General features: G+C 29.9%; 53 protein-coding genes, 1 tRNA gene and 1 pseudogene (1 of these 55 running past the window's edge). 15 read left to right on the top strand and 40 right to left on the bottom strand.

The features are described from left to right. The 7 genes from CQA69_RS07100 to CQA69_RS07070 all read right to left on the bottom strand — a co-directional run. On the bottom strand, window positions 1-888 hold the 5' portion of the coding sequence (locus CQA69_RS07100; RefSeq protein WP_137621088.1) for a WD40 repeat domain-containing protein. It extends 33 nt beyond the left edge of the window; the window shows 888 of its 921 coding nt (coding positions 1-888); it begins with the start codon at window positions 886-888; its stop codon lies off the left edge, out of view. Window positions 889-894: 6 nt separating this feature from the next. After that, window positions 895-1,410 carry a nitrate reductase cytochrome c-type subunit gene (locus CQA69_RS07095; protein WP_137621087.1) on the bottom strand — a complete coding sequence of 172 codons (516 nt, stop codon included), beginning with the start codon at window positions 1,408-1,410 and terminating at the stop codon, window positions 895-897. Continuing rightward, complete coding sequence (gene napH / locus CQA69_RS07090; protein WP_137621086.1) at window positions 1,407-2,189, bottom strand: quinol dehydrogenase ferredoxin subunit NapH; 783 nt, start codon at window positions 2,187-2,189, stop codon at window positions 1,407-1,409. Before napH ends, CQA69_RS07095 begins: the two co-directional genes overlap by 4 nt. Further along, window positions 2,186-2,929 carry a ferredoxin-type protein NapG gene (gene napG, locus CQA69_RS07085; protein WP_137621085.1) on the bottom strand — a complete coding sequence of 248 codons (744 nt, stop codon included), beginning with the start codon at window positions 2,927-2,929 and terminating at the stop codon, window positions 2,186-2,188. The genes napH and napG overlap by 4 nt, the downstream gene beginning before the upstream one ends. An 18-nt stretch (window positions 2,930-2,947) precedes the next feature. Then, window positions 2,948-5,722, bottom strand: a complete 2,775-nt coding sequence (gene napA / locus CQA69_RS07080; RefSeq protein ID WP_137621084.1) for a periplasmic nitrate reductase subunit alpha — start codon at window positions 5,720-5,722, stop codon at window positions 2,948-2,950. A 216-nt stretch (window positions 5,723-5,938) separates the two neighbouring features. Beyond that, on the bottom strand, window positions 5,939-6,460 hold the full coding sequence (gene tpx / locus CQA69_RS07075) for a thiol peroxidase (RefSeq protein ID WP_137621083.1): 522 nt from the start codon (window positions 6,458-6,460) through the stop codon (window positions 5,939-5,941). Between the two features lie 85 nt (window positions 6,461-6,545). Then, entirely contained in the window at window positions 6,546-8,570 is a 2,025-nt protein-coding gene (locus tag CQA69_RS07070; RefSeq protein WP_137621082.1) for an ATP-dependent helicase, read from the bottom strand. Between the two features lie 137 nt (window positions 8,571-8,707). On the opposite strand from CQA69_RS07070, the gene CQA69_RS07065 reads away from it, so the two are divergent. From CQA69_RS07065 to CQA69_RS07010, 12 genes are all read left to right on the top strand, one after another. Further along, a complete protein-coding gene (locus tag CQA69_RS07065) occupies window positions 8,708-9,691 on the top strand; it encodes a hypothetical protein (RefSeq protein ID WP_137621081.1) in 984 nt (327 codons plus the stop codon). 27 nt (window positions 9,692-9,718) lie between these two features. Then, complete coding sequence (locus tag CQA69_RS07060; protein ID WP_137621080.1) at window positions 9,719-12,337, top strand: valine--tRNA ligase; 2,619 nt, start codon at window positions 9,719-9,721, stop codon at window positions 12,335-12,337. Between the two features lie 2 nt (window positions 12,338-12,339). Next, window positions 12,340-13,350, top strand: coding sequence for a methionine ABC transporter ATP-binding protein (locus CQA69_RS07055; RefSeq protein WP_137621079.1), 1,011 nt, complete (start codon window positions 12,340-12,342; stop codon window positions 13,348-13,350). Next, window positions 13,347-14,273 (top strand): methionine ABC transporter permease, encoded by a 927-nt coding sequence (locus CQA69_RS07050; protein ID WP_137621078.1) that lies wholly within the window; start codon window positions 13,347-13,349, stop codon window positions 14,271-14,273. The genes CQA69_RS07055 and CQA69_RS07050 overlap by 4 nt, the downstream gene beginning before the upstream one ends. Before the next feature lie 77 nt (window positions 14,274-14,350). Then, window positions 14,351-15,124 carry a MetQ/NlpA family ABC transporter substrate-binding protein gene (locus CQA69_RS07045; RefSeq protein WP_137621077.1) on the top strand — a complete coding sequence of 258 codons (774 nt, stop codon included), beginning with the start codon at window positions 14,351-14,353 and terminating at the stop codon, window positions 15,122-15,124. Between the two features lie 64 nt (window positions 15,125-15,188). Continuing rightward, complete coding sequence (gene flgA / locus CQA69_RS07040) at window positions 15,189-15,851, top strand: flagellar basal body P-ring formation chaperone FlgA (protein WP_137621076.1); 663 nt, start codon at window positions 15,189-15,191, stop codon at window positions 15,849-15,851. Beyond that, window positions 15,848-16,405 carry a UbiX family flavin prenyltransferase gene (locus CQA69_RS07035; RefSeq protein WP_137621075.1) on the top strand — a complete coding sequence of 186 codons (558 nt, stop codon included), beginning with the start codon at window positions 15,848-15,850 and terminating at the stop codon, window positions 16,403-16,405. Before flgA ends, CQA69_RS07035 begins: the two co-directional genes overlap by 4 nt. Before the next feature lie 75 nt (window positions 16,406-16,480). Next, window positions 16,481-16,957 (top strand): pantetheine-phosphate adenylyltransferase, encoded by a 477-nt coding sequence (gene coaD, locus CQA69_RS07030; RefSeq protein ID WP_137621074.1) that lies wholly within the window; start codon window positions 16,481-16,483, stop codon window positions 16,955-16,957. Next, a complete protein-coding gene (tmk, locus tag CQA69_RS07025) occupies window positions 16,948-17,526 on the top strand; it encodes a dTMP kinase (RefSeq protein ID WP_137621073.1) in 579 nt (192 codons plus the stop codon). The genes coaD and tmk overlap by 10 nt, the downstream gene beginning before the upstream one ends. Continuing rightward, complete coding sequence (gene hisS / locus CQA69_RS07020) at window positions 17,523-18,749, top strand: histidine--tRNA ligase (RefSeq protein WP_137621072.1); 1,227 nt, start codon at window positions 17,523-17,525, stop codon at window positions 18,747-18,749. The genes tmk and hisS overlap by 4 nt, the downstream gene beginning before the upstream one ends. Continuing rightward, complete coding sequence (speA, locus tag CQA69_RS07015; protein WP_137621071.1) at window positions 18,746-20,590, top strand: biosynthetic arginine decarboxylase; 1,845 nt, start codon at window positions 18,746-18,748, stop codon at window positions 20,588-20,590. The genes hisS and speA overlap by 4 nt, the downstream gene beginning before the upstream one ends. Window positions 20,591-20,713: 123 nt before the next feature. Next, window positions 20,714-21,883 (top strand): pyridoxal phosphate-dependent aminotransferase, encoded by a 1,170-nt coding sequence (locus CQA69_RS07010; protein WP_137621070.1) that lies wholly within the window; start codon window positions 20,714-20,716, stop codon window positions 21,881-21,883. A 43-nt stretch (window positions 21,884-21,926) separates the two neighbouring features. Here CQA69_RS07010 and CQA69_RS07005 read toward each other — a convergent pair whose 3' ends face one another. From CQA69_RS07005 to CQA69_RS06960, 10 genes and pseudogenes are all read right to left on the bottom strand, one after another. Then, window positions 21,927-22,280 carry a cupin domain-containing protein gene (locus CQA69_RS07005; protein ID WP_137621069.1) on the bottom strand — a complete coding sequence of 118 codons (354 nt, stop codon included), beginning with the start codon at window positions 22,278-22,280 and terminating at the stop codon, window positions 21,927-21,929. Window positions 22,281-22,290: 10 nt separating this feature from the next. Next, window positions 22,291-23,315, bottom strand: a pseudogene (locus tag CQA69_RS07000) (MBL fold metallo-hydrolase). A gap of 57 nt (window positions 23,316-23,372) precedes the next feature. After that, window positions 23,373-25,241 carry a molecular chaperone DnaK gene (gene dnaK / locus CQA69_RS06995; protein WP_137621068.1) on the bottom strand — a complete coding sequence of 623 codons (1,869 nt, stop codon included), beginning with the start codon at window positions 25,239-25,241 and terminating at the stop codon, window positions 23,373-23,375. 22 nt (window positions 25,242-25,263) lie between these two features. Then, entirely contained in the window at window positions 25,264-25,791 is a 528-nt protein-coding gene (gene grpE, locus CQA69_RS06990) for a nucleotide exchange factor GrpE (protein WP_137621067.1), read from the bottom strand. Beyond that, the gene (locus CQA69_RS06985) at window positions 25,788-26,582 is read right to left on the bottom strand and encodes an HrcA family transcriptional regulator (protein ID WP_137621066.1); all 795 of its coding nucleotides are present in this window, start codon (window positions 26,580-26,582) and stop codon (window positions 25,788-25,790) included. Before CQA69_RS06985 ends, grpE begins: the two co-directional genes overlap by 4 nt. Window positions 26,583-26,804: 222 nt before the next feature. Further along, window positions 26,805-28,409, bottom strand: a complete 1,605-nt coding sequence (locus CQA69_RS06980) for an AAA family ATPase (protein ID WP_137621065.1) — start codon at window positions 28,407-28,409, stop codon at window positions 26,805-26,807. A 2-nt stretch (window positions 28,410-28,411) separates the two neighbouring features. Then, window positions 28,412-29,665 (bottom strand): tRNA (N(6)-L-threonylcarbamoyladenosine(37)-C(2))-methylthiotransferase MtaB, encoded by a 1,254-nt coding sequence (mtaB, locus tag CQA69_RS06975; RefSeq protein WP_137621064.1) that lies wholly within the window; start codon window positions 29,663-29,665, stop codon window positions 28,412-28,414. 3 nt (window positions 29,666-29,668) lie between these two features. Next, window positions 29,669-31,219, bottom strand: a complete 1,551-nt coding sequence (locus CQA69_RS06970; RefSeq protein WP_137621063.1) for a mechanosensitive ion channel domain-containing protein — start codon at window positions 31,217-31,219, stop codon at window positions 29,669-29,671. Continuing rightward, window positions 31,216-32,271 carry a 3-dehydroquinate synthase gene (gene aroB / locus CQA69_RS06965; protein WP_137621062.1) on the bottom strand — a complete coding sequence of 352 codons (1,056 nt, stop codon included), beginning with the start codon at window positions 32,269-32,271 and terminating at the stop codon, window positions 31,216-31,218. The genes CQA69_RS06970 and aroB overlap by 4 nt, the downstream gene beginning before the upstream one ends. A 78-nt stretch (window positions 32,272-32,349) precedes the next feature. Continuing rightward, window positions 32,350-33,744 (bottom strand): COG3400 family protein, encoded by a 1,395-nt coding sequence (locus CQA69_RS06960; protein ID WP_137621061.1) that lies wholly within the window; start codon window positions 33,742-33,744, stop codon window positions 32,350-32,352. A 34-nt stretch (window positions 33,745-33,778) separates the two neighbouring features. Here CQA69_RS06960 and tgt point away from each other — a divergent pair, with 34 nt between their 5' ends. The 3 genes from tgt to CQA69_RS06945 all read left to right on the top strand — a co-directional run bounded on the left by tgt (window position 33,779) and on the right by CQA69_RS06945 (window position 35,795). Beyond that, entirely contained in the window at window positions 33,779-34,909 is a 1,131-nt protein-coding gene (gene tgt / locus CQA69_RS06955; protein ID WP_137621060.1) for a tRNA guanosine(34) transglycosylase Tgt, read from the top strand. After that, window positions 34,899-35,675, top strand: a complete 777-nt coding sequence (locus tag CQA69_RS06950) for a CorA family divalent cation transporter (RefSeq protein WP_137621059.1) — start codon at window positions 34,899-34,901, stop codon at window positions 35,673-35,675. Before tgt ends, CQA69_RS06950 begins: the two co-directional genes overlap by 11 nt. Before the next feature lie 43 nt (window positions 35,676-35,718). Continuing rightward, window positions 35,719-35,795: transfer RNA gene (locus CQA69_RS06945), tRNA-Arg, on the top strand. Window positions 35,796-35,797: 2 nt separating this feature from the next. On the opposite strand, the gene CQA69_RS06940 is transcribed toward CQA69_RS06945, so the two are convergent. The 23 genes from CQA69_RS06940 to CQA69_RS06830 all read right to left on the bottom strand — a co-directional run bounded on the left by CQA69_RS06940 (window position 35,798) and on the right by CQA69_RS06830 (window position 57,597). Continuing rightward, a complete protein-coding gene (locus CQA69_RS06940) occupies window positions 35,798-36,262 on the bottom strand; it encodes a hypothetical protein (protein ID WP_137621058.1) in 465 nt (154 codons plus the stop codon). Continuing rightward, window positions 36,262-39,507, bottom strand: coding sequence for a cytochrome c biogenesis protein (gene ccsA, locus CQA69_RS06935; RefSeq protein WP_137621057.1), 3,246 nt, complete (start codon window positions 39,505-39,507; stop codon window positions 36,262-36,264). The genes CQA69_RS06940 and ccsA overlap by 1 nt, the downstream gene beginning before the upstream one ends. Window positions 39,508-39,519: 12 nt before the next feature. Next, entirely contained in the window at window positions 39,520-40,215 is a 696-nt protein-coding gene (locus CQA69_RS06930; protein WP_137621056.1) for an ABC transporter ATP-binding protein, read from the bottom strand. Continuing rightward, window positions 40,202-40,972 carry an ABC transporter ATP-binding protein gene (locus CQA69_RS06925; protein ID WP_137621055.1) on the bottom strand — a complete coding sequence of 257 codons (771 nt, stop codon included), beginning with the start codon at window positions 40,970-40,972 and terminating at the stop codon, window positions 40,202-40,204. Before CQA69_RS06925 ends, CQA69_RS06930 begins: the two co-directional genes overlap by 14 nt. Continuing rightward, on the bottom strand, window positions 40,969-42,012 hold the full coding sequence (locus CQA69_RS06920) for a branched-chain amino acid ABC transporter permease (RefSeq protein WP_137621054.1): 1,044 nt from the start codon (window positions 42,010-42,012) through the stop codon (window positions 40,969-40,971). Before CQA69_RS06920 ends, CQA69_RS06925 begins: the two co-directional genes overlap by 4 nt. After that, complete coding sequence (locus CQA69_RS06915) at window positions 42,013-42,960, bottom strand: branched-chain amino acid ABC transporter permease (RefSeq protein WP_137621053.1); 948 nt, start codon at window positions 42,958-42,960, stop codon at window positions 42,013-42,015. Between the two features lie 7 nt (window positions 42,961-42,967). Next, window positions 42,968-44,077 (bottom strand): ABC transporter substrate-binding protein, encoded by a 1,110-nt coding sequence (locus tag CQA69_RS06910; RefSeq protein WP_137621052.1) that lies wholly within the window; start codon window positions 44,075-44,077, stop codon window positions 42,968-42,970. An 8-nt stretch (window positions 44,078-44,085) separates the two neighbouring features. Beyond that, window positions 44,086-45,204, bottom strand: coding sequence for an ABC transporter substrate-binding protein (locus CQA69_RS06905; RefSeq protein WP_137621051.1), 1,119 nt, complete (start codon window positions 45,202-45,204; stop codon window positions 44,086-44,088). Between the two features lie 24 nt (window positions 45,205-45,228). Continuing rightward, the gene (locus CQA69_RS06900) at window positions 45,229-45,657 is read right to left on the bottom strand and encodes a c-type cytochrome (RefSeq protein WP_137621050.1); all 429 of its coding nucleotides are present in this window, start codon (window positions 45,655-45,657) and stop codon (window positions 45,229-45,231) included. A 16-nt stretch (window positions 45,658-45,673) separates the two neighbouring features. After that, window positions 45,674-45,871 carry a major outer membrane protein gene (locus tag CQA69_RS06895; protein WP_137621049.1) on the bottom strand — a complete coding sequence of 66 codons (198 nt, stop codon included), beginning with the start codon at window positions 45,869-45,871 and terminating at the stop codon, window positions 45,674-45,676. Between the two features lie 57 nt (window positions 45,872-45,928). Continuing rightward, the gene (locus CQA69_RS06890; RefSeq protein WP_137621048.1) at window positions 45,929-46,435 is read right to left on the bottom strand and encodes a YqhA family protein; all 507 of its coding nucleotides are present in this window, start codon (window positions 46,433-46,435) and stop codon (window positions 45,929-45,931) included. Beyond that, complete coding sequence (locus CQA69_RS06885) at window positions 46,435-47,475, bottom strand: aspartate-semialdehyde dehydrogenase (protein WP_137621047.1); 1,041 nt, start codon at window positions 47,473-47,475, stop codon at window positions 46,435-46,437. Before CQA69_RS06885 ends, CQA69_RS06890 begins: the two co-directional genes overlap by 1 nt. Window position 47,476: 1 nt before the next feature. Beyond that, window positions 47,477-48,772: a sigma-54-dependent transcriptional regulator gene (locus CQA69_RS06880; protein WP_137621046.1), complete on the bottom strand. Its 1,296-nt coding sequence runs from the start codon at window positions 48,770-48,772 to the stop codon at window positions 47,477-47,479. A 47-nt stretch (window positions 48,773-48,819) separates the two neighbouring features. Continuing rightward, the gene (locus CQA69_RS06875) at window positions 48,820-49,269 is read right to left on the bottom strand and encodes a hypothetical protein (protein ID WP_137621045.1); all 450 of its coding nucleotides are present in this window, start codon (window positions 49,267-49,269) and stop codon (window positions 48,820-48,822) included. Beyond that, window positions 49,245-49,766, bottom strand: a complete 522-nt coding sequence (gene flgP / locus CQA69_RS06870) for a flagellar assembly lipoprotein FlgP (protein ID WP_137621044.1) — start codon at window positions 49,764-49,766, stop codon at window positions 49,245-49,247. Before flgP ends, CQA69_RS06875 begins: the two co-directional genes overlap by 25 nt. A gap of 68 nt (window positions 49,767-49,834) precedes the next feature. Further along, on the bottom strand, window positions 49,835-52,396 hold the full coding sequence (gene gyrA, locus CQA69_RS06865) for a DNA gyrase subunit A (protein ID WP_137621043.1): 2,562 nt from the start codon (window positions 52,394-52,396) through the stop codon (window positions 49,835-49,837). A 40-nt stretch (window positions 52,397-52,436) separates the two neighbouring features. After that, window positions 52,437-53,012: a ComF family protein gene (locus CQA69_RS06860; protein WP_137621042.1), complete on the bottom strand. Its 576-nt coding sequence runs from the start codon at window positions 53,010-53,012 to the stop codon at window positions 52,437-52,439. Further along, window positions 53,009-53,650 carry an outer membrane lipoprotein MapA gene (gene mapA, locus CQA69_RS06855; protein WP_137621041.1) on the bottom strand — a complete coding sequence of 214 codons (642 nt, stop codon included), beginning with the start codon at window positions 53,648-53,650 and terminating at the stop codon, window positions 53,009-53,011. Before mapA ends, CQA69_RS06860 begins: the two co-directional genes overlap by 4 nt. Window positions 53,651-53,760: 110 nt before the next feature. Then, window positions 53,761-55,551 carry a translation elongation factor 4 gene (lepA, locus tag CQA69_RS06850; RefSeq protein ID WP_137621040.1) on the bottom strand — a complete coding sequence of 597 codons (1,791 nt, stop codon included), beginning with the start codon at window positions 55,549-55,551 and terminating at the stop codon, window positions 53,761-53,763. A 64-nt stretch (window positions 55,552-55,615) separates the two neighbouring features. Further along, window positions 55,616-56,038: a hypothetical protein gene (locus CQA69_RS06845; protein WP_246023133.1), complete on the bottom strand. Its 423-nt coding sequence runs from the start codon at window positions 56,036-56,038 to the stop codon at window positions 55,616-55,618. Between the two features lie 77 nt (window positions 56,039-56,115). Continuing rightward, window positions 56,116-56,406, bottom strand: coding sequence for a hypothetical protein (locus tag CQA69_RS06840; RefSeq protein WP_137621039.1), 291 nt, complete (start codon window positions 56,404-56,406; stop codon window positions 56,116-56,118). Between the two features lie 97 nt (window positions 56,407-56,503). Beyond that, the gene (locus CQA69_RS06835) at window positions 56,504-57,373 is read right to left on the bottom strand and encodes a hypothetical protein (protein WP_137621038.1); all 870 of its coding nucleotides are present in this window, start codon (window positions 57,371-57,373) and stop codon (window positions 56,504-56,506) included. Continuing rightward, complete coding sequence (locus CQA69_RS06830; RefSeq protein WP_137621037.1) at window positions 57,370-57,597, bottom strand: phosphopantetheine-binding protein; 228 nt, start codon at window positions 57,595-57,597, stop codon at window positions 57,370-57,372. The genes CQA69_RS06835 and CQA69_RS06830 overlap by 4 nt, the downstream gene beginning before the upstream one ends. Between the last annotated feature and the right edge of the window lie 74 nt (window positions 57,598-57,671).

Here is a 57,671-nt window from a genome sequence, read left to right as displayed (position 1 = left end):
TTTATCACCAAAACCAGAAATTATAAATTCATTTTCATTAATAAAGATAATAAATTCGCTCATCATTCCTGCATTGTGAAATTTAGCTATAGAATTAAAATTATTTGTATTAAAAATTTCACTAATCTCAGCTTCGTTATCACTATAAATTGCAAATTTTCCGCTAGGACTTAAGGCGCAAGTATATATCAAAAAATCTTTTTGTAAAAAATACTGCTTATTGTTTTTAACTATACCTAAACGTCTATCTGTTCCACAACTTAATATAATATTTTTCTTAAAATCAACTTGATAAATATTATCCTTATGTATTTCATCGTAATTTTTCAATATCTTCCATTTTTTCAAATCAAAAAGTTTTACTTCTCCGCTTTCAAAACCCGCAACAAGTTGGGTTTTATCTTCATTTAAAACAGCATCGCTCAAGCTAGAGTGAGAAAATTGAAATTCTTTTATTTTTTTTAAATTATGATCTACTAAAATGATTTCAGAATCCAAAAGCACGAAAAGAAAAGTATTGTTGTCTATAAAAAAAACCTTTTTTACGCTTTGTTCTTGAAGTTTTTTGATTGTTAGTTTTTTATTGTAAAAGCTTAAATTTTTATTTCCAAAATCTCCTTCACTAAGGATTAAAAGCGTATTGTGATTTAAATCTATGTTATAGATTTTGGCAAAATTATCTCCGTAATAATCTTTGATTTTTGGTAAAGATAAAAGCTTTTTTAAGCTTTTATCTTGAATATTGTATTTTAATATTTCACCTTTTTCTGTACCTATATATAAATTTTGTTCGCCTAATTTTAGAGCAGTAATGTTAGAGTTTATCTTTAACTCATAGGCATAAGAAAAAAGGTAGAAAAAACTTAAAATACAAAATATTTTTTTCATTTATATTTATTTTACACCTTCATTAATTACATCAATAAGATTAGAATGATTTTTTAATTTATCATTTTTAAATTCAGGTTTAAAGCTATTACCTACTAAAGGTTTAGCATCGCTTTGTGGGACATGACATTGAGTACAGTTAAAACGCGTATCGCTGATAGCATTTCCTGTCTTTTTATTGCGTCTAAAATCATAATAATGACTTGCTGGAAGAGGAGTAGCCCCTACATCTTTAGCAATAGCTTTATCATGACAACTTAAACAAGTATTATTATCCTTTGTTATAGGAAGCATATCTTCAATAGCATGTGGAATAAGCGGAGGTGCGTTTTCATAAGATCGCTCAAAGCGATGTGATTCACCTGGTTGCAAATTTGTATAATTTGCCTCGATTAAAGAAACTTTATTTTCATTTTCTAAACCCGCTTTTCTAAGTCCAAATTGATTAGAATTTAAATCATTATTAACTCCACAAGCAGCCAAAAAAACTGAAACAGCTAAAACTATTTTCTTTTTCATTATTTTTTCCTTAAGTTAAAAATATTAAAATTTAAAGCATTGTCGTTACATACTTCTATACAACGCCCACATCTTATACATTCTCCAGAATTTACACTCGTGCTTTCTCTTCCTATCATCCAAAGAACTTGTTTTTCAGGACAAATCGAAACACAATGGTAACATTTAGTGCAATTTTTACTATCATGTTTGATTTTTAGCCAAGCAAAACGAGAAATTAAAGCGTAAAAAGCTCCTAAAGGACAAAGATGAGAACAAATCGCTCTAGGACTTAAAAATGCATCTATGCAAAAAATTACAAACGCTATAAAAATCCAAGAAGCGGTACCAAAAATAATCCCTCTGTGAATGATACCTATATAAGAAAAACTTTCAAATATAGGCAATGACAGCATAAAAGAAAGGATTAAAACCAAAAACAAAATGTAATAACGTAAATTTTTGTTTAAAATTAAAAATTTACTATTTTTAAAATTTGCTTTAGAACGCACAAAGGCGGCAAAGTCCGTAATCATATTTACAGGGCAAATCCACGCACAAAAAACTCTACCTAAAAATATTCCATAAAGCATTAAAACCAGCAAAGCACCCAAAAGTGCCATTAAGTCTATACTAAAACTTGCTAAAAAAATTTGCAATACCGCAAAAGGATCACTTAGGGGTATAAAATTAAAAAGTTTAGATGAACTTAAATTTCCTTTTAAAATAAAATCTGTAAATTTAAAGCTAAAAAGAGCTAAGATTCCGATTTGAACTACACGCCTAGCGATTAAATATCTCACAAATCATCTCCATTATTAAGATAATCTTGAGCTTTTTTAGTATTAAAATGTTTTGAAGTGTCAGCTTGCTCTATGCGTTTTTCATCATTTTTATCCCAACCTTTTACATAATGGGCACCCGCCTTGCCTAAAACATATTCTCGTGGTAAAACACGAATGGCTGGTTCTTCGGTAACACAAGCAAGCTCACAAAGCCCACATCCAACACATACTTCATTATCCACTACAGGAACTAAAAAAGCATGCTTTGCAGTTCTTTCATTTCTTTTATATTCTAGTTTTAAGGCTCTATCGATTAAAGGACAAGCTCTTTGACAAGCATCACACTGCAATCCCCAAAAAGAAATACAAGTTGAAGAATCCACTACTGCAATACCTATTTTTAAAGATTCTATACCCTGCTCTAAATGTTTTTTATCTAAAGCATCTGTTGGGCATTCCTTTATACAAGGAATATCTTTGCAAAGATAACAAGGAATTTCTCTAGCTTTAAAAAAAGGCGTACCTGTTTTTGGGCTATCTAATAAACTCGCAAGTTTTAAAGTATTCCAAGGACAAGCTTTAACACAAAGTCCACAGCGAATACATTTGCTTAAAAACCTTTTTTCATCTTCAGCCCCAGGAGGACGCAAAGCATAATTATCACTAGCTTTTAAAGCTAAATTTGCTAAAAAACCTCCTGCCGTACAAAGGCATAAGCTTTTAAAAATAGAGCTGAAAAATTCTCTTCTATCTTTCATTGATTATAAAATCCCAAATTAAACTTTATAAATTTTTACTGCACATTTTTTAAAATCAGTTTGCTTTGAAAGAGGACAAGTTGCATCTAAAGTAACTTTATTGATGTACACATTTTCATCAAACCAAGGAACATAAACAAGCCCTACAGGTGGTTTATTTCTTCCGCGCATATCAATTCTTGCTTTTACCTTGCCACGACGCGATTCTACCCAAACAACATCTCCTTGATTTAAGCCTAATTTTTCTCCATCTTTTTCACTCATATAGCAAAGCGCCTCAGGAACTGCACGATAAAGCTCAGGTACACGCATAGTCATTGTTCCACTATGCCAATGCTCTAAAACCCTACCTGTTGCCAACCAGAATGGATATTCTTTATCTGGTCTTTCTGGAGCTTTCATAAATGGTCTAAAGAAAATTTTTGCTTTGTTCTTAATGCTATGTGGTTTTTCATCAATCGGAGCTTTTAAATCACCATTTGCTAACATTTTATCAAATCCACCATAGAAAGCAAAATCAGAATTTGGAGAAGCTTTTTTAGCATAGTAATCAAATTTAGTATTAAATCTCCATTGGGTTTCTTTGCCATTAACAACTGGCCATCTTAGCCCCCTTACCTTATGATAGGTGTTAAAATCAGCCAAATCGTGTCCGTGTCCTAAGCCAAAGTTACGATATTCTTCCCAAAGATATTTTTGAACAAAAAAGCCATAACCTTTAAATTCTTGTCCATCACTACCTTCGATCTTTCTTTCATCCCCGTTAGCATCGGTATTATCAAAACCTTTAGCAATTGGATCATTTGCTTTAAAACTTTTTGCTTCTTTATTGGCAAATAATACATCAAATAAAGTATCATCTTCACTATACCCCATAGCTTTTGCTTCTTCTAGGACGCTTGGTAAAGTAAGTTTATCATCAACTTTTTGCTCTTTCCAAACTTCTTTAAGTTTAAATCTTTTTGCAAATTCTAAAATTTGCCAAGTATCACTCATAGCAGCACCTACTGGTAAAACTTGTTGTCTCCAATGTTGAGTTCTTCTTTCAGCATTTCCATAAGCACCCCATTTTTCATAAATCATAGCACTTGGTAAAATAAGATCGGCTACTTTTGCTGAAATTCCTGGATAACAATCACTCACAACGATGAAATTATCCATATCTCTAGCAGCTTTAATCCAGTGATTTGCATTAGCAGTATTTTGCCATGGATTATTCACTTGCACCCAAATAAATTTAATTTTGCCATCCTCTAAATCTCTCATAATTCCAAGATAAGGAGAACCTGGTTTAGGGTTAATTGTTTTAGCTGGAACTTTCCATATTTTTTCTGAAATTTCTCTATGCTTTGGATTTGCCACCACCATATCCGCAGGCAAGCGATGAGAAAAAGTTCCTACTTCTCTAGCTGTTCCGCAAGCACTTGGCTGTCCTGTTAAAGAAAAAGCTCCACTTCCTGGTTTAGCTTGTTTTCCAAGTAATAAATGCACCATATAAGCTTGTTCATTAACCCAAGAACCACGAGTGTGTTGGTTAAAGCCCATAGTCCAAAAACTTACTATCTTACGATTTTTTTCTATGTATAATTTTGCTAATTGCTCAAGCTTTTTCTTAAAATCTTCCAAAGATTCATTATCATCACCTTTAGCAACTTGTGCTGTATATTCAAGTGTGTATGGAGCTAAACCTTTTTTAAATTCTTCAAAGGTAATCTCCCAGTTTTTATCCGCTACACTTTGGTGTTTCATATGCAATTGATCACCTTTTTTCACTCCAAGATACGCTAAAGAAGTTGCCTCTTCATCGTCTAAAGTGATTACATTTTCTTTTTCAACTGTATCTTTTTCACTGGCTTTAAATTGAGAATGATTTGGATTATTTCTCATACCATAACCAATATCAGCATAACCTGTTGCAAAAACACAATGCTTGTTTATAAATTCTTTATCCATTGCTTCTGGATGGTTATAAACTATTTCTCTTGCGATATAATTCCATATTGCCAAATCTGTATTTGGTTTAAAAATAATTTCTATATCAGCAATATTTGAAGTTCTATTAGAATAAGTGCTTAGATTTATAACCTTAACTTTATCAAGATTGCTTAATTTTCTATCACTTACCCTAGACCACAAAATAGGATGCATTTCAGCCATATTAGCACCCCAAGTAATGATAGTATCTGTAAGTTCTATATCATCATAACAGCCTGATGGTTCATCGATACCAAAAGTTTGCATAAAGCCTACAACAGCTGAAGCCATACAATGTCTTGCATTTGGATCGATATTGTTAGTTCTAAAACCAGCTTTTGCAAGTTTTAAAGCCGCATAACCTTCCTGAATAGTATATTGCCCACTACCAAAAATACCTACACCACTTACACCTAATTCATTATAGGCTTTTTTAAATTGTTTTTCCATTTCATCAAAAGCTCTTTTCCAAGAAACTTGTTGAAATTTACCTTTTTTATCAAATTCACCTTTATCATTAACACGCATTAAAGGCATAACAAGGCGATCTTCTCCATACATAATCTTAGCATTAAAATATCCTTTAATACAGTTAAGACCACGATTAACTGGAGCTGCAGGATCGCCTTTTGTAGCTACGATTTTGCCATCTTTTCTGGCTATCATAATTCCACAACCTGTTCCGCAAAATCTACAAACAGCTTTATCCCATTTCCAATTCTCTTCTTGCTTAGCAAGCATAGAAGTTGGCACGCTCAATCCTGCTACACTAGCAGCACTTGCAATAGCGGTATTTTTAATAAAATCCCTTCTATTCATATACTATTCTCCTTTTTTGAAAAAATAAAAAGTCGTTTAATTATAGCTTAACTAAGTATAAATTACCCTTTATAAAAAATAATAATTTAATACCTATAATTTAATATTTTTGAAAATATTTTTAATAAAAAAATGTTCTAGCAATAAAAGCAAAAATTAATATTTCGAAAGATTTTTTATAATGGCCACAAAAGCTTGTGACCAAAATATTTTAGATTAATGACAACCACATCCACCACAGCCACAACTACTAAAAAAAGTATCAAGCTTTGAAATATCTGGCATTTCTGTGATTTCATTTACTAAATCTTTATACACCACCTTGCCATCTTTAATCACAAATACAGCACGAGCTAAAAGACCTTCTAATGCACTATCGCTAATTAAAACGCCGTATTTTTCTCCAAATTCTTTAGCGACAAAATCACTTGCCACAACTAAATTTTCAATACCTTCTGTACTACAAAATCTACCCATCGCAAAAGGCAAATCCATGCTTACAACGATAACCTCAGCCCCATTGTAACTCGCAACTTTTTTATTAAAATCTCTCGCTTCAGCAGCACACACTGGAGTATCAAGACTTGGAACACTTAAAACGATTTGGGTTTTGCCTGCTGCACCAATTTCAACCAAACTTAAATCTTTTGCTTTTAAATTTACTTTTGGCGCCTGATCTCCAACTTCTATATTTCCTTTAAGATTTACAGGACTTCCTTTAAAGTTTACTGAACTCATAATAATTTCCTTTAATATTGATAAAATTTTAAAACACTAAAATTATACCTTAAAAAGTTAATGTTTTTTTTAAGATTCAAGAGAACTATCTTAATTCTGCTTTGCAAAGTCCTGCTTCTATAAGAAAACATGAAGGATCAAAAGAAGTTTTTTTATTTTTATCATATTTTGCATAACTTAGATAAAGTATATTTTTAGCTCTAGTTACTGCTACATAAAAAAGCCTTCTTTCTTCTTCTAGACTTCCACCCATATTTATAAGTTTTTGATTTGGAAAACGCCCTTGTGCAAGATCTACGACAAAAACAAGATCGAATTCTAAACCCTTGCTTGCATGAACACTTAACAAATTAACGCCTTTTTCATTACCCATTTCACTAGCACCCAAGGTAAGAAAATTATAATACTTATAAATATCGCTATAATTTTTAGCAAGCTCCCTTAAAACATTAAGCTTATTTTCTATTTTTTCTAAATTTTCAGCTTTTCGCGTTAAATCAACCTGCCCTGATTTATTTGTAGCCCTTTTTATGGCAAGCTCTTCGCAAATTTCTCTATAAAAAGAATTTTGACAAATTAATTTTACCAATCCTAAAGAATGCTTAATTTTCACAGCTTCTTTTAAAAAAAAATATATTTTTTCTAGATTCCTTGCGCATAAATCATTTATTTTTGAGATTTTTAAAATAGGATGAGAATTAAATTCACTTTCTAAAGTAAAACGTTTTTCATCTAATAATTCTTCCAAGTCCCCAAAAAGACCAAGTTGATAATTTCTTTGTTGATGATTTTGCAAACTAACGCTTTTATCCGGATCTAAAAAACCTTTAATTAAACTACCATGACCTAATTTTAAAAGCGCATCAAAAATTTCTTTTGCCAATACTCCCCCAACTCCTTTAGTGTATTGGATTAGGTGGATAAAAGCCATAATATCTTTTGGATTAATAATTAAAGCTAACATTGCATTAAAAGCCTTAACCTCCAAACTTTCAAAAAAACTTCCACTGCCTTTTCTAGCGCTAGCAATCCCTTGCTCCCTTAATGCTACTTCGATCCCATCGGCACTTGAATTATTTCTAAAAATAACTGCTATTTCTTCTAAATTTACCCCACTAGTTAGTATCATTTTAGCTATATTTTGATATTGATCAAATAATTCTTCAAAAGTTAATAAAGCAGGAGCTTTAAATTCATCTTTTCTTGTAACTATTAGCTCTTTAGGATAAAGTCTTTCATTATTTAAAATCACCTTATTTGCTAAAGCTAAAATGCTTCTAGAAGAACGATAGTTTTTATTTAAAGAAAATATTTTTGCATCTTTAAAACGATCTTTAAAACTACCGATAATATTTATATCTGCTCCATTAAAAGCATAAATGCTCTGATCATAATCACCCACGCAAAATAAACTTTTACTTTTAAAAGATTCAATTAAAGAGCTTTGCAAAGTGTTTGTGTCTTGATATTCATCTACCAAAATTTCATCAAATTCGTATTTATTTTCTTTTAAGAGCTCTTTTAAATTTAAAAGCAAATCATTAAAATCAACATAGTTAAAACGCTTTTTTTCATTTTCATATTCTTTAAAAATATCTTCATAAATTTCAGCATATATGCTTTGTTCTTCATAGTTTTTACAAAACCAAGTGAAAAAATCTTGATTATGTGCCTTGTTTTGAAATAAAGAATATATATCATATAAATAGCTTGCTTGATAAGGTTTTATATCGCTTAAATGTCTAAAGGTTCTTTTTTCATATACACTTCTAAGTAAAGTTTTTAACTCACTAGCTTGTTTTAAAATAATATCTTTATTTGCATTCTTTAATAAAGTATAAGCCGTGCTATGAAAGGTTCCTGCAAGAATTTTATTTGTAATGCTTTTATCAAAAAACATATTCAAACGACTAATCATTTCTTTACTAGCTTTATTAGTAAAAGTTAAAAGCATTATTTTTTGCGGATTAATATCTTGGCTTAAAAGATAAGAGATCCTTGCAACTATAGTGGAAGTTTTTCCTGTACCTGCACTCGCAATAATTAAGTTATGTCCAAAATCAGCCGTAGCTGCTTTATATTGTTCTTCATTTAATCTAGAAAGTGGCATTATTTTCCTTAAAAAGTTAAAATTATAAAAAAAATTTACTTAAAAATATAAAATTTAAATATTCTTTATATTTGATTGTAGTAGAATAGAATCAAAATTTTTAAAATAAAATTTTATTAACATAAAGGAAATCAAAAATGAATTTTAAAGTTTTTTCTGTTATTGTCGGAATATTAATAGCTGTAATTTTAATACTTGGAGGAACGTATTATTATCTTTTTGAATACTCAAAACCAAATTATTCTTACACTCCAACAAATAATTACGAAACAAATACACAATCAAGCACATATGAACAAAATACATATTCCAATCAATCAAATAGTAACTATTCAAACAATTCTTACAATACCCCATCTTATCCAAACTATACAGACAATCAAAAACAAGAGGACAAAGTTGATAACAATACTACCTTAAACAATCAGCAAAAACAAAATACAAGCGCAACAAATAAAGTAGAATCAAACAAAAAAACAGAAAAAAAAGTTGAAAACAAAAAAGAAATCACAGAAGAAGAGAAAAAAGCAAAAATAGAAGCTTTAAACAAAGAAATAGAAAGACAAAGAAAACTTCTAGAGCAAGAAAAAGCTTTAAAAAATACAACAGGTAAAAATACTAAAAAACATAAGCCTAGCGTCGCTGAAGAATACCTAACCATCGGAAAAGATAGTCGCTTAGAACCTCAATTAAGCACTGAAGGTATGCAAGTATATATTTTAGATGGAAAATTTTTAAGTGATTATAGAATCAATTTATTAAAAGAGATATTAGCTCCTATACAAACAAATGCTAAAGATTATAACTTAGCTATCTTTGTAAAAATGCTTCCAAAAGGCGAAATGAAATTAACTGTTTATAATAAAGATATTATATTTTCAGATATGAGAAAAGCTTACAAATATATAAGCGTAGATAGAATCAAACCTTATATGGATAATCCACAAGAAATCGATAGTCACATAGCACGTGAGGAAAAAATCAAAAAAATTAGTATCCAAATCAAAAAAGAAGGTAAGGGGAGTGAATTTTCTAAGCATATCAAAAGTTTAAAAACGGGTACTAATTTCGCACAATACTTCTTCCCATTCTGCGAAATGGTAGAAATTTCATCTAAATAATTTTTATAAAATAAAGGTTATATTTATATGGTATATAATAAAGAAGTCGAAGAAAAATACTATAAAATTTGTGAAGAACGTGGATATTTTGAAATAGATGGAAATAAATCCATACAAGAAAAAAATAAAATTTTTTGCATCATGATGCCTCCTCCAAATGTCACTGGAGTGCTTCATATCGGACACGCTTTAACTTTCACTTTGCAAGATATAATGACTCGCTATAAAAGAATGGATGGTTATAAAGTTCTTTATCAACCAGGACTTGATCACGCAGGAATTGCAACTCAAAATGTAGTCGAAAAACAACTTCTTTCACAAGGACTTAAAAAAGAAGAATTAGGTAGAGAAAAATTTATAGAAAAAGTTTGGCAGTGGAAAGAACAAAGTGGCGGTAAAATTTTAGATCAAATGAGAACTCTAGGCATAACCCCTGCTTGGAGTCGCTTGCGCTTTACCATGGATGAAGGTTTAGTTAATGCTGTTAAAAAAGCTTTTGTTGAACTTTATAATAAAAAGCTTATTGTTCGTGGAAATTATATGATCAATTGGTGTACCCATGATGGAGCTTTAAGCGATATCGAAGTCGAATACAAAGAAAACAAAGGAAAACTCTATCATATTAAATATTTTTTAAAAGATAGTGATAAATACTTAGTTGTAGCTACCACTCGTCCAGAAACCTTTTTTGGCGATACAGCGGTTATGATCCATCCAGAAGATGAACGTTATAATAAACTTATAGGAAAAGAAGTAGTTTTACCGCTCACCCAAAAAGCTATCAAGATCATAGCAGATACTCATGTTGAAAAAGAATTTGGAACAGGAGTGGTTAAAGTTACTCCCGCACACGATATAAACGACTATGAAGTTGGTTTAAGACATCAATTAGATTTTATAACCGTTTTTGATGAAAAAGGTATTTTAAACGAACATTGTTTAGAATTTCAAGGTTTAGAGCGTTTAGACGCAAGAGAGAAAATCGTTGCTAAACTTGAAGAACTAGGCTTTATAGAAAAAATAGAAGAATATAACAATCAAGTAGGATATTGTTATCGCTGTAACAATGTCGTTGAACCTTATATCTCAAAACAATGGTTTGTTAAAAAAGAAATCGCCAAAGAAAGCATAGAAAAAGTTGCTCTAGGTGAAAGTAAATTTTATCCAAATCATTGGATCAATAGCTTTAACGCTTGGATGAAAGATTTAAAAGATTGGTGTATTTCAAGACAACTTTGGTGGGGACATCAAATTCCTGTGTATTATTGCGAATGTGCAAATGAATGGGCAAGTGAAAATACTCCTGAAATTTGTCCAAAATGTCAAAGTAAAAATTTCAAACAAGATGAAGATGTTTTAGATACTTGGTTTTCTTCAGGGCTTTGGGCTATGAGTACCTTAGGCTGGGGTAATGGAAACTGGTGCAAAGATCAAATTTGGTTTGAAGAGGATTTAAAAGAATTTTATCCTAATTCTTTATTGATAACTGGCTTTGATATTTTGTTTTTTTGGGTAGCAAGAATGATGTTTCAAAGCACAAATGCTTTAAATGAGCTGCCATTTAAGGATATTTATTTGCACGCTCTTGTTAAAGATGAACAAGGTAGAAAAATGAGTAAAAGTCTTGGGAATGTGATTGATCCTAATGAAAGCATTAAAGAATACAGTGCAGATATTTTACGCTTTACTTTAGCTTTGCTTGCTATACAAGGAAGAGATATAAAACTTAGCAACGATAAACTTTTACAAGTTAGAAATTTTACCAATAAAATTGTCAATGCGGCAAATTATTTACTTTTAAATGAAAGTAAATTTGAGGATTTGGGGCACATTAATTTAGAATCAAAACTTGCAAAATATATTTATTTGAAATTTCAAGATTGTGTTAAAAATGTTAGAGAAAATTTAGACAATTATCGTTTTAATGATGCTGCTAATGCAATTTATAAATTTTTCTGGGATGATTTTTGTGACTGGGGAATAGAGCTTAGCAAAGCTGAAAAATCAAGCGTAAAAGAACTTGGAAGTATTTTTAAAGAAGCTCTAAAACTTTTAAACCCTTTTATGCCTTTTATCAGCGAATATTTATATCACGAGCTTAGCAATACAAGCTTAGAAACTAGCCCTTCCATCATGATCGCTCAATATCCTAAAATTATTTTACACAATGAAAATGATATAGAAAACACTTTTTCTTTATTGATCGAAAGTATTGTAAGCATACGAAGAGCTAAAAGCCTTATTGATTTAGGAAATTCTAAAATAGAAAAAGCCTATATTAAACTTAATAATTCTATTTTTGAAAAAGAATTAAACTCATCCATTATATTTATAAAAACTTTAGCAAAATGCGAAAATATAGAATTTACGAATCAAAAATTAGAAAAAGCAATTTGTGATGTAAGCGATAATTTAGAAATTTTTATCACCCTTGATAATGTAGATCTTAGCGGTATTATATCAAGACTTGAAAATCAAAAAACCAAACTTGAAAAAGAAAGTGCTAAGATAAATTCAATGCTTTGCAATGAAAAATTTCTAGCCAATGCACCTAAAGAAGTCGTGGAGCAAAATAAAAATTCTTTATCAAATTTGCAAATACAACTTGAAAAAATATCCACTGAGCTTGCTAATCTAAGAGGTTAATCTTGATAAAAATAAAAAATTTAAAAAAATATTACGATAAAGAGCTTGTTATTGATGATGTTTCTTTAGAAATCAACAAAGGTGAAATTTATGCCATTGTAGGACATAGTGGTGCTGGAAAATCAACACTTTTAAGATGCATTAATGGACTTGAAGACTATCAAGAAGGAAGTCTAAAAGTTCTAGATTTTGAAATCAAAAATTTAAAGCAAAAAAATCCTAAAAAACTTAGAAATCTAAGAAAAGATATAGGAATGATTTTTCAAAATTTTGCTTTAATGGAGCGAAAAAATATTTTTGAAAACGTTGCTATGCCGCTTAGAACACATTTTACTCAATGTAAAATTCATTCTAAAATTTTTAACAAAGAATACATGAGCGAAAAAGAAATAAACGAAAAAGTGCATTCTCTACTTGAAATTGTAGGGCTTAAACATAAATTTAATGCCTATCCTAAAGAATTAAGCGGGGGACAAAAACAAAGAGTGGCTATTGCTAGAGCTTTAACCTTAAATCCAAAAATTTTACTCAGCGACGAAGCAACTTCAGCTTTAGATCCCAATACTACTAAAAATATTTTAGAACTTATTAATAAAATCAATACTGAATTTGGAATCACTGTAGTTTTAGTAACTCATGAAATGGATGTGGTAAAAGATATAGCACAAAAAGCGCTTTTATTAGAACATGGTAAAATTATAGGAAGTGGTGCCATTGATGAACTTTTCTTAAAGCCAAATCACAAAATGAAAGAATTTTTAGGCGAAAGTGACTTTTTACCTACACATGGATTAAATATAAAATTATATTTTCCTAAAGAAATAGTAGAAAACAAAGTCATTACACATATGGCTAGAACTTTGGATATAGATTTTAATATAGTCTGGGGAAAAATAGAAAAATTAAATGGCAAAGCCTTAGGAAATTTAGTGATCAATATCGATCATAAAGATAAAGATAAAGTGCTTAATTACATAGAAAAAAATGGAGTTTTGTGGGAGTTTGCATCATGAATGAAGAAAATTTCCTAGATGCCTTGTTTAGCAGAATATCACAATTTATTTCTGAAATTTCTTGGAAGGACATGCAAGAGGTTATATTAAATTCTATTTCTACTTTTCCTCAAAATTATGATCTTGTTTTAAAACCGGCCTTAAATGAAACCATTTATATGAGTTTAATGGCTGTATTTTTTGGTTTTATTCTTGCCATTATGCCTGGAATCTTACTTGCTATTTGGGAAAAAAATGGTATCAAGCAAAATAAAATTGCTTATAGTATTTTAGATTTTATTATTAATATTTTACGTGCCTTTCCTTTTTTAATACTCATTGTTATTTTATTGCCACTTTCTAAAATAATCGTTGGTACGAGCATAGGAACCGATGCGGCAATAGTACCTTTAGCTATAGGTATTGCACCTTATTTAGCTAAAATGATAGAAAGTGCTTTCAAAGAAGTAGATAAAGGGATTATTGAAGCTGCCAAAAGCTATGGTGCAAGCGATACACAAATCGTTTTTAAGGTTATTTTTGTAGAATCCTTACCAAATATCATCAATGGACTAACTTTAATTTTAATTTTTACTATAGGTTTTTCGGCCTTAGCTGGAACAGTTGGAGGTGGTGGACTTGGCGATATTGCTATTCGCTATGGATATGAACGATTTAATAAAGAAATCATGATACAAACCGTTATCATTTTACTAGCCTTAGTTCAAATTATACAAATTCTAGGAAATCTTTTTTATTCTTGGTCAAAAAACAATAAGACTTTAAATATCATTATTTCTTTAATTGCTTTGTTCACTATAAGTACTGTATCAAGCCTAAATAATGGAGAAAATTACATTTTTCAGCTTATAATTTGTTTTTTACTAATTATATCGCTTATTTTTATGTTTTTTAAAAGGAAAAAACAAAATTTATTTTTATAATTCTCTTATATTTTTAAGCAAAATATGAATAAAAATTAGATATAAAAAATAATTTATTTATCTGAAAAAGGAAAAAAATGAATATTAGAATTTTATGTATATCAAGCTTATTAGGTTTATTCCTAAATTTAAATGCGCTAGAAACCATTAGCGTTGCTGCTACACCTGTGCCTCACGCTGAAATATTAGAACAAGCCAAACCTATCCTCGAAAAAGAGGGTTATAAGCTTGTTATTAAAGAATTTACAGACTATACTTTACCAAATTTAGCTGTAGATAGCGGGGAAGTTGATGCGAATTTTTTTCAACACGCGCCTTATTTAGAAGAATTTAACAAAAACAAAGGCACTAATCTTGTTAAGGTAGCTAGCATCCATCTTGAGCCTATGGCTGTTTATTCTAAAAAATATAAAAATTTAGACAACATTAAAGAAAAAGCTATAATAGCTATACCAAATGATCCTACTAATGAAAGTAGAGCTTTGGATATAATCGCACAAAAATGTTCTTTAAAATTTCAAAATAGCAATTTAAAAACTCCGCTCGATATTACAGAAAATCCTAAAAAAATAAAATTTGTTGAACTTAAGGCTGCACAACTTCCAAGGGCTTTAGATGATGTTGATTTTGCTGTTATTAATTCTAATTATGCTCTATCTGCCAATCTAAACCCTGTCAAAGATAGCGTATTTATAGAAAATAAGAATAGTCCTTATGCAAATATTTTGGTTGTAAAAGCTGGACATGAAAACGATCCTAAAATCAAGGCTTTAATCAAAGCTTTACAAAGTGATAAAATTAAACAATTTATTTTAAAAAAATATGAAAATTCTATAGTACCATCTTTTTAATCGATAAAAATTAATTTATCATGTTAAAATTAAAAACATCATTTTATAGAATTTTGGATTAATTATGAGAATTTTATTTTTTATATTTATTATATTTCTTGATTTGAGTCATGGAGCAAGTTTGGAAGAAATCAAACTTGCTCTTGTAAAAGAAATAAAAAATAATTTTCCAAAAATCATTATCACCCAAATCGATTTAAAAATTACTTCTTTACCTAAAGATTTCAATCAATATGAATTTCTAAGAATTGCTAATGGACGTTTTAACCAAGCTCAAGGATTTTTAAGAGCCGAATTTAAAACTCCACAAAATATACAAAAAAATGTATTTTTTAGATATTTTATTCAAGCAAATTTAGAAGTTTTAAAAAGCAATCGTGCTATAAAAAGAGGAAATAAACTTGGTGCTTTTGATTACAAAAGCGTTTTGCTGGATTTTGATAAAGTTCCTCCTAATGCATTAAATTTAGAAGATGCAAATAATCTCATAGCCAAAAGCAACATTAGTAAAAATACCATTTTAAAAGAAAATATGTTTAAAACTTCGGCTTTAATACGAAAGAATGATTCTATAATAGGAATTTTAAGCGATGGAAATGTGGATGTTTTAATAGAATTGATGGCTTTACAAAACGCAAATATGGGAGAAAGAATTCGTGCAAAAAATAAAGAAGGTAAAGTTATGCAAGGTATAGTAATAGGTAAAAATAGGATAATCTTGCAATGAAAATTTTGTTAGGAATTTCAGGATCAAGTAGTGTTTCATTAGGATTAAAGTTATTACAAAATTTAGAAAATAAATGCGAAGCTTATTGCATCCTTACTCAAGGTGCAAAACTTAGTTTTAGCGCTGAAACAAAACAAAATTTAGAAAAAATATGTAAAGAAAATTTTAAAAATACTCATTTTTTGGCAGATTCTGATCTTAGTGCTGGAGTTGCAAGTGGCTCTTTTGGTATAGAAAAAACGATCATTGCGCCCTGCTCTATCTCCACTTTAGCCAAAATTCATACAGGCTTAGCAGACACTCTTTTAACTCGCTGTGCTGCTGTAGCACTTAAAGAAAAAAAGAAAATGATTTTAGGTATAAGAGAAATGCCCTTCTCTACTTTAAATTTAGAACAAATGACAAAATTAAGCCAAATGGGTGTCATTATAGCTCCACCTGTTATTGCAAGCTATTCAAAAGCCAAGAATTTAGAAGAAATGGAAAATTTTATCGTCGGAAAATGGCTTGATTTACTAGAAATTTCTCACAATTTATATCAAAGATGGAAATGATTAAAACAAATCCTTGAAAATATTTTACTATTTTTTAAGGCTAAATTTATTATATTTTGAATTTTTGGAGTTACGATGACTTGTTTATACCCTGGAACCTTTGATCCTATTACTAATGGACATTTAGATGTAGTAAAGCGTGCTCTTAAAATTTTTGATAAAGTGATCATTGCTATTGCAAAAAGTGACCATAAAAAACCTTATTATAATTTAGAAAAGCGTAAAAAATTAGCAGAACTTGCTACAAAAAATATCTCAAATATAGAAATTATAACTTTTGATAATTTACTTGTAGATTTAGCTAAAGAATTTAAGATAAATACCGTCATACGTGGGCTTAGAGCTGTAAGCGATTTTGAATACGAACTACAAATTGGATATGCAAATCACGCACTTTGGGAAGATATTGAAACAATTTATTTAATGCCGAGTTTAAAACACGCTTTTATTTCAAGCTCCATAGTTCGTTCTATAGTATCACATGGAGGCGATGTAAGCTCTTTAGTTCCAAAAGAAATTTTACCATTTTTAAAGGATAAAACTTGTATGTAGCATTTGAAGGAATTGACTGCGTAGGTAAAAGTACGCAAATTTCCCTATTAAAAAAAGTTTATAAAGAAGCTGTTTTTACTTTAGAACCTGGTGGAACAAATTTAGGAAAATCTTTAAGAGATATTTTACTTCATCAAAATTTAAATCTTAAAAAAAGAGCCGAAGTTTTACTTTTTTTAGCCGATCGTGCACAGCATTATGAAGAAATTATAAGCCCAAATAAAGATAAACTCATCATCAGTGATAGAAGTTTTATATCAGGTATGGCTTATGCGGTTGATTTTGATGATGAATTGCTTTTTCTCTTAAATTCTTTTGCACTAGACAATTTTTTTCCAAAAAAAATTATATTTTTAAAAGCAAATGCAGATTTGATTAAACAACGTTTAGGAGAAAAAAAACTAGACATTATAGAACAACGTGGAATAGAATATTTTTTAAATGTTCAAAAAAAACTAGAAAATATTTTATTATTTTTACAAAATAAAATTCAAATAGAGATTTTAAAACTTGACGCAAGTAAAACTATAGAAGAATTACACCTAAAAATAAAGGAATTTTTACAATGATTAACGCCCTTAAAGGAATGAAAGATCTAACCGATCAAAGCGCTAAATATTATAAAAAAATTATTGAAGTTTGTGAAGATGTCGCTCACAATTATGGTTTTGAATTTATCAATACGCCACATTTAGAACAAAGCATTCTTTTTAAAAGAAGTGTAGGTGAAAGTTCTGATATCGTGGGTAAAGAAATGTATGAATTTACAGATAAAGGAGGTAATGAAGTTTGTATGCGTCCTGAAGGAACTGCTGGGGCAGTTCGTGCATACATCGAAAAAAAATTCGATAAGAATACAAACGCTAAACGTTGGTTTTATCACGGCTCTATGTTTCGATACGAAAGACCTCAAAAAGGACGCTTGAGAGAATTTCATCAATTTGGAGTAGAAAGTTTTGGTATAAGTAGCGTTTATGAAGATGCGAGTATTATTTTAATGTTGGCTGAAATTTTTTCACGTCTTGATATTAAATTTAAACTTATCATTAATTCTTTAGGTTGTTCAAAATGTATGCCACCTTATCGCGAAAAACTCATTTGCTATCTTGACAATCAAGAAGGATTTTGCGAGGATTGTAAAAGACGTAAAAGCTTAAATCCTATACGCGTTTTAGATTGTAAAAACGAACAATGTCAAAATTTACTCAGCCAAGCTCCACTTTTAGAGCAAAATTTATGCCAATGCTGTAAGGATGATTTTACTTTTTTGCAAAATATTTTAAAAGAAAATGAAATCGATTTTACTTTAGATTCTAAGCTTGTTAGAGGTTTGGATTATTACTCTAAAACAGCTTTTGAATTCATAAGCGATGAAATCGGTGCACAATCAGCAATTGCTGGCGGGGGAAGATACGATAGACTTATAGAATATTTAGGAGGAAAAAGCGGTTTTGGCATAGGCTTTGCTATGGGCATAGAAAGGATTATGGCTATTTTAGAACAAAAAGATGAAAATTTACAAAGAGAAGGAATTTATCTTTGCTCTTTGGATGAAGTTTATATTTCAAAAATTTTTAAAATCGCAACTAAACTTAGAAAAAACCACAAAGTTCTTTTAAGTTATGAAGCAAAAAAACTTGCAAAACACTTAGAAAATGCTGATAAAACTGGAGTTAAAATTTTTCTTTGTATGGGGGAAAATGAATTTAAAAATGAAAGCTTGTTTTATAAAAATTTAGAAAATAAAGATGAAAAAACCATTAAAATTTTAGATTTGGAGCAGTTTTTATGATGGATTATGGGATTAATATTTGGGGGAATGAAAATTTTATTATCAAAAATGGTAAAGTTTGTATCAATCATGAAAAAAAACCCGCTATTATTGATATCGTAAAAGATTTAAGAAATGATGGCTATAAAGGGCCTTTGCTTTTAAGATTTCCGCACTTAATCCAAAAACAAATTGAAAGTATTTATGGAAGTTTTAATAAAGCTCGTAAGGAATTTAACTACAAAGGCAAATTTAATGCGGTTTATCCTTTAAAAGTCAATCAATATCCTGGCTTTGTTAAAAATCTTGTCAGACTTGGAAAAAAATACAATTACGGATTAGAAGCTGGTAGTAAAGCTGAACTTCTTTTAGCCATGGCTTTTAACAATGAAGACGCTCCAATAACTGTAAATGGCTTTAAAGATAGAGAACTCATCAATATAGGCTTTATCGCAGCAGAAATGGGACACAATATCACTTTAACCATAGAAGGGCTTAATGAACTTGAAGCGATCATTGATATAGCCAAAGAACGCTTTAAACCCAAGCCAAATATAGGCTTAAGGGTGCGTTTGCATTCTGCTGGTGTTGGAATTTGGGCAAAAAGCGGAGGTATAAATTCCAAATTTGGACTCACTTCAACCGAGCTTATAGAGGCCGTTAATTTACTTAAAAAAAATAAATTGCTAGATCAATTTACAATGATACACTTTCATTTAGGATCTCAAATTACTGAAATTCATCCTCTAAAAAAAGCTTTAAATGAAGCTGGAAATATCTATACTGAGCTTAGAAAAATGGGAGCTAAAAATTTAAAAGCGATCAATTTAGGTGGTGGTTTGGCTGTGGAATATTCTCAATTTAAAAACGAAAATAGTAGAAATTATACGCTTAGAGAATACGCAAATGATGTCGTATTTATCCTTAAAAATATAGCAGAACAAAAAAGCGACTTAGAGCCTGATATATTCATAGAAAGTGGTCGTTTTATCGCAGCAAATCACGCTGTTTTAATCGCTCCTGTTTTGGAACTTTTCTCTCAAGAGTATTCTGAAGATAAGCTTTTACTTAAAGAAAAAAATCCAAAACTTATCGATGAGTTATACGATCTTTTTAAAAGCATAAAACCTTCAAATGCCTTAGAATATTTGCACGATAGCATCGATCATTTAGAAAGCATTTTAACGCTTTTTGACTTGGGATATGTGGATTTGCAAGATAGATCCAATGCTGAAATTTTAACTCACTTAAATATCAAAAAAGCCATTTTGCTTTTAGGAGACAAGCAAAACCCTGCTGATTTGCTCGCTATACAAGATGAAGTGCAAGAAAGATATTTGGTTAATTTCTCGCTTTTTCAAAGCTTACCTGATTTTTGGGGTTTAGAGCAAAATTTTCCTATCATGCCGCTTGATCATCTAGATAAAGAGCCAACAAGAAGTGCGAGTATATGGGATATCACCTGTGATAGCGATGGAGAAATTTCATATTCTAAAGACAAACCTTTATTCTTGCACGATATCGATGTAGAAAAAGAAAATTATTTTTTAGGATTTTTTCTTGTAGGGGCTTATCAAGAAGTTCTTGGAATGAAACACAATCTTTTTACTCATCCTACTGAAGCGATTATTAGTATCGATGAAAAAGGCTATGAAATCGAAGGAATTATAGAAGCTCAATCCATACTTGATACACTTGAAGATCTTGATTATGATATCCATGAAATTATGGATATACTCAATGAAAGAATTACTAACTCTAAACTCGTCAATGAAAAGCAGAAAAAACATATCCTAGGAGAGCTTTATTTGTTTTTAAATGACAATGGTTATTTAAAAAGCATCGATGGAAAAGAAGATTAAAAATATTTCAATCTTCTTTTTTAATTATTACCATTTTTCACACTTCTTTACTTTTCCTTCACTTTTTTTCTTAAAGTGTATGATTTTTAGATAAAATAGACAAAAATAAATAAAAGGAAAACAATGCTAACCAAAAGATCTCAAGTTTTAGAAGAATCAATCACTTTTGCTATTGCCTCCCTTGCTGATGAGTTAAAAGCCAAAGGTGAAGATGTGATCAGTTTTTCAACAGGAGAGCCTGATTTTGACACCCCTAAGATTATAAAAGATGCTGCTATTTCTGCTATAGAAAAAGGTTGTGGAAAATATACCGCAGTTGCTGGCATAAAGGAAACTTTAAAGGCTATACAAACCAAATTAAAAAAAGATAATGGCTTAGATTATGAAATCAGCGAAATCATTACAAACGTTGGAGCAAAACACTCTCTTTTTCAATGCATAGAATGTTTGGTTGAAAAAGACGATGAAGTAATTATCCCTGCTCCTTATTGGGTTAGTTATCCTGAAATGGTTAAATTTGCTGGAGGAAAACCTATATTTATTGAAGGTTTAGAAAAAAATGGTTTTAAGATCACAGCCGATCAGCTTCAAAAAGCTATCACTTCTAAAACAAAGGTTTTAATGCTAAACTCTCCATCAAATCCTATAGGTTCAATTTATAGCAAAGAAGAACTTTTGGCTCTTGCTGAAGTTTTAAAAAATACAAATATCGTAGTTTTAAGCGATGAAATGTACGAGAAACTCCGCTATGATAATATTAAATTTACAGCATTTGCAAGTTTAAATGAAGATGCTTTAAAACGCACTGTAACGATCAATGGACTTAGCAAATGTGGTGCTATGCCTGGCTGGAGATTTGGTTATATGGCTAGTAAAAATAAAGCTTTGGTTTCGGCTGTTAAAAAATTACAAGGGCAAAGCACTTCTAATATCTGCTCTATCACTCAATACGCTGCTATTCCTGCACTAGATGGAAGATGTGATCAAGATATAGAAACTATGCGTCAAGCTTTTCAAAAGCGACGTGATATAGCTTTGGAAATTTTAGAAAAGATCCCAAATATCAGTTTTTATAAACCTGAAGGTGCTTTTTATTTTTTCATCAATATCCAAAAAATCGAAAAAGATTCTATGAAATTTTGCAAAAAATTGCTCGAAGAACAAAAGGTAGCAGTTGTTCCAGGAATTGGTTTTGGTATGGATGGATATTTTAGAATTTCTTATGCCACAAGTGAAGATTTGATCAAAAAAGGCTTAGAAAGAATTGCCCAATTTATAAAAAATTATAATTAATATCCAAAAAATAACCTTGTTACAAATTTAACAAATTTTATTGTTAAATTTGTACTTTAGAGTTTTTAAGTATAGTTTTTACTCGTTGAATGCTGTCAAATTTACTCAAACTAAGTCTTATTATAGAATCTTCCAATCCGCCTAAAGAATGAGGGATATTAGCCTCTAAACTGATCATATCTAAAGTATTTAATTGCAACTTTTGCCCTTGAACTTCAAACCAAATTTTGCCGCTTAAAACCTGGACATGTATAGTAAATGGGGCTTTGTGTTCTTTCATTATACTATCTTTAGCAAGTAAAATTTGAATCTCCTTGCCGCTTTCATTGTCGATTAATACATTGATTTTAACTTCCTTTGAAAGAAAATTTGTCGTATTCCATTGAGTTATTTTCATCATTTTTCCTTTATCTCCACCAAAAATCCTGCTTGAATTCATCGCCTATTTTATAGCTTTCTCCCATTTTAGGAGTTATGAGTGGAATATTTACATTTTTATAAAGAAATTCTACAACCTCATTCCAAGCATGAGTTCCTGCTGAAAATCTTCCCCAATGTATAGGCATCAAAGCCTTTGCATTGAGATCTTTTACTTCTTGTAAAATTTGATCCGGAAAAGAATGTGAAAAAGGCCAAGCTTTGTTAAATTGACCACTTTCAAGGCAAACAAGATCAAATTCTTTAAAATATTCTCCGATTTTTTTAAAATGCGTAAAATATCCACCATCACCGCTAAAAAATACTTTTTTATCCACGCTTTTAAATTCCATCACAAAGACGCCCAAAGGGTTTTATTTCTACCATCTCCACGGCTAGAGCTATGCTGTGAAGGCGTTGCGATGATGTTTAAGTCATCAAATTCTATCCCATCCCACCAATCAAGCTCTATGATCTTTTTTTTACTCACTCCGTAACTTTTAAGATAATTTCCCACTTTTAAAGGAGTGATAAAAAATTTCGCTCTATGCTTTAAAGCCTTTACACTTTTTGTGTCTAAATGATCAAAATGAGAATGTGTGATGATCACTGCACAAATTTCGCCAAAATCATCCGCACTATAAACAGGAGAATTTTTAAAAGCACGGTTGATAAAAGAAAAAGGCGAAGCGTGAGTATTGAAAATCGGATCGATTAAGATTTTATATTTTTTAAAACTTACAAAAAGCGAAGAATGTCCCAGCCAAGTGATATGCGGGGCGTCAAAATCACTTAAGTTAGGTTTATAAAAAGGAAGTTTAAAAGGAGCAATGGCATTTTTAGGGTAAAGGTAGTAATACTTTAAAACCTCTTTAAAAGGAACTTTAAAATTCTTATAGCTTTCCTCATTTTCATTGAGAAATATTTCATATTTCTTACCTTGCGCTCTTTTGGCTTTTAGTCTTTCTTTGCCATCACAGAGATCAAAAATTTTAAAAATATCAGACAAATTTATCCTTTGAATTTTAAAAGCCAAGCTAAAAATAGCTTGGCATGAAGATAAAAGGAGGAACTATTCTACTTCAGCGTCGATAACATCGTCGTCTTTTTTCTTTTTATCGTTCGCTTGTGCGTCGTCTTTTTTATACATATTTTCAGCTAATTTGTGAGAAACCTCGCTTAAAGCTTTCATTTTGCTTTCGATTTCTTCTTTGCTTGAATTTTCATTTTTCAAAGTTTCTCTTAACTCATCTAAAGCTTTTTGAATTTTTGCTTTTTCATCTTCTGGAACTTTTTCTCCAAGCTCACTTAAAGATTTTTCAACTTGATGTGCTAAGCTATCTGCTGCATTTCTTGCATCTACAGCTTCTTTGCGTTTTTTGTCTTCTTCTTTGTGAAGTTCTGCGTCTTTTACCATTTTATCGATTTCTTCTTCACTCAAGCCGCTTGAACCTGTGATTTTGATTTCTTGCGCTTTGCCTGTTGCTTTATCTTTAGCAGAAACGGTTAAAATACCATTTGCATCGATATCAAAAGTCACCTCAATTTGTGGCATACCGCGTGGTGCTGGTGGAATTCCTTCGAGGTTGAAATTTCCTAAAGATTTATTATCACGGCTGAATTCTCTTTCACCTTGTAAAACATTGATAGTTACGGCACTTTGATTGTCTTCTGCAGTTGAGAAAACTTGTTCTTTTTTAGTTGGGATAGTTGTGCCTTTTTCTATGATCTTAGTCATCACACCGCCTAAAGTTTCGATACCTAAAGAAAGTGGAGTTACATCAAGTAAAAGCACGTCTTTAACATCACCTTTTATAACCGCACCTTGGATCGCTGCACCAATAGCCACAACTTCATCAGGATTTACAGATTTGTTAAGATCTTTTCCAAAAGCTTTTTTAACTTCTTCTTGCACTAAAGGAACGCGAGTAGATCCCCCTACCATAACGATTTCTTTAATTTCGTCTTTTTTAAGCCCTGCATCATCAACCACTTCATTGATTTTAGTGATAGTTTCAGCCACTAAACTTTCAATCATACTTTCAAATTTGGCTCTAGTGATGGTTTTTGTTAAGTGTTTTGGCCCACTTGCGTCCGCTGTGATAAATGGCAAGTTGATATTGGTTTCATTAGCCGAGCTGAGTTCTTTTTTAGCATTTTCAGCCGCTTCTTTTAAACGCTGTAAAGCCATCACGTCATTTTTAAGATCGATTCCTGTTTCATTTTTAAATTCACTTGCTAAAAAGTCAATAAGCTTGTTGTCAAAATCATCTCCACCCAAGAAAGCATTACCGCCGGTTGATAAAACTTCGACAACGTTATCACCTGTTTCAAGCACAGTAACGTCAAATGTACCGCCACCTAGATCATAAACAACGATTTTTTCACTATCTTTTTTATCAAGTCCATATGCTAAAGCTGCAGCTGTTGGCTCATTGATAATCCTTAAAACGTTAAGTCCCGCGATGGTTCCAGCTTCTTTAGTTGCCTTTCTTTGCGCGTCGTTAAAATAAGCAGGAACAGTGATAACTGCATCCACCACAGTTTCACCCAAGAAAGCTTCCGCATCTTCTTTTAATTTCATCAAAACTTTCGCTGAAATTTCTTGTGGAGTATAAATTTTTCCTGCGATCTCGATCGCACAAGCTCCATTTCTTTCAGTAATGTGGTAAGGAAGTCTGCTTTTAGCTTCTTTGGCCGCTTCTTCATTGATCATCAAACCCATAATTCTTTTTATAGAATATATAGTTTTTTCAGGATTGGTCACAGCTTGACGCTTTGCACTATCTCCGACTAAAATTTCGCCCTTATCTGTAAAAGCAACCACTGAAGGAGTTGTGTTTTTACCTTCTTTGTTTGGAATTACTTTATTTTCTCCACGTTCATAAACAGAAACACAAGAATTAGTTGTTCCTAAATCTATACCTATAACTTTACTCATTTTTTATCCTTTCAATTATAATTTATTTTGCTACACTTACTTTTGTTGGACGTATCACGCGATCATTAATTTTATATCCTTTTTGTAAAACCTGCACAATACCTCCACTTTCATGATCCGCACTATCTACATGAAACATCGCTTCGTGTAGATTTGGATCGAAGTCTTTTAGTTCTTCTATGGTTTTAATACCATTTTTTTCAAGTTTTTTAACAAACAAATCTAAAGTATTTTGCACTCCTTCTTTGATTTTTAAACTGATTTCATCTTTTGCTTCAACATTTAAAGCCGCCTCTAGAGCATCTAAAACATCAAGCAAATCTTTCGCAAAGCCTTCGTTAGCGTAAAGCATTGCAGTAATTTTTTCTTTTTCCATTCTTTTTTTAATATTTTCAAATTCAGCGTTTGCACGCATATATCTATCTTTTAATTCATCAAATTCTTTTTGCAATTTATCTTGTTCATTTTCTTCATTACAGACATTTTCTTCTTGCAAATTTTCGCAATCTTGTGAATTTTCGTTTTCAACTTCTTGCTTTTGTTCGCTCACGCCGCCTCCTTTATTTGTTTTAGTATTTTTTTATAATCCGTATAAACACTACCCGCTAAGATAATATTTACATCTTCGCCCAAAAATTGCCCATCTACTTTAAGCCCCATAAAACCTTCTTTAAATAAAGGTTCAAATTCTAAGCTATCTCTAAAGTAATGATGCACCCCGCAATCTAAGAGCTTAACAAATTCATCATTTTGATAAATTTGGTAAGCCCTTTCTTCATTACTTCTATAATAAATCAAATTTTGCCTTAAAGAAGCTATTTTTTCTACAAGTTCCACAAAAGCAACTCTTAAAGCTATATTTTCTATACTAAAAAGATCAAAACCTATAAGAGTTTTTAAAAATTCCCAAGCTTCTTTGGTGTATTTTAAAACAAGTTCTTCTTCTTTAAAATCCAAAACTATAAATTTAGTATTGAGATTAAAAATTTCTTTTAAGATTAAATTTCTACCTCCATAAACTAAGCAATAAATTTCAAATTCTTTGCTTAATTCCTTTAAGAAATTTTCATCTGTTATATTTATTATATTTTCATTTTGTTTTTCTTTCCAAAAGCTTTGCCAATAATTTTGCATCGTTAAAACAGTAGGAATTCTACCGCTACTTATGTGAAGTTGAGTGATCAAACCTTCATCACTAAGTCTTTTCAAATAAACACGTATTGTTGATGCTGGAATGCATAAATTTAAATTAAGCTCACTAGAGCCTATAGGAACATTATCTAATAAATAAGTTTCGATAATAGAATCTAAAATCAAACCTTTTTTATCGTGATTTTTCATGAATTCCTTTCTTTAAATTAGCACTCTCTTTTTTAATTGCTAGATATATTATACAACTTTGAGTGTTATTTTGTCAAGTATATACATAAAAAAATTTACTTAATTTTATTTAGTCTATATAACTAAAGTTTTATGAGTTAGTATTATACAATTATATTTTATTAACTTATGTCAAAACACATTGAAAATATAGAAATTTCAATGTGTTGTTAATTTTGGAGATTAAATTTGCATAAAAAGTTTGATATCTTTGTATTCAATTTTTTCTTGGTCAAGAAGAAATTCTGATAATTTTAAAATTTTTTCTTTCATAGGAATCAAAAATTCATCTACTTCTTTTTTGTATCCATCTAAATTAGCTTCTTCTATCATATCGAAATTAGTCATATATTCTAACAATTCTTTGATCTTTAAAAAGTCATTTTGTGAGTTTGTATAAGTTTCATTATAAATTAAATTCATAGCCCTAGAACCAGCTAAATAAACTTTTATGCGGTTAATAAGTTCTGATTTAGATCTTATATTGTGTTCATACTCTTTAAAACGATCTTCAATAAGAGTAAATTTTTCAAATCCTATATCAAAATAATACGCACTTAAAGCCTTAGCAGCTTGATAAGTGGCTTGGATTTTCTTTTCTTCATCGCTAAAAGTTAGAATTTTCTTTTTACCTACAAGTACTTTATTTAACACTGCATAAAAATCATTTTCTTCCACTAAAGTGCTATTTCTTCTAAGAGCGTTAATCGCTGCTTCATTAACCAAAGTTTCTAGTCCTGCTCCACTAAAACCAACACTTGCCTTAGCGATTTTATTTAAATCGACATTGTTATTTTTATCTTTCATATAAATTTCTAAAATTTTAAGTCTATCTTTAAAATCAGGCAAAGATAAAAAAATACGCCTATCAAAACGCCCTGAACGCAACAAAGCTGGATCCATAAGTTCTATTTTATTTGTAGCTGCTATAACGATAACACCGCTATTGTCTTCAAAGCCATCCATTTGAGTTAAAAGCTGATTTAAGGTACTATCTCTTTCAACGTTTGACATCTCACCTCTTGCTTTACCCACTGCATCAATTTCATCGATAAAAATAATACTTGGAGCCATCATTTTGGCTTTAGAAAAAAGTTCTCTAACTCTTTTAGCACCCATTCCGACATAAATTTCTACAAAACTAGAGCCACTTTGATAAAAAAATGGAACTCCAGCTTCTCCTGCAACAGCTTTAGCTATGAGGGTTTTTCCCACCCCAGGAGGGCCGATCATCAAAACACCTTTTGGCATTTTTATACCAAAATCTTTATATTTTTTGGAATTTTGTAAAAAATCAACCAACTCACTTAATTCCATTTTAACTTCATCTACACCCGCAACATCGTCAAAAGTGATACTAGAAATTACAGGTTTTATATTTGAAGTTTCTAAATGCGTAACTGAATTTTGTGTTTGAGTTTTTTTAGATGAAATTGGATATTTAGAAAATTCTTTTTTGCGGATAAAAGCCAAAATCGAAAAAAAGGCAACAAAAAAAATAATAATAATGAAAAATATCCATAAAGTATTATCTTTTTTGATTTCCACTGGAACTTTGGCTAAAAGAGTTTTGATATCAATACCATCTTTTATAATGGCATAATTTCCTTCTTTGGTTTTGAGTAAAATTTTTTCATTATCAATTACAGCCTTTTGAATCAAATTTTCACTTAATAGACTTTGATAAAGACTTTCGTCGATGTATTCTGGTTCGTTTTTTATATATAAAATTCCAAAAAGCATACATAAAACAATAAATGATATTAATATAATTTTTTTATTTTTCACTTTCAAACCTCTAAATTTGCAAGATTATATTTTTCTTGTATTTCATATCGGTTTATTATCAACCATTCTTTAGCTATATCTTTATTGCTTTTAATTTTTATTTTATTGAAAAATTGATCATAACCTTCAAAAACACCATCTTTTTGAGTTTCAACTAAAATTTCAAGTGGGACTTTATTTTTCTTTCTAAATTCATAATTATTTTTTTCTACGATATCTTTTAAAAGATTTAATCTTTCCTTAGCCACATCTCCACTTACAAGATCTTCTTTCATAGTAGCTGAGTGAGTGTTGCTTCTAGGACTAAAAATAAAAGCATGTATGTGAGTGAGTGAAAAATTTTTAAAATGATTTAAAGCTTCATTCCATATATGCTCATTTTCTCCAGGATGGCCAACTATAAAATCAGTTCCTAAGGCAAAACCTTTGCTTGCAATATAATTAAAAAGTTTTAAATCATTATCAGTATGTGAACGCCTCCTCATAATACGTAGCATTTTCTCGCTTGTATGCTGTAAGGCAATATGTAAATGTTTTTCAATCCAAGCTTCATCTAAAATTTCTAAAAAACTTTCATCGATTTGTGCAGGCTCTAAGCTACCAAGTCTTACACGCTTTATCCCTGAAATTCTTCCCATTTTTTGCAAAAGTTTTCCAAGCGTTGTGCCCGTTTTTATACCATAAGATCCTATATTGGTTCCTGTTAGAACGATTTCAGAATAACCATTTTGTGCAAGAATTTCGACTTGCTTTAAAAGATCTTTTTCTTCTACGCTTCTTGATTTACCGCGCACACTAGGTATAATACAATAAGAACACGCAAAATCACATCCTTCTTGAATTTTAACAAAGGCTTTGGTATGATTTTCATACTCACAAACTATATCTTTATCAATAAAATTTAAATTTCCAAGTTCATAAAAACTTGTTTTTGCACTTAAAAACTCGTTTATTTTATCTTTATTAGATGCTCCAAGCACCCCAAAAATCTGCTTTTGATCTAAAAGCTCTTTTCCTTTACTTACAGCTCCACATCCTGTAAGTATGACTTTGATTCCTTGTTTTTTCATAGCATTGATATACGATTTTATCCCGCTATCGGCCCCATTTGTAACTGTGCAAGAATTGACAACTACAATTTGTGCTTTTGTTTCATCATTGGTAATTTCATAATCTTTCACATAACGTTTTAAAAGCTCTGTATCATAAATATTTGTTCTACAACCAAAGGTTTTAAAAAAAACTTTTTCTTTCAATCTTTATTCCTTTATGGGAAAATCTTTAAATTTGTGGTTTGAGTCCATTTTATCCACATACAAATTCTGTGCTGGATAAGCGATTTTTATATCATCATGTTTTTTAAATTCTTTTATAATTTCTTTACTAATTGTGCTTCTAAGCACTAAAGCTGCATAAGAATTTGTCATATACCACGCAGAAATTCTCATTCCCCAATGTTCAAAAAATACAAAAAACCTAGGTTCTACCTTGGGATTTTTTATACTATACTCATCTTGCAAACGATGCATTGTTTTTTTTGCAAGTTCTGTATAATTTTTTGCGTGATGGATAACAATATTTTCAATTATGGCTTGTGCCTTATCGATATTGCTATCAAAAGTTATATTGATATCTATGCCATCAAGGATGGTTTTCATACCATGATGGGTATAATTGGCTAATAAATTTGTAAAAACATAATTATTAGGTATAAAAATGATTCGACCGCTACGGCGATTTTTAGTATAAGTTTCAAGAGTAAGCTCTTCATAAAGAGTTATGCGCAAAAAAGAAATATCAATAATATCACCTACATAAGTAGTATCATTTTGAAAAACCTTTATACGATCACCCACTCTAAAACTGCCACCAAAAACAATAACGCACCATCCAAGCATAGACATAAACATATCTTTCATGGCAATTGCTAAACCCGCAGAAGCAAATCCTAGTATAGTTACAAGATAGCTTATATTTTCTATATAAGCAAAAAGTAAAATAAGTAAAATAATATTTATATTAATAAAATTAATAATTTTTGTTGCTGTGTAATATCTCTCATTATCTTTAATATATTTTCTAGCGATAAATTTAAGCACAAAAGCAATCGCAACCACTAAAACAATAGCTACAAGTATATTAATCGCTCTTAAACTTTGAATTTTAATCTCAGCATTAACTCGTGAAATTTCTTCGTCAATTTTTTTCTCATAAACTGAATAAGAAACGCTGACGAAATTTAACACTTGTTCAAATTCTTCTAATTTTTGATCAGATTCTTTTAAAGCTTGTATATTTTTAGAGCTTGGATCAAACTCAACAAGCTCTTTAAGTTTTAAATTTTTTTCTTTAATTTTATCTACCAAATTTCTAAATTCATTAATTTTAGAAATACTCTCTTCTTTTTCTCCTTTTAATTTTTTGATATGAGAAAAAGCTCCGATTATCGCTAAAGGATTGGTGAGTTTTGATAAAATTTCAACATCATTGGGTGCACTAAGAATTTGTGCAAAATTTAGATCCTTATACTCTTTTAGTAAATTTAATTGCTCTTGCAAATTAGCAATTTTGCGTTTGATCTCTTCTTGAGTTAAAATATCTGAAGTTTTTTTTAATTCTAAATTTAAAATAACAATTTCATCATTAATATCTTGGTATTTTATAAAATTTTCATATCTTATATTCCAAATACTTGCATTAATGATCGTATTTAAAGCATCAATTTTTTCTTTAATACTGTTAGCAACCGTGCGATTAGTATCTGCAAAGCTTGCGATGAAAAATAAAACTAAAATAATAATTTTTTTCATGAAAACTCTTTTAAAATTTTAATAATATCTTTTGGATCAATATCGCTTTTAATCAAGCCTTTACCCAAAGAATCAGCAAGAATGAAATTTAATTTTTGATTAGAATTTTTCTTATCCATAAAAAAAACTTCATAAAATGCATCAACATTATCGATTTTATAATGCGTTGGAAGGTTAAATTTTTTTAAAATTCTTTCGATTCTATCGCATTCTTTTTCGTTTAAAAGTTTTAAGTTTAAAGCTAAACGATTTGCCATATTCATACCTATAGCAACAGCTTCACCGTGTAAATATACACTATATTTAGTTAAATTTTCTATGACATGAGCAAAAGTATGACCATAATTTAAAAGCATTCTAAGATGACTTTCTTTTTCATCTTGCTCTACTACTTTAGCCTTAAGTTCTACGCTTTTAGCAATGATTTTAGAAAAAATTTCATTTTCACACCTTGCATTTAAAAATGCTTTTTCGTCTATGCTTTCTATAAAGTCTAGTAAATTTTTATCAAAGATTACTGCCATTTTTATAAACTCTGCCATACCGGCGGCAAGTTCTCTTTCTCCTAAAGTTCTTAAAAATTCACTCTCGCAATACACAGCTTTTGGTTGATAAAAAGTACCTATAAGATTTTTCCCAAAAGAATTGTTAATACCGGTTTTTCCGCCAACCGCAGCATCGACACAAGCTAAAAGCGTTGTAGGGATATTGATAAAATCAATACCTCTTTTATAAACACTTGCCGCAAATCCACCCATGTCGCTAATTACTCCGCCACCAAAGCTTATTAAAATACTTTTTCTATCAAGCTTAGAATTAAACATTTGGTTTAAAATTTCTTCTAAAGTGCTTAAATTTTTATATTCTTCTCCATCTTTTATAGTGGCAATAAAAATCTCTTGTGCTTTAAGCTTAGAAAGTAAAGTTTTTAAATGGAGTCCAGAAATTTTAGGATTTGAAAGTATAAAAACCTTAGTGTTAAATTCTAAATTCTCTAATTCATCGATATAAACTTGATACGCATTTTCTTTTAAATTTACTTTTATTTGCATTTTTCACTTCTATTTTAAACTTATATCTATTTTATCAAATTAGCACTAATTATTCTCTTATTTTACTTATAAATTGCTTTATTCAACCGGTATAAAGAGCTGATAATTTTCTTTCAATTTAGTATAATGTCTGTTTAAATTAGTGCTTAAACTCTTGCTAAAATTTCCATCCAAAAGCTCTTTTTCAAAACTTATAAATTGTAATAAATCGTTACGGTATTGTAAATTTAAAAGTGGATTTTCATCTCTTTTATGAATGATTTGGATATTTTTATCGTAAAGTTTAGATAAACTTCTAAAATATTCTTTCATATCGGTAATATTTTGAGAATTAGGATTATAATAATAAAGCGTTAAATTGAAATCAAGTTGCTTACTAAAATCAGTAATCACATTTGCATTATTTTCAAGTTCGCTTTCATTAGCACTCAAAATAACCGATTCTTTTAAGCTTTCAAAACTAGTCTCACCGATTTTTAGTATAGGAATTTTTAAATCAAATAAATTCTTTTTTTCTTTTTCAAAATGCTTAAAATCCGTGATAAACATTCCCACATCATTATTTTCTAAAAAAGAGTTTAAATTGGTAAAATCGGTATTAAAATAATCGAAAAATATCCCTTCTCTTTCGTCAAATAATTCTTTTAATCTATAAAATATAGGACTTATTTTAGGATTAAGCACTCTTATAAAACTTTTTTTTGCATTGCTTTTTTCTTCAAGTTGCAAGGTTGTGTTGATTAAATTTTCTTGAGTTTTCTCACTCATATTTTTCATATCTATAAGAGTAAAAATATTGCTTCCAAAAGGTAAAGGAAATTGTCCTGCTTTATCTCTAATATTATGAAAAATACTTTGAAGAACTACAGAATCTCCCACGATTAAAATACTATCATTGGGTTCTAAAACAAAACTAGGTTTTACAAAATAAATTTTTGAATTTCGATAAATCAATACTATGCGCCATCTTTTTTGCTGGATTGAGCTGATGTGTCTATAAGCAAAAATAGATCCTGGAGGAATTTTTACCTCCATAATCTCCCCTTCTCCAAGCCCAATATATTGAGCAGTAAGAGCAATATCTGGGAAAAAATTCATAAGTCTACGACTTAAAGTCATTCTTGCATCGATTAAATTTACACGAGAATCGCTAATACTTAATCCCCAGAAATCCATAATTTCAATTTCTAAATTGATATCCAATAAACGCAAAGCTTCGTAAGTTTTTTTTGTTTCAAATTCATCTTGCATATAAATAAAAGCTTGTTTAAAATTTTTACCCATAATCGTTTCAAAGCGTGCTGTACTAGTAGGATCAAAATAATGCACTTCCAAAGAATCACTATTTATATTTAGCTCTTCTTTATGTTGGCAAACTATCGTAAAAAAATAGCCTAATCCTTTTTCAAAACAAAGCCTTTCTAAGAAATGCTTTGCTAAAATACCATCTATTATGATTAAGATATGATTCATTATATTTAACTCCAAAAAAAGGAATTATACCAAAATGGAATTTAAATTAAAGTATAAAGACGGTATGGCTAGAGTATGCGAAATCACTACAGCACATAGCACCTTTGAAACTCCTATTTTTATGCCTGTTGGAACAGTAGGTGCGGTTAAAAGCCTTGATACTAATGATCTTAGAAATGAACTCAATGCAAAAATCATTCTTGCTAATACCTATCATATGTATTTACGTCCTGGTTTGGAGGTTATTAAAAATTTTAAAGGATTGCATGGTTTTACTCGATTTGATAGAAGTTTTTTAACCGATAGTGGCGGTTTTCAAGCTTTTTCTTTAAGTAAAAACTCAAAACATTTTAATGAAGGTATAGAATTTAAAAGTCACATTGATGGAAGCAAACATCTTTTCACCCCTAGAAGCGTTTTAGATATCCAATATACTTTCAAATCAGACATTATGATGATCTTAGATGATCTAGTTGCCCTACCTGCAAACAAAGAAAGGGTTAAAATTTCTGTTGATAGAACTATTTTATGGGCAAAAGAAGCCATAGAATATCATAAAAAAATGCAAAAACAAAACATAGGTTTAGATCAAAATATTTTTGGAATCATCCAAGGCGGAACTGATTATGAAGAAAGAAAACGTTGCGCCTTAGCTTTAAATGAAATGGAATTTGATGGACTAGCTATAGGAGGGCTTAGTGTCGGAGAGGAAAATGCTCTTATGTATGAAACTGTAGAAAATTTAAATCCTTTTTTAGATGAAAATCGTCCTAGATATTTAATGGGAGTTGGCACCCCTGAAGACTTAGTGGAAAATGTCGAACGAGGAGTAGATATGTTTGATTGCGTTATGCCAACAAGAAATGCTAGAAATGGAACTTTTTTTACAAGTTTTGGCAAATTTAACATCAAAAAAGCAGAATTTGTCAACGATCACGATCCTATAGATAAAACTTGCCAATGCTACACTTGCCGCAATTTCTCACGCGCTTATTTAAACCATCTCTTTAAAGCTAAGGAACTAACTTTTTTTCGTTTGGCAAGTTTGCATAATTTGTATTATTATCTTGATTTGGTAAAACAAATGAGAGAAGCGATTAAAAAGAATGAATTTAATAAATTTAAAAAAGATTTTTATTCTAAAAGGTTAAATAATGCAATATGATGATAATTTAGCTAAATTCTTAAGCAAAAATTCCAATACCCTATATATGGATTTTCTAGGGCAAAAAATTTTAATTTTATCTTCCTTAAACACCAAAATGAATAAAGAAAAAGTTTATATTTTTGGATTTGAAGAAGAATATATTTTCAAATTAGAAAATACAGAATTTAAGATGTTTAATCTAAATGATTTTTTAAACATTATCCGTGCAAATTTAGATGAATATAAAGCAATGAATACACATTTTGAAAATATTATAGAGCACAAAGAAAATATACTTTTAAAAGGAAATTTGATCAAGAATTTTTTTAAAAAAAGCTTTATTTTAAAGCAAAAAATCAATAAAAATTTAAAAAATCTCTCTCTGCTTAACGAAGCTTTAAATTTACTTGCTGAATCAAGCCCACATAAAAAAGCTTTAAAACCTTTAATTTTTGGCGTTAATATTGCTTTAAAAAATAGCAAAGAAATTCTAACAAGACTTAATGAGTTACACTTACTCATCAATGCGATCAAAAATGAAAGAATTAATCAAAGTTTATATTTTTTAAGTGTGCTTTCTGCGATATTTTTACCTCTAAATTTAATCGTAGGTTTTTTTGGAATGAATACCGATGGATTATTTTTAAATGGTGATAAAAACGCTACTTGGTATATTTTTATACTTATATGTTTGATTTTAGCAATTGGACTTATTGTTTATTATAAAAAAAGAAAAAAAGAATTGGAATTTGATGATAAAATCTCTAAAAAATCAAACAAATAACTTATTTTTAAGAAAAATATTATATAATAGCGTCTTTAAAAATGCGCTCATAGCTCAGCTGGATAGAGCATTTGATTGCGGTTCAAAAGGCCAGAGGTTCGAATCCTCTTGAGCGCACCATTTTATTGTTCTTCTTTAATTTTTCTTTTGGCTAGTCCCATTTGCTCATAAGCATCAATCTCTTTTTTATACGAAGCAGAAATTTTCTTAAGTTCTTTATTTAAAAGACTTACAGTTTGAGGACTTGCATTCATATTTGAAGCTAATGCGGAAACAAATTCTAATTTTTTCTTTGTAGTATTATCTAATTCTTTAGAAGTTTTAGATCCTAATTTATGTGTAGCAACATATAATTTAACTAATTCTTGTAGATCAGAATCACTTAAATTTGGATCAGTTGCTGTTGCGATCATATTATCTAAATCAGTATTAAAAACCTTTTTAGCTTTTTTTTGTTTGACGGCAGAAGTATTTTTATCTTTTTTGGATATTTTTTTACCACCGCTAGTAATAAGATAAGCAATTAAACTTAAAAATAAAAAAAGTGCCAAAGCGACACAAAAAATTATTATAAAAATATAATTCATTAAAGCCTGCCTATAAAACAACGTTTTTTTCTTGCAAAAAATGCTAAAATTACCATAAAACCAAATCCCCAATAAACATAATCAGGAATTTGTACAGCTTCTCCTGCTGCATAAGAATGAAGTCCGCTCAAAAAATAATTTACACCGAAATAAGTCATAATTATAACCCAATAAGCAAACATACTCCATAAAGCAAATACAAACTGATTGCAATATTTTGGAATCATTCTAAGATGCAAAATCGCAGCATAAACCAAAATGCTTATTAAAGCCCAAGTTTCCTTAGAATCCCAACTCCAATATCTTCCCCAACTTTCATTTGCCCAAATTGCTCCTAAAAAATTTCCAACCGTAAGCAAGCAAAGACCAAAAATCATAGCCATTTCATTAATTCTAGTTGCTTCTGTAATATTTCTTAAAATATTAGAATTATATTTTCCATCTTTTTTAAGAAAACACATCAGCAATAAAACAAAAATACCAAGCAAGGCACAAAGTCCTAAAAATCCATAGCTAGCAGTAATTACAGATACATGAATACTTAGCCAATAAGAATTTAAAACAGGTACAAGATTTGTAATCTGTGGATTCATCTCACTTAAATATGCTACCATGAGCACAATTCCAGATAAAATAGAAGTTAATGATAAAGCTATAGGACTTTTTTTGGAAAAGAATATTCCAGATAACGATAAAGCCCAAGCTATATAAACCATACTTTCATAGCCATTACTCCAAGGAGCATGTTCTGCTAAATAAGCACGGAGAATCAAGCCTATAGTGTGAACTGTAAAGGCTAAAATATTTAAAATATAAACTATTTTAAATATTTTAGTAATTTTTAAATTCGGTGTAATCATCTTTGCAAAAACAAGAATTAAAAGTAAAAATCCAGCAAGCAAATAAACCGGAGAAAGCTTTACAAATATTTTAGCTTTATTTGAAAGAATTTCTATCTTGATTTTTGTCTTGCTAGGCATAACCTTATATCCTACTTTTTCTTGATAATGTTTTATTGATGTTAAAGCTTCATCGGCCCTTGTCCAATTGTTATCCCTAAAAGCCTCATCTACTGCATTAAAATAATTTCTAATCAAAGTTAAAACAATTTGACCTTCTTCTCCTTTAAGGGTTGTAACAGCAGAAAAAGGTGCTAACCAAACATTATTTTCGCTATTTTGTATAGGAATAAACCTAAAAAGCTCACCACTAAAAACCAAATTTACTATATTAGCTCTTTCATCTAATTTAATAATTTCTTTATCAAAAACACTTCTTGCATTTGGATTTTTACGATTTGCATTTTCAACATATTTTTGAAGTTTATAATGTTTATTTTCATCAAAAAAATCTTTATAGGAAATATATTTTTGGCTAGGAATTCCTAAAATTTTGGCAAAAGCTTCACGAACATTTTTATTTTGAGGCATTAAAATAAAAGGTTCATTTCCCCATCTGTCTACATTTATAAGCATAGAAAGCATTATAGCGTTAGCATCTTGTCCTTTGTAACTTTCACTTTGATGAATTTTTTCTAAAATTTCTCTCGCTAAGGTATCAAAAGGAATCATTCTGCCATCAACTGACTTTTGCAACACCAACGAACCAAGTTCTGCAGAATGCTTTGGATTAACCATAGGCAAGTCTGAATTTAAATCTTTAGCAAAAACTTCACTAGTATTACATAATATAAAAATAACAAATAAAACTACACTTGCATTTTTGAGTGCATCTTGATTAATAAGTCTTGCTAGGGTTCTAAATCTTGAATTCGGATTTAAAAAATTAAAAAACATTCCGAGAATCAGTAAAAAATAACCTATATAAGTTGGCACCTTTCCTGGATCTTTATTGACCGAAAGAACTGTTCCTTTTTCATCTTGATCGTATGAACTTTGATAAAATCTATAACCATTATAGTCTAAAACATTATTCATGAATATCCTATAATCAAAATTTTCATTACCATTTTGAACTGTAATTTCGCTTGCATAAGAAGCAGGAGACATAGAACCTGGATAACGATCTATAATAAAATCTCTTAAATAAATTTCAAAAGGAAGTTGTTTATAAGAAAGCGACCAAGAGATAAAAAATTTCTGTCCGTCAATCTCAACCATCGTTGGCTTATCATATTCAAAAACATAAAAGTCTTTATTTTGGTTTTTATAGCTTAATTCAAGCTTTAAAGCATAATTACCTTTTAAATTTAAAGCTTGATGCTCCTTGCTCATAGCAAAATTTTTAAATTTTAAAAGCCAGGAAGTTTTCCAATTTTGAGGCTCTCCAAAAGTAGAAACCATCATAGTTCTAGCCAACTCCAACCAAGCAGACTTAAACCATAGCCAAAAACTTTCATCTTGTGGCCTATTTACGCCTTGAATTTCTTTCATTCCATGTAAAGAAACAAATTTGACAACAAAATTTACATCATTTAAACTATAAAGCCTAAGTTCTTTTGCATTTTCATTTTCTCCAGATTTTAAAACTAGATTTTCATTTTTATTCATATTAAAAACGTTCAAATTCTCGCTTGAACTTAATTTTAAATTTTGATCTATTTTAACATAAGGTTTTGAAACATTATCATTCATAAAAGAAAAATTGATTCCACCAATATTTTGAATCTCTCCTTTTTTAAACTCTATTGTAGAGCCTTGCATATCTTTTTGAGAAAGAGTTAAAACAAGTAAAGGATCTGAAGTATTATTTTCCTTATAAACATAATTTGCATCTAATATCAAATCTTTATATTTTAAAACTGCTTTATCATTACCCATATCTAAATTAAGTTTAAAAGAATTGGCAAAAGGCAAATTTCCAATATAACGGTCATTTACAACACTGTAACGCTCTCCATCTTTAATAGCAGAAATTCGAAGCGAGGTTTTTGAGCTCTCTATAAGTGAATTTTGAGTATGCTCTCTTATAGATAAACTTCCTTCAAATCCATAATACCTTGTAATTCCTGCCCCAACAAGAATAAAAAGGAAAGAAATATGAAAAATCATCAAAGGAATTTTTTTTAAATTAAACATTTTATAGCGAAACATACCACATAACAAATTAATACCGAGTAATAATTGTATATATTCAAACCAGAAAGTATCATAGATCATAGCCCAAGCTGTAGAAGTCCCATAGGCACTCTCTATAAAAGTCGCTAAAGCACAAAATAATGCAAAAAGCAAAAATAAAACTATAGAAATCTTTAAATCCCCTACACTCTTAACAATCTTATTCATTTTTATATCCTTTTATAGTCCCAAGTATTTCTTTCTGATATCATCATTTCCTATTAAATTTTTAGCCTTATCTTGCATTGCAATTTTACCATTTTCTAAAACATATGCATAATCACTTATTTTTAAAGCAGAATAAGCATTTTGCTCTACTAAAAGTATTGTTATACCTTCATTTTTTAAGCGAATAATGATATCAAAAACCTCTCCGACGATTTTAGGAGCAAGCCCCAAAGAAGGTTCATCAAGCATTAAAAGTTTTGGTTCACTCATTAAAGCTCTAGAAATTGCTAACATTTGAGCCTCTCCTCCACTTAAACTTCCAGCCATAGAATGCTTTTTACTTGCGAGTCTTGGAAATAGCTTATACATTTGTTCTCTTAAATGCTCATAATTTTCACTATTGTTATAAGCTCCGATTTTTAAATTTTCCTCTACGCTAAGATTAATAAAAACTCGTCTTCCTTCTGGAACTAAAGCTATTCCTTTTTGAACTAAAGTATGTGTTAAATGTCTCTTGGTATCATAGCCTAAAAAATTAATCTCTCCGGTGCGTTTAACAGAATTTAAAAGTGCATTTAAAGTAGAAGTTTTACCTGCACCATTAGAACCTATTAATGAAACAATGCTACCTGTATCAACTTTAAAGTCTATTCCTTTAACGGCTTCAATCAAACCATAATACACATGCAAATCTTTAACTACTAGCATCAAAATCCCCTAAATAAGCAGCTACTACCTCCTTATGCTTAACCGCGTCACTTAATTTTCCTTCGAAAATTGTCTTCCCATAATCAAGCACTAAAACCTTATCACATAACCGATTAACGAATTTCATATCATGTTCTATAAGTAAAATACTCATCTTGTATTTTTCTCTAAGTTTTAAAATAAGTTCAGCCAACTCATCACTTTCGCTAGAATTCATTCCAGCAGCTGGTTCATCTAATAATAAAAGTTTTGGATTAGTTGCCATTGCACGAGCAATTTCAACTTTTCTTTGCTGTCCATAACTCAAACTTGTAGCTTTTTCTTCTGCTAAATCAGCAATCCCTAATTCCTCTAAAATATCGTAAGTTTTAAGCTTAAATTCTTTTTCTATCTTGCAAAAACGACCCAAATGTAAAAATGCCTCTAAAACACTATATTTCATCTTTCGATTAAAACCTATCATAACATTTTCAAGGACATTCATGCTTGAAAATAGTCTTATATTTTGAAAAGTTCTCGCTATACCTAAATGTACAATCTCATAAGGTTTTAAATGATTTATTTTTTGATTTTGAAAAAAAACCTCTCCGCTTGTTGGTTTATAATTTCCTGTGATGATATTAAAAAGCGTCGTTTTTCCAGCTCCATTTGGACCAATAAGGGCAAAAATTTCTTCCTTTTTTATGCAAAAAGAAGTCTCATTGATTGCTTGCACTTCTCCAAAAGATTTAGTGATATCTTTAAGCTCTAGTATCATTTAAATCCTTTCTTTTTGGAATTTTTATTTAAAAAATAATTTAATTCTCTATCTCCAAAAATTCCTCTTCTTGCAAAAAGCATCACTAAAATCAATACTAGAGAAAAAGCAACCATCCTAAGACCAGGCATAGAATGAATATCGATATTTAAAAAATCAATTTTAATTTGTATTTCATCTAAAAATCTTAGCCATTCTCTACCGCCTATAATCAAAATCGTGCCAATAATAGCTCCTGTAGTAGAACCTAAACCACCTAATACTATAATAGTTAGCAGTATGAAGGTAAATTCAAAACCAAATTGTTCAGGCGAAACTGAACCAAGTAAACAAACTAAAAGTCCACCACCGACACCCTCTAAAAAAGCAGAAGTTCCAAAGGCAAGTGTTTTTATCCAAAAAGTATTAATACCCATAGCACTCGCAGCATCTTCATCATCTCTTATAGCTTTCATAGCTCTGCCGAATTTAGAATACACTAAATTTAAAATCAAAATAACTGCAATAATTGCAATACCACCAGTCCAATATAAATTAGAAAATAAAGGAACACCATTTAATCCCATAGAACCATTAGTCAAACTTGGAAAATTAATTGCTAATTTTTGTATAATAATACCAAAACCTAGAGTTACAATTGCTAAATAATCGCCCCTAACACGAAAAACCGCAAAAGAAAGGATTAAAGATAAGATACAAGCACTAATGCCTGCAATTAAAAGAGCTAAAATAAACGAATTTGTATGCAAAGCCAAAATAATAGGACTAGGATCTTCTAAACTAAATAAATCATTTTTTTGATCAGCGGTTAAAAGTACTAAAGCTGTGACATAAGCTCCAACAGCTATGAAACCATTAGGTCCTAAAGAAAATTGTCCCGTTACTCCATTTATAAGATTGTAACTAACAGCCAAAGTAATATAAATAGCAACTTGATTTAAAATCCCCATTCCATAGCTATCAAAAAAACGTGGCACTATAATAATAAAAGCAATAGCAAAAATAATATACACTAAGACAGAAATTTTTATCTTTGTCATTTAAAACCTACTTTTTTCGAAATTAATACCCAAAATTCCCGTTGGTCTAAAAAGCAAAATAAATACTAAAAAAATAAAAGCAAAAGCATCTTTAAATCCTGAAAGATCTGGAAAAAAGGCAACAACCATTACTTCGGTAAGACCTATAATCAATCCTCCTAAAACCGCTCCAACAACAGATCCAATTCCACCTAAAACAGCTGCTGCAAAAGCTTTAAGTCCAACTAAAGTTCCCATAGTAGGATAAACTGAATAATAATTACTTGACCAAAAAATTCCAGCTAAAGCTGCCAAAGCTGAACCTAAAGCAAAAACAATAGCTATAATACGATTTGCATTAATTCCCATTAAATTTACCGTTTGTATATCAAAAGCTAAAGCACGAATAGCTATGCCATATTTACTTTTATACAAAAGAATGAGAACAAAAAACATAACAATTACAGTCATTAAAGGAACTAATAAGGACCCTAAAGTCATACTAACCTTACCCAAAGTGATCATTTTTTCAAAAATTGGTGGAACTGGAAATTGTTGCTCTGTCGAGGTAAAAATCATATTAAACAAATTTTGCAACAAAAAACTCACTCCAATGGCTGTAATTAAAAGCGAAATTCTAGGAGCTTTTCTTAAAGGTTTATATGCAATTTTATCAATAATAATCCCAACAATAGAAGAAAAAAACATAGAAGCTATTAAAGCAACTATAAAAATTGCTAAAATATATTTACCAATCCCATCATTTATTAAAGAAGCATCTACAAATGGAGATAAACAATTAATAAGCAAAAGAGCTATATAAGCTCCAACCATCATTATATCACCATGAGCGAAATTAATGAGTCTTAAAACACCATATACCATAGTATAACCTACAGCAATAAGAGCATACATACTTCCTAAACTTAAACCATTTACAAGTTGTTGCAAAAATAAAACAGAGTCCATTTTAGTCCTAAGGATTTAATATATCTTTATATATTGGTTGTTGGTTTTTAATTTCTTTTACAATGATAGAACGAGTTGCATTGCCACTTTTATCTATACTAATAACTCCAGAAACACCTTCATAATTTTTAGTTTGATGAATTTTATCATTGATACACTCACTTGTTAGATTATCTTTGCAAGCATTCATCGCATTAAGCATTACAAAGTATGCATCAGCACCCATTGCTGAAAAAGCAGGAACATCTTTGTCTTTTTTCTCTTTTTCATAGGCTAAAATAAAATCTTTACCTAATTTTGTTACAGGATTATAAGGATCAAAACTATCAGTAAAAATATAATTATTAGATGCTTCTTTAGCTAATTTTATAAAGGTTGCATCTGCAACACCATCAGCAGAACCCATAGGGATATTTAAACCTATAATTTTTGATTGTCTAGCAAACAAGGCTGCCTCGCTATAATAAAGCGGTAAATAAATAAAATCTGGATTTAAAATTTTAATTTGAGTAATAATAGCTCTAAAATCTTTATCTCCTGAATTTACTCTTAGCACCTTTAAAATTTTTCCGCCTCTTTCTTTAAGTTCCTTTTCAAAGGCTTTTGCCAAACCCAAAGAATAATCCGTACTTTGATCTACTACTACAACTACTTTTTTAAAACCAAATTTCTCATTAATATATTTTGCCAAAGAAGATCCTTGAAAACTATCCATAAAACATACTCTGCTAGAATATTTTTTATTTTCCAAAAGTTTATCTCCTGTCGCTGCAGGTGCGATTAATGGAATTTTATTTTCTTCAGCTACTCTCATCACTTGCAAAGTATTAGTGGTAATCATCTCACCAATAATACCCAATACCTTATCCTGAACAACGAGACGAGTTGCTGCAGTTGAAGATTCTATTTTATCGCCTTTGGTATCCAAAACAATCAAATTGATCTTATTGCCATTTTGCAATTTATCTTGCATTTTATTTGCAATCTCAATTCCATCTAAAGCACTTTGTCCATAAGCTGCTGTGGCTCCACTTAAAGGTAAAACTACTCCTATATTAACATCTTTAGCCTCTAAATTTAAGATTAAAAGCATAATTAAAATTATTTTTTTACTCATCGATACTCCTAAGGATTTATCAAAGCTTTATAAACTTGTTTGCCATTTTCAATCTCTTTTATAACGACAGGACGAATAGCATTTCCATTGGCATCAATACTTATAAAACCTCCAACACCTTCATAATTTTTAGTTTGATGAATTTTATCATTGATACACTCACTTGTTAGATTATCCTTACAAGCATTCATAGCATTAAGCATTACAAAGTATGCATCAGCACCCATTGCTGAAAAAGCAGGAAGATTTTTATCTCCTTTTCCTTTTTCATACTCGGCAATAATTTTTTTACCACGATTTGTTGAAGGATTGCTAGAATCAAAACTATCGGTAAAAATTACACCATTAACTGCAGTTGAACCTAATTCTATAAAAGTTTTATTATTAACTCCATCTCCAGCAGTTAACAATTTATTAAACCCTAATTGTTTTGCTTGCCTAGCAATCAACGCTGCTTCTGGATGATAAATTGGCATATAAACAAAATCAGGATTTAAACTCTTTAGCTGTGATACTAAAGCTCTAAAATCTTTATCGCCTGAAGTAATTATAAGTTTTTTTAAAACCCTTCCACCATTTACTTTTAAAGATTTCTCAAAAGCTTTTGCCAACCCTAAAGAATAAACATTACTCTGATCAATAATAACTACAGCATTTTTCAAATTCAATTCTTTGGTAATATAAATAGCAAATTTATCTCCTTGAAAACTATCATTAAAACAAACGCGAGAAGCGTATTTTTTACCTTCTAAAAGCTTATCTCCTGAAGCCACTGGAGCTATGAGAGGAATTTTTTTATTTTCAATAATTGAAATTGCTTGAATTGTATTTGGAGTAGTTGTTTCTCCAATAATTCCCAACACCTTATCTTGTGTAATTAAACGATTAATGCCACTTGCTACTTCAAGCTTATCGCCTTTAGTATCAATAACAATTAATTTAACTATATCCCCATTATCAAGTTTTGAATTTAGCTTATTTGCAAGATCAATTCCATTAAAAACGTCTTGCCCATAAGCAGCCACTGTTCCTGTTAACGGCAAAACAACACCTATGTTAATAGTTTTTGCATACAAGCTACAATTAATTAATATAAAAATATTTAATAATAAAACTATTCTTTTCATTGTTAATTTCCTTTTTTATTTAGATTATTTTAAAAAAATATTATGCTTAGTTTTTTGCGCTGGCTCTTCTTCTGTTAAATCCTTAACTTGCAATTCTACAGCAAAATTATCACCCTTAATATAAGCAATAATATTATCTATATCGTCATGGCTTAAATTTTTAGAATATAAAGCCATTTGAGAAGTTATAGTGGAACTATTTTCCAAAGTATATCCTATTAAAGCTGATTTAATATCTTCTGCAGACATATCCTTTAATGCTCTAAAACGAGACGTATTTTTTTCAGCATTATCGCCGTGACATGCATTGCATTTATTTTTAAAATATATCTTTTTAGCTTCAGCCAAATTATATTGTTTATTAGCATCGAAAGTATAAGTTAAAAAGGATTTTAAATTTACCCCAAATAGTGCAACAATAAAAACTGAACTTACAAATAATAAACGAAACATACATCTTAACCTTTTTTTATTTTATAGTAATTTGCATCTGATTTATAACATTATGCTTTTGGTATTTTTTATTAAATTTTTTATTTTTATTCATTTCATATCGATAACGCATGGTTCCAGATACTTCAATATTTTTAAAAGTATTATCTAAAAAAGTTGCATTAGAAAAACTAAATCCACCTATTAGTATAAAAACTATAAACAATCTCACCATATTTAAAATCCTAAAATAATTAAAAAAATGATTATATCAAAAAAAGATAACTAATTTTCAATGATTTCCTTTATGTAAAAAATAAAGTCCAACACAAAGTGCCAAAATAGAACCTGCAAGAAAAGCCATATCAATAGGAGTTACAAATTTCATTTGTAAAACTCTTTGAAAAAAATTTACCACCAAAACCATAATGATAACTTTAGCAAGCTTATCTTTAAGCTGATCTAAACTATGCACCTCTAAAACTTTACTTTGTTTCATTTGTTTAAATTCTTCAATTTCGCTGATAAAAAGCTCATAAACACCGAAAGAAAAAATAAACAAAACCAAAGCCATCAAATAAAGATCAACAGCTCCAATAATTAAAGCAACAACATCTTCATGTAAATCTATATGAGAATTTAGTCCAAAAAAATAATTGTAAGTATATAAAATCACCTTTAAGACATCATAACTTGCTATAACAAAAAGCACGAAAGCACCTATAAGTCCAAAAATTACGGGCAAAATAGTAACTATACGACTTTTAATCAATAAAAATTCAAAAATTCTTTCTAACATTATTTTTCCTGCTTATTTTTTAACTCTAACCATTTTTGAGCAATTCTAACAGCATTGGTCGCTGCTCCTACACGAATTTGGTCCGCAACACACCATAAATGAAGTACTTTTTTATCGTATTGATCTAAACGAATTCTTCCCACGTAAGTTTCATTGGTATCACTTGTAGTTAAAGGCATAGGATATTGTTTATTTTTTGGATCATCTAAAACAACAACATTTGGAGCCTTTTTCAAAATTTGACGTGCCTTAGCAGCATCAACCTCTTGATTAAAATGCATAGTAATAGACTCGCTATGACTTCTTAAGACCGGAACTCTAACGCAAGTTGCTGAAATTTGAAGCTTTTTATGTAAAATCTTTTGAGTTTCATTGATCATCTTTAGCTCTTCTTTAGTGTATCCACTATCTGTAAATTCATCAATATGCGGAATTAAATTTAAAGCTAAAGTATGCGGAAAAACTTGAGCCTTAAACTCATCTAATTTGAAAGCAAAAAAACTTTGCATTCCTTCAACTAATTCTTGCATTCCTTTTTTACCTGCACCACTAGAAGCTTGATAAGTACTTACATCTACTCGTTTAAGATTAAAAACATCATCTAATGGTTTTAGAACATGCACCATTTGTATTGTTGAACAATTTGGATTTGCAATAATTCCTGTTTTTTTCCAATCCTTAATATCTTCAAAATTACACTCTGGAACAACTAAAGGAATATCTTTATCCATTCTAAAATGGCTTGTATTATCAATAACTACAGCCCCGCATTCAACAGCAAATTGAGCATATTGTTTACTTATGTTTCCACCTGCACTAAAAAAAGCAATATCTACAGGATTTTCCTTAAAAGTGTTTTTATTTAATTCTTTTACTTTATAAATTTTTCCTTTAAATTCTATCTCATCGCCCACACTTTTAGCACTTGCTAAAGGTAAAATACTTTCTACTGGAAAATCAAGTTCTTCTAAAACATTCAAAAGTTCCTCGCCAACAGCACCAGTTACACCCACTATAGCTATTTTCTGCTTTTTTACCATTTTATTCCTTTATTTGATACTGCTTGATTTTTTTCTCTAAAATTTCGAGACTCATTCCAAGCTCATTAGCCGCCTTTTGCTTATCAAAATCAAGCTCTTTTAAAATTTGCTCTAATAATTCTTTTTCTAAATTTTTTACATCTTTTTTAAAAGTCCTAGCTTCTAAGAACAAATCTTGAGATAAAATTTCATTTCCTTCACTTAAAATACAAGCACGTTGCACTATAGAAATCAACTCTCTAATATTACCTGGATAATTATATTCTAATAAAGTTTTTTCAGCTTCTTTGCTTAAGCATTTATTTTCAAAATTATATTCTTGACAAGTTTGCTCAAGAACTTTATTTGCAATTCCCAAAATCTCTTCTTTACGTTCTCTTAAAGGTGGGATATTAATAGGAACAGTATTTAAACGATAATAAAGATCTGATCTAAAATCTCCATTTTTTATTTTTTCATCTAAATTAGCATTGGTTGCACTTATAATTCTTACATCGATTTTAACATTTTTAGTACTCCCAAGTCTTGTAATTTCTTTTTCTTGTAAAGCTCTTAAAAGTTTCGCTTGTATCTCATAAGGCATTTCACCAATTTCATCTAAAAATAAAGTTCCTCCATTGGCCACCTCAAAAAGACCTATTTTAGTCGCATTCGCATCTGTAAAAGCTCCTTTTTCAAACCCAAACAATTCGCTTTCTATTAGATTAGCAGGAATTGCGGCCATATTAATAGCTACAAAAGGCTTATCAAAACGTTGTGAATTTTCATGAATAAAACGGGAAAAAACTTCTTTTCCCACTCCACTTTCTCCAAAAAACATGACTGAAGCATCTGTTTTTGCAGCTTTCTTACTTAATTTCAAAGTCTGTTCTAATTTTTCAGATGTAGAAAAAAAACCTGTATTTTTATTGTTATTTTGATTTTTAGGTTTTTTATCAGCAGTTTTTTCTCTAATAATTTTTGCTCGCTTGATAGCTTCAACCAAAGTTTCTATATCAAAAGGTTTTGTTAAAAAATCTTTAACTCCAAGTCTCATTGCTTCAATGGCACGATTTAATGTTGCATTTCCTGTCATAATAATAAAGTCATATTTATTTTCACAGGTTTTAACAAATTCAAGACCATCCATGCCTGGCATATTAATATCTGTAATTATCAAATCCGTATCAGAATCTATTTTTTTTAGAGCTTCTGTGGCAGATTTGTAAGATTTAATTTTAAATTCTTCATATTCACCCAAAGCTATCTCTAGAGATTTTCTCATATTAATATCATCTTCAACAATTACCAAATTCATTATCGACCTTTGATTTTTTCAGAATAATAGCAAAAAATGACTTAAAATCACTTTTTTTTAAGATGATAAATCAAAGCGCTCCGTTCTCCAAATTCTACACAAAAGCGTAAAGGTAAAATTTTTACATAAGTTTCATTTTGTGCTTTCATAAGTTCTATTTTTGTAATATCTTTTATAGAGATATTTGCACTAGCAAAACAATCAATTAATTCTTCTTTATGAGAATTTAAAAAATTAAGCTTGATATTTTTTGCCATATAATCATCAATCATTCCAAGTTCAGTTTTAGGAAATTTTTTTAAATCATTATCGTTATAAGGTATTTCGCAAACAAATTCGCTAATAGCATTTTCACTTTGAGTCATAGCTGGAGATATATTTTGACTCTGATGAAAAAGGATTAAATTTTTACTAGAAAGTTCTGCCCAAAATATAAATTCATCTTGGGCAAAAATTTTAAGACTTGCTAAGATTAATAAGCAAACAATTCTTTCCACTTGTCTGCATCAATCTTGAGTTCTAGGTTTATTCTATAAAGACCCTGATTAAAACTTTCATCAATAATACTTGCATTTTTAATTAATCCATTTACTTGAGCGGTAATAGTTGAACTTCTAAGCATAGCATCTTTAACAGTATCTTTGCCATTAACTTTCACGCCATAAAGTTTACTTGCAAGTTGTCTGTAAGCATCTGTAATTGCAGCTCTTTTTGCTAATGCAAGTGCTTGAGCTGAAGAAACTGTATTCATAGGAGCGATACCTTCTCCAACTGCCGTAAAGCTAAGCTCACTATCGGTTGCATCTGGAGCCAACATTTTTTCTTGTCTGATGATATCGCGCACGTCATCTTTGTCTACTTTTTGCACAATAATATCGGATGTCTGAGAAGTTTCGCTAGGTTTATTTGAACTTTTGCTTATAACTCCTTTCATACTTGGCACACAGCCAACAAAAATTCCTGCTACAACTAGCATCATAAAAATTTTTTTCATATTTACACCTTCAAAATTTTTTGTCATTAATATCTACAAAGCAAAAAGCGTTCCAACTTTTTACAAAACTATTCTAAATTTAAATCTGGATTTTCATCACTAACTTCCTCATCAACTTCTTCTTTAGGACATTTAGCAATGCTAACAACTTCATCATTTTCTACATTTACAACGATAACTCCACTTGTGTTACGTCCAGCCTTGCGAATACTGTGCATATCAACTCGGATCATCTTTCCACTACTTGTAAGAGCCATCAAATCCATATCTTCATCTACAATCACCACACTAATAAGTTCTTTAGTCTTATCAGTGAGTTTCATACAAATAACACCCTTACCTCCTCTACTTTGAAGTCTATATTCTCCAGCATTGGTACGTTTTCCTATACCTTTGGCACTAACACTTAGAATTTCTTGATCATCATTTTCTATAACAACAGCGCCCACTAATTCATCATTTTTTTCTTTGAATTTAATAGCCGTTACTCCACGACTTACGCGGCCAATTTCACGCACTTTTGCAAGAGGAAATTTGATACACATACCTTTTTTTGTAACTGCAAAAAGCATTTTTCCTTTTGCTTCCTCTTCTAGTAACTCTTCATTTTCTACTTCAATATTATCCACCATTGGAGCTAAAGAAATTTCTTCTTCATCTCTTTGGACAATGATCGCTGTAACCAATTCATCGTTTTCATCTAGATTAATCGCTTTTACACCGACACTACGTATATTTTGATATTCACTTAAATTAGTGCGCTTAACAATACCATTTTTTGTAAAGAAGCATAAGGATTTACTCTCATTAAAATCAGTTGTTGGAATAATTGCCATAATTTTTTCTTCAGCTTGCAAATTGATCAAATTCACAACAGCTTTTCCTTTAGCAGTTCTTGAACCTTCTGGAATTTTATAAACTTTTAACCAATAAAGCTGACCTCGATCAGTTACAAACATTAAAGTATCATGAGTATTTGCCGTAAAGAAGCTTTCTATAAAATCATCATCGTAAGTCGTAACAGCAAGTTTGCCCTTGCCACCACGTTTTTGTTTTTCATACTGTTTGCTTGGAACACGCTTGATATAACCGCGATGAGTGATAGTCACTACCATATTTTCATTTGGAATCAAATCTTCCACATCTATATCATCATAATCATCTTCTATTTGAGTAATACGCGGCACATCAAATTTAGCTTTAATTTCTTTCAATTCATCGCGAATTAAATCTTCAAGTAATTTTTCACTTTTTAAAATTTCATCCAATCTTGCGATTTCTTTCATAAGCTCTGCAAGTTCATTTTCGATTTTTTCTCTTTCAAGCCCAGTTAAGCGACCTAGTTTCATATCTAAAATAGCATTAGCTTGAATTTCACTCAAGCCAAATTTTGCCATTAAAGAATCTCTTGCACTAGCATTATCAGGACTATTTTTAATCAAAGCTATTACATCATCGATATTATCAAGTGCGACGGTAAGACCTTCTAAAATATGCGCCCTTGCTCTTGCTTTTTGAAGTTCAAAAATAGTTCTTCTAATAATAACTGTTTTTCTATGAGTTAAGAAAAGATTTAAAAGCTCACTTAAAGAAAAAATCTTTGGTTCTTTGTTATGAATGGCAAGCATAATCACACCAAAAGTGCTTTCCATTGTTGTAGATTTGAAAAGATTATTTAAAACAATTTCGCTCATTGCTTCGCGTTTAAGCTCTATGACAACACGAATTCCTTCTCTATCACTCTCATCTCTGACTTCAGAAATTCCTTCAATCTGTTTTTCTTTTACAAGATCAGCAATTTGCTCTATGAGTCTTGCCTTATTAGTTTGATAAGGAAGTTCATCTATAACAATAATATCTTTATTTGACTTTTTCTCTATATGAGTTTTTGCCCTAATCTTTACGCGACCGCGTCCAGTACGATAAGCTTCAATAATGCCTTTTTTACCATATATAATACCACCTGTTGGAAAATCAGGGCCTTTAATAAATTGCATCAATTCTTCTAAAGTAGCATTTTTATTATCAAGTAAATATAAAAGACCATCAACCAATTCATTTAAACTATGTGGAGGAATATTTGTCGCCATACCTACTGCAATACCACTAGATCCATTAAGTAATAAATTAGGCACTCTAGCAGGTAAAACATCTGGCTCGTTCATAGAATCATCATAATTTGGAATAAAATCCACCGTATCTTTGTCAATATCGCGTAAAAGTTCTTCAGCTAAAATCGTCATTCTAGCTTCGGTATAACGCATCGCAGCTGCACCATCTCCATCTATGGATCCAAAGTTTCCTTGCCCATCTATGGTCGGATAACGCATAGAAAAATCTTGGGCCATTCTTACTAAGGCATCATAAACAGCAGTATCGCCGTGCGGATGATATTTACCGATCACATCCCCAACAATACGTGCTGATTTCTTATAAGCACTGCGACTCCCAACGCCAAGATCATTCATGGCATAAAGAATTCTTCTATGCACAGGCTTTAAACCATCCCTTGCGTCTGGAAGAGCACGCCCTATAATAACACTCATAGAATAATCTAAATAACTACTTTTAATGGAATTTTCTATATCGACAATCTCAATATCAGAATCTTTGTTAAAAATATTTTCCATAAAAATCCTTCCACAATATTGAAATTTTTATTTTACCATATTAAACTTTTGCATCAGCTAAAACAAGGGCAAAAAGAACAGAAATTTTGTTTTTTTCTAAAAATTTTTTAGCTTCCAATAAACTAGAACCCGAAGTTACAATATCATCAACCAAAATCGTAGGATGAGAAATCTTTTTTAAAAGTTTAAAATTTCTTTTATTTTTTTGTCTATATGCTAAACTTTTTCCAGAATATTTTAAAGAATTTTGAGAATGCAAGGCTCCAAATACAGGCTTTATAAATTGAGTTTTTAAATATTTGGCCAAAATAGCTGAATGAGAATAGAGTAAATTTTCTACCCTATCGTCTAAAGCAATAACATTAATTTTTTCATCAGGAGAAAAGAAATTTTTAAATTTAGCAAAACTAAGCTTTGCTAAAAAATGAAACACAAAATAACCATAAAAATGATGTTTAGAATGCAATAAATGTTTTATCTCGTGATATTTATAAAAAGAATACACTTTAAAATTATCCTCAAGAATTCTTACCCCTAAGGAAAATTCAGATAATTCTTGAGAACAATTATGACAAAAACAAAGCAGAGTAAAAGCTCCGCAATTTAAGCATTTCAAAGTTCTGAAATAATACTTGCTGCTTTATTGGCCATTTGCTTTATAAGTAAATGTGTGTAAAAAGTAATATCTTTTAAATTTTCAAAACCTTGCACATCTTGTTTTGTTCGCAAAGTAAATTTTCTATTTTTATTAACATCGCTTAAATTTAAAACTCCGACAAGTTTTGAATGTAACCCTATCCCATCTTGTCTTGCATTATATCCAACAAAAGCAAGATCGACTTTAGTTACATAAGGAGAATCAGCATTATTATCATCAAGTACTATAATACCTCTAGCTTCAAGTTCTTGTTTTAAATATGTGTAAAAAATAGCATTAAAATTAAGATCTACAAGTAGTCTTTGTTTTTTTGTAAAAAATACTTTTTGATTCTCTTTTAAATCATAAAAACGATGCAAATAAACTTTTTTTAAAGCTACAGCAGTATCTAAAGTGCGTTTATTTGCACAACATTGAATTCCAATATCGCTTATATATAAAAGACCTTTGATTTTAGCCTCGTAACCGTTTGGGCTATCACAAGGACTACACCCAGCTTCCTTAGAAATTTGATTAACTTGATCAAAAGTATTCTTGCTAGCACAAGAATTTAAAAATAAAGCTACAAGCAAAAAAAGTAAAAACTTCTTAATCATTCTTTCTTCTCCTTAAAAATTTGCATACAAAAAATTATTTTTCAAGCATTGTATTAAAATTATCAACAAATTTCAAGTCTAATTTTAAATAAACTTAAATTTATAAAAACTTAATCAATTTTCAAAACACTTAAAAAGGCTTCTTGAGGCAAATGGACTTTACCGATAGCTTTCATTCTTTTTTTACCCTCTTTTTGTTTTTCCAAAAGCTTTCTCTTTCTAGTAATATCGCCGCCATAACATTTTGCAGTTACATTTTTTCCCATAGATTTAACCGTTTCTCTTGCAATAATCTTATTTCCAATACTTGCTTGAATAGCAACTTCAAAAAGTTGTCTAGGAACGATTTCTTTCATTGCACTTACAAGCTCTCTTCCTTTGCTAAGTGCTTTTTCATTTGGCACAATAATGCTTAAAGCATCGACATTTTCTCCAGCTACTTTAATATCAAGCTTAACCAAATCCCCTACTCGAAATTCAATCGGCTCATAATCAAAACTCGCATATCCTTTAGTTAAAGATTTCAATTTATCATAAAAGTCCATCACAATTTCATTTAAAGGCACATCGTATTCCAACAAAACACGTTCAGGCGTGATATAATCCATCTTTACCTGTATCCCTCTTTTGCGATTTAAAAGAGTGATCAAATTCCCTAAAAACTCACTTGGAGTGATGATTGTAGCTTTAACATAAGGCTCTTTAATATGATCGATTTTATTTACAGGTGGAAGTTCACTAGGATTTTGAATTTTCAAAAGTTCTCCATTGGTTTGATAAATTTCATAAGTTACTGTTGGAGCTGTAGCAATAAGATCAAGATTAAATTCTCTTTCTAATCTTTCTTTGATAACCTCCATGTGCAAAAGACCTAAAAAACCAACCCTAAAACCAAAGCCCAAAGCCAAAGAAGTTTCTGGCTCATAGGTAATAGAACTATCATTGAGCTTTAATTTATCTAAAGCGTCTCTTAAATCCTCAAATTTATCCGTTTCTATAGGATAAAGTCCTGCAAATACAAAAGCTTTCGCCTTTTCAAAACCTCCTATAGCTTCTTTAGCTTTATTTTTGGTTAAAGTGATAGTATCTCCGACTTGCACATCGCCAACAGTTTTAAGCCCTAAAACAACAACCCCAACTTCGCCTGATTTCAAACTTTGCGTTTTTACTGGACTTAAAGGATGAGGGTAAAAAAGATCTTGAACAATATGTTTTTTATTAGTGCTCATTACTAAAACTTCATCATTTTTAGAAATTTGTCCTTCGTAAATTCTTACTAAGGCCAAAGCACCTAAATAATTATCAAACCAAGAATCGTAAATCAAAGCTTTAGTAGGAGCTTCATTATCTATTTTTGGTGCTGGAACTTTGGTAATAATCGTTTCTATAAGCTCTTTTATTCCTAGGCCTGTTTTAGCACTTACACAAATCGCATCCTTGCAATCTATGCCTATGATATGCTCGATTTCATGTTTAACTTTTTCCACGTCTGCATTAGGAAGATCGATTTTATTTATAACTGGGATAATTTCAAGATTGTTTTCAAGTGCGATATAGACATTGGCTATAGTTTGTGCTTCAACACCTTGCGAAGCATCTACTACAAGCAAAGCTCCCTCGCAACTTGCCAAAGACCTACTCACTTCATATGAAAAATCCACGTGACCTGGAGTGTCGATTAAATTTAAAATATATTTTTGATTATCAAAAACATATTCCAAACGAACAGATTGAGCTTTTATCGTAATACCTCGTTCTTTTTCTATATCCATAGTATCCATAACTTGAGCACTCATTTGTCTATCACTAATGGCTCCGCATTCTGAAATGATTCTATCTGCTAGAGTACTTTTTCCATGATCAATATGTGCTATGATTGAAAAATTTCTAATATTTTCCATTATTTTCCTAAAAATATACTTTTTAGAAATTCTAACAAAAATATTTTTCAGAAATGATTAAATTTTAATCTTTAGACATAAAGGATTTATGTTTTTTACTCTTAAATTCCTTCTTCAACTTCCTTATCTCAAACCACAATTTGATATACCCCCCCCCGTACCAATTATTATTGGCTTTTATTAAAGCTTGTCCTAATTTATAAGTAAAACATTCTTTTTCTTTTAAGGCTTCATAATAATCTGAATAAGTTTCTAAAGGAGGTAATTTTAAAGAAGGATATTTTTTTATTTTTTCTTGATAAATTTTTTGTTCTAGTTTATGTTTATCTTTTATATAAGATAAAACATAAGGCATTCTTATAAAACCTAATATACTTTTAGAATTAATAATCATAGCTTGTCCTAGTTTATAAGAAAGTTGGTTTTGAATTCTTGCCTTAGCTGAATTAGCTTGGATAAAAGTTACTTTAGGATTAATAATATCCATTTTAATTCCTAAAGATTTAGCTAATTTTTTACTTTCTAGTTTTTTGATGATTAGATCTTGTTCTAAATTAGCTAATTCTAAATGTTGTTTTTTAATAGGGATGGAGTTGAGTTTATTTTCAAGATTGTTTTTTTATTGAGTAAAATTTGTTTTTCATTGCTTAAGTTAGATATTTGAGTATTTAAAACATTGATTTGATTTTGCAAAGGCGCTAGTTTTATAGGATCTTTTCTTTGATTATATTGCTCGATAATAATTTTACAGTCTTTTAAATATTTGCAAAGGTGCGTAAAATCATATTCCTTTGAAATTTCAAAATCTATATTTTCTGGAATTTTTATTTCTTCTAATGTTTCATTTTTTGGCATAAGCAAGAAACCTATGATTCCTGCTTGTTTATTATCCTCCCATTCTTTTTGATAAAGTTGATTATATTTTAGTCTTTTAACATCTTTATCTATATAATTATGAATTTTTATGTTTCCTTATAATAGTAAAATCATATTCTATGTCTACAAAACATTCATGATTATATATGGGGATTAAAATTTTTTGATATTGATTTTCAAGAATACAATATGAAGAAAAATAAGTAGATGTAAAACAATCATTCCAACCATGCACTCCTAAAATTTTCATATTATGATATTTTTTGGGTAAAACTAATTCAAGTTCTTTTTTATTTTCCAATTTATAAATGCTTTCTCTGCAAAGATAAGATCTAATTTTTACAAAATTTTCATTATTTTTTACATCTATAATTTCATCTAAATCTAAAGTTTTAAAAGAAGGAATGGTAAGATTCTTTATTTCTTTAGGTTTTTTAAAGGAATTAAAATTTTGATAAATTACTTGAGCCATTTTTGTAAAAATAAATTCAACTGGATGTAAGGGGTTGAGGACATTGGTATAAAATTTAAAAATATTTTCTTTTAAGCAAAATTGATAAGCATCTATAAAATTAAAGCCGTATTTTTCACTTTGAAATTTATAGAAAGATGTGTATTCACCAAAAGCAACAGAAAAATGCCATTGAATTATTATAACTTTTTTTTGTAATTTATTTAAAATCTTATATGTATAATTAATTCCTGTTAAGTTTGCTTTAAATATATTTTGATTTTTTGGAAAAAGTAAATTGTCTAGAGTAAATATAATTAAATCAGCTTCTTTTATAAATTTATCAATTTTGTTTCTAAAAAGATGGTAAATTTGACCATAAGAGCCCATAGATCCTAGTCCAAAAGCTCTTGTTTCAGCTCCGCATTCCCTAAAACCTTTTGCAAAATAGGAATTCCATTGAGATTCATAAGTTCCAAGTAAAACAATCTTCATAAATTAAAAGCCTTTTTTATCATTGCTTCTATGGTTTTAAAATCTTCGAAATTTTCAGGCATTATAAAATCCATGTCTAATTCTTGATCGTAAAAATCTTCTATTTTAGTTACTAATTTCATAATATCTAAGCTATCTATTAGGCCATTAGTCACTAAATTTTTAGAATTTTCATCAATGTTTTCTTTTCCAATTTCTTTAAAAAACTGTTTAATCTCTTCCATTGTTTCTCCTTAAAGTTCTTTATAATAATTTCTATCAATCTTGCCATTTTGATTAAGTTTAAAACTATCTATTC

Origin of the sequence: Campylobacter estrildidarum, assembly GCF_005406205.1 — a bacterium.
In the GTDB taxonomy this organism is placed as follows: Bacteria; Campylobacterota; Campylobacteria; order Campylobacterales; family Campylobacteraceae; genus Campylobacter_D; species Campylobacter_D estrildidarum.
Note: the sequence above shows the minus strand (reverse complement) of the source record. Positions and strands in the feature narration are given on the sequence as shown.

What these genes read in the sequence shown, in the direction of transcription:
- ccsA (WP_137621057.1), bottom strand. Translation starts at nt 39,507, where the DNA reads ATGAATAAGATTGTTAAGAGTGTAGGGGATTTAAAGATTTCTATAGTT.
- flgP (WP_137621044.1), bottom strand. Translation starts at nt 49,766, where the DNA reads ATGAAAAAAATTTTTATGATGCTAGTTGTAGCAGGAATTTTTGTTGGC.
- CQA69_RS06920 (WP_137621054.1), bottom strand. Translation starts at nt 42,012, where the DNA reads ATGACAAAGATAAAAATTTCTGTCTTAGTGTATATTATTTTTGCTATT.
- tgt (WP_137621060.1), top strand. Translation starts at nt 33,779, where the DNA reads ATGGAATTTAAATTAAAGTATAAAGACGGTATGGCTAGAGTATGCGAA.
- CQA69_RS06905 (WP_137621051.1), bottom strand. Translation starts at nt 45,204, where the DNA reads ATGAAAAGAATAGTTTTATTATTAAATATTTTTATATTAATTAATTGT.
- CQA69_RS06925 (WP_137621055.1), bottom strand. Translation starts at nt 40,972, where the DNA reads ATGATACTAGAGCTTAAAGATATCACTAAATCTTTTGGAGAAGTGCAA.
- CQA69_RS06985 (WP_137621066.1), bottom strand. Translation starts at nt 26,582, where the DNA reads ATGAAAAATCACGATAAAAAAGGTTTGATTTTAGATTCTATTATCGAA.
- mapA (WP_137621041.1), bottom strand. Translation starts at nt 53,650, where the DNA reads ATGATTAAGAAGTTTTTACTTTTTTTGCTTGTAGCTTTATTTTTAAAT.
- CQA69_RS06915 (WP_137621053.1), bottom strand. Translation starts at nt 42,960, where the DNA reads ATGGACTCTGTTTTATTTTTGCAACAACTTGTAAATGGTTTAAGTTTA.
- CQA69_RS07070 (WP_137621082.1), bottom strand. Translation starts at nt 8,570, where the DNA reads ATGCCACTTTCTAGATTAAATGAAGAACAATATAAAGCAGCTACGGCT.
- CQA69_RS06900 (WP_137621050.1), bottom strand. Translation starts at nt 45,657, where the DNA reads ATGTTTCGTTTATTATTTGTAAGTTCAGTTTTTATTGTTGCACTATTT.
- CQA69_RS06830 (WP_137621037.1), bottom strand. Translation starts at nt 57,597, where the DNA reads ATGGAAGAGATTAAACAGTTTTTTAAAGAAATTGGAAAAGAAAACATT.
- CQA69_RS06895 (WP_137621049.1), bottom strand. Translation starts at nt 45,871, where the DNA reads ATGGTGAGATTGTTTATAGTTTTTATACTAATAGGTGGATTTAGTTTT.
- CQA69_RS06970 (WP_137621063.1), bottom strand. Translation starts at nt 31,219, where the DNA reads ATGAAAAAAATTATTATTTTAGTTTTATTTTTCATCGCAAGCTTTGCA.
- CQA69_RS06960 (WP_137621061.1), bottom strand. Translation starts at nt 33,744, where the DNA reads ATGAATCATATCTTAATCATAATAGATGGTATTTTAGCAAAGCATTTC.
- CQA69_RS06930 (WP_137621056.1), bottom strand. Translation starts at nt 40,215, where the DNA reads ATGCTAGTAGTTAAAGATTTGCATGTGTATTATGGTTTGATTGAAGCC.
- coaD (WP_137621074.1), top strand. Translation starts at nt 16,481, where the DNA reads ATGACTTGTTTATACCCTGGAACCTTTGATCCTATTACTAATGGACAT.
- CQA69_RS06940 (WP_137621058.1), bottom strand. Translation starts at nt 36,262, where the DNA reads ATGAATTATATTTTTATAATAATTTTTTGTGTCGCTTTGGCACTTTTT.
- CQA69_RS07010 (WP_137621070.1), top strand. Translation starts at nt 20,714, where the DNA reads ATGCTAACCAAAAGATCTCAAGTTTTAGAAGAATCAATCACTTTTGCT.
- CQA69_RS06845 (WP_246023133.1), bottom strand. Translation starts at nt 56,038, where the DNA reads ATGGATATTATTAATCCTAAAGTAACTTTTATCCAAGCTAATTCAGCT.
- CQA69_RS06880 (WP_137621046.1), bottom strand. Translation starts at nt 48,772, where the DNA reads ATGAATTTGGTAATTGTTGAAGATGATATTAATATGAGAAAATCTCTA.
- napA (WP_137621084.1), bottom strand. Translation starts at nt 5,722, where the DNA reads ATGAATAGAAGGGATTTTATTAAAAATACCGCTATTGCAAGTGCTGCT.
- CQA69_RS06910 (WP_137621052.1), bottom strand. Translation starts at nt 44,077, where the DNA reads ATGAGTAAAAAAATAATTTTAATTATGCTTTTAATCTTAAATTTAGAG.
- speA (WP_137621071.1), top strand. Translation starts at nt 18,746, where the DNA reads ATGATGGATTATGGGATTAATATTTGGGGGAATGAAAATTTTATTATC.
- CQA69_RS06840 (WP_137621039.1), bottom strand. Translation starts at nt 56,406, where the DNA reads ATGCCAAAAAATGAAACATTAGAAGAAATAAAAATTCCAGAAAATATA.
- napG (WP_137621085.1), bottom strand. Translation starts at nt 2,929, where the DNA reads ATGAAAGATAGAAGAGAATTTTTCAGCTCTATTTTTAAAAGCTTATGC.
- tpx (WP_137621083.1), bottom strand. Translation starts at nt 6,460, where the DNA reads ATGAGTTCAGTAAACTTTAAAGGAAGTCCTGTAAATCTTAAAGGAAAT.
- dnaK (WP_137621068.1), bottom strand. Translation starts at nt 25,241, where the DNA reads ATGAGTAAAGTTATAGGTATAGATTTAGGAACAACTAATTCTTGTGTT.
- CQA69_RS07065 (WP_137621081.1), top strand. Translation starts at nt 8,708, where the DNA reads ATGAATTTTAAAGTTTTTTCTGTTATTGTCGGAATATTAATAGCTGTA.
- CQA69_RS07045 (WP_137621077.1), top strand. Translation starts at nt 14,351, where the DNA reads ATGAATATTAGAATTTTATGTATATCAAGCTTATTAGGTTTATTCCTA.
- CQA69_RS07035 (WP_137621075.1), top strand. Translation starts at nt 15,848, where the DNA reads ATGAAAATTTTGTTAGGAATTTCAGGATCAAGTAGTGTTTCATTAGGA.
- aroB (WP_137621062.1), bottom strand. Translation starts at nt 32,271, where the DNA reads ATGCAAATAAAAGTAAATTTAAAAGAAAATGCGTATCAAGTTTATATC.
- CQA69_RS07050 (WP_137621078.1), top strand. Translation starts at nt 13,347, where the DNA reads ATGAATGAAGAAAATTTCCTAGATGCCTTGTTTAGCAGAATATCACAA.
- CQA69_RS06885 (WP_137621047.1), bottom strand. Translation starts at nt 47,475, where the DNA reads ATGGTAAAAAAGCAGAAAATAGCTATAGTGGGTGTAACTGGTGCTGTT.
- CQA69_RS07005 (WP_137621069.1), bottom strand. Translation starts at nt 22,280, where the DNA reads ATGAAAATAACTCAATGGAATACGACAAATTTTCTTTCAAAGGAAGTT.
- CQA69_RS06835 (WP_137621038.1), bottom strand. Translation starts at nt 57,373, where the DNA reads ATGAAGATTGTTTTACTTGGAACTTATGAATCTCAATGGAATTCCTAT.
- flgA (WP_137621076.1), top strand. Translation starts at nt 15,189, where the DNA reads ATGAGAATTTTATTTTTTATATTTATTATATTTCTTGATTTGAGTCAT.
- gyrA (WP_137621043.1), bottom strand. Translation starts at nt 52,396, where the DNA reads ATGGAAAATATTTTTAACAAAGATTCTGATATTGAGATTGTCGATATA.
- CQA69_RS06950 (WP_137621059.1), top strand. Translation starts at nt 34,899, where the DNA reads ATGCAATATGATGATAATTTAGCTAAATTCTTAAGCAAAAATTCCAAT.
- CQA69_RS06890 (WP_137621048.1), bottom strand. Translation starts at nt 46,435, where the DNA reads ATGTTAGAAAGAATTTTTGAATTTTTATTGATTAAAAGTCGTATAGTT.
- lepA (WP_137621040.1), bottom strand. Translation starts at nt 55,551, where the DNA reads ATGGAAAATATTAGAAATTTTTCAATCATAGCACATATTGATCATGGA.
- CQA69_RS07060 (WP_137621080.1), top strand. Translation starts at nt 9,719, where the DNA reads ATGGTATATAATAAAGAAGTCGAAGAAAAATACTATAAAATTTGTGAA.
- hisS (WP_137621072.1), top strand. Translation starts at nt 17,523, where the DNA reads ATGATTAACGCCCTTAAAGGAATGAAAGATCTAACCGATCAAAGCGCT.